The sequence below is a fragment of the Thermotoga sp. Cell2 genome (assembly GCF_000789375.1).
Taxonomy (GTDB): Bacteria; Thermotogota; Thermotogae; order Thermotogales; family Thermotogaceae; genus Thermotoga; species Thermotoga petrophila.
In genome coordinates this window covers 690,193-747,863 of sequence record NZ_CP003409.1, presented here as the reverse complement: position 1 = coordinate 747,863, position 57,671 = coordinate 690,193, and the positions used below count along the sequence as shown (strand labels likewise).

The 57,671-nt window shown below is 48.1% G+C and carries 49 protein-coding genes, 9 tRNA genes, 3 rRNA genes and 2 pseudogenes (2 of these 63 only partly in view); 41 read left to right on the top strand and 22 right to left on the bottom strand.

Annotated features, from left to right (window positions below; translation table 11 throughout):
* The 13 genes from rgy to CELL2_RS03785 form a co-directional block, all read left to right on the top strand.
* On the top strand, window positions 1-534 hold the final stretch of the coding sequence (rgy, locus tag CELL2_RS03840) for a reverse gyrase (RefSeq protein WP_256380512.1). Its footprint begins 2,493 nt before the window's first position; only the last 534 of its 3,027 coding nucleotides appear in the window; the start codon falls outside the window, past its left edge; the stop codon is at window positions 532-534.
* The gene (locus tag CELL2_RS09775) at window positions 531-815 is read left to right on the top strand and encodes a DNA topoisomerase (protein ID WP_256380508.1); all 285 of its coding nucleotides are present in this window, start codon (window positions 531-533) and stop codon (window positions 813-815) included. Before rgy ends, CELL2_RS09775 begins: the two co-directional genes overlap by 4 nt.
* Window positions 816-818: 3 nt before the next feature.
* Window positions 819-2,990 carry a sodium-translocating pyrophosphatase gene (locus CELL2_RS03835; protein ID WP_039446207.1) on the top strand — a complete coding sequence of 724 codons (2,172 nt, stop codon included), beginning with the start codon at window positions 819-821 and terminating at the stop codon, window positions 2,988-2,990.
* Window positions 2,991-3,048: 58 nt separating this feature from the next.
* Window positions 3,049-3,315, top strand: coding sequence for an acyl carrier protein (locus CELL2_RS03830; protein WP_029683257.1), 267 nt, complete (start codon window positions 3,049-3,051; stop codon window positions 3,313-3,315).
* Window positions 3,296-4,177 carry a DUF89 domain-containing protein gene (locus CELL2_RS03825; protein ID WP_012310743.1) on the top strand — a complete coding sequence of 294 codons (882 nt, stop codon included), beginning with the start codon at window positions 3,296-3,298 and terminating at the stop codon, window positions 4,175-4,177. The genes CELL2_RS03830 and CELL2_RS03825 overlap by 20 nt, the downstream gene beginning before the upstream one ends.
* A gap of 24 nt (window positions 4,178-4,201) precedes the next feature.
* On the top strand, window positions 4,202-5,053 hold the full coding sequence (locus CELL2_RS03820) for a YitT family protein (RefSeq protein WP_004082812.1): 852 nt from the start codon (window positions 4,202-4,204) through the stop codon (window positions 5,051-5,053).
* Between the two features lies 1 nt (window position 5,054).
* On the top strand, window positions 5,055-7,265 hold the full coding sequence (priA, locus tag CELL2_RS03815; protein ID WP_038033296.1) for a primosomal protein N': 2,211 nt from the start codon (window positions 5,055-5,057) through the stop codon (window positions 7,263-7,265).
* Between the two features lie 231 nt (window positions 7,266-7,496).
* Window positions 7,497-9,056, top strand: a 16S ribosomal RNA gene (locus tag CELL2_RS03810).
* Window positions 9,057-9,098: 42 nt separating this feature from the next.
* A tRNA-Ile gene (locus CELL2_RS03805) sits at window positions 9,099-9,175 on the top strand.
* A 5-nt stretch (window positions 9,176-9,180) separates the two neighbouring features.
* Window positions 9,181-9,256 (top strand) — tRNA-Ala (locus CELL2_RS03800).
* 40 nt (window positions 9,257-9,296) lie between these two features.
* Window positions 9,297-13,016 (top strand): 23S ribosomal RNA (locus tag CELL2_RS03795).
* A gap of 42 nt (window positions 13,017-13,058) precedes the next feature.
* A 5S ribosomal RNA gene (rrf, locus tag CELL2_RS03790) occupies window positions 13,059-13,175 on the top strand.
* Together the 16S, 23S and 5S rRNA genes with 2 tRNA genes alongside form the textbook arrangement of a ribosomal RNA operon.
* A gap of 55 nt (window positions 13,176-13,230) precedes the next feature.
* Window positions 13,231-13,509 (top strand): hypothetical protein, encoded by a 279-nt coding sequence (locus CELL2_RS03785; protein ID WP_008193941.1) that lies wholly within the window; start codon window positions 13,231-13,233, stop codon window positions 13,507-13,509.
* 27 nt (window positions 13,510-13,536) lie between these two features.
* Here CELL2_RS03785 and CELL2_RS03780 read toward each other — a convergent pair whose 3' ends face one another.
* Complete coding sequence (locus tag CELL2_RS03780; RefSeq protein ID WP_038033297.1) at window positions 13,537-14,106, bottom strand: hypothetical protein; 570 nt, start codon at window positions 14,104-14,106, stop codon at window positions 13,537-13,539.
* Window positions 14,107-14,188: 82 nt separating this feature from the next.
* Here CELL2_RS03780 and holA point away from each other — a divergent pair, with 82 nt between their 5' ends.
* From holA to glmM, 4 genes are read left to right on the top strand one after another with little or no spacing between them, the layout of a single operon-like run.
* Complete coding sequence (holA, locus tag CELL2_RS03775; RefSeq protein ID WP_008193936.1) at window positions 14,189-15,163, top strand: DNA polymerase III subunit delta; 975 nt, start codon at window positions 14,189-14,191, stop codon at window positions 15,161-15,163.
* Window positions 15,132-16,325, top strand: a complete 1,194-nt coding sequence (locus CELL2_RS03770) for a TIGR04013 family B12-binding domain/radical SAM domain-containing protein (RefSeq protein WP_038033299.1) — start codon at window positions 15,132-15,134, stop codon at window positions 16,323-16,325. Before holA ends, CELL2_RS03770 begins: the two co-directional genes overlap by 32 nt.
* Window positions 16,306-17,088, top strand: coding sequence for a carbon-nitrogen hydrolase family protein (locus CELL2_RS03765; RefSeq protein WP_369699334.1), 783 nt, complete (start codon window positions 16,306-16,308; stop codon window positions 17,086-17,088). Before CELL2_RS03770 ends, CELL2_RS03765 begins: the two co-directional genes overlap by 20 nt.
* Window positions 17,085-18,374 carry a phosphoglucosamine mutase gene (gene glmM, locus CELL2_RS03760; protein WP_038033301.1) on the top strand — a complete coding sequence of 430 codons (1,290 nt, stop codon included), beginning with the start codon at window positions 17,085-17,087 and terminating at the stop codon, window positions 18,372-18,374. The genes CELL2_RS03765 and glmM overlap by 4 nt, the downstream gene beginning before the upstream one ends.
* Here the strand turns inward: glmM and CELL2_RS03755 are convergent.
* From CELL2_RS03755 to CELL2_RS09850, 3 genes and pseudogenes are all read right to left on the bottom strand, one after another.
* Complete coding sequence (locus CELL2_RS03755; RefSeq protein WP_029683263.1) at window positions 18,354-18,803, bottom strand: SRPBCC domain-containing protein; 450 nt, start codon at window positions 18,801-18,803, stop codon at window positions 18,354-18,356. The two genes, glmM and CELL2_RS03755, sit on opposite strands and share 21 nt — an antisense overlap.
* Entirely contained in the window at window positions 18,730-19,791 is a 1,062-nt protein-coding gene (locus CELL2_RS09855; protein ID WP_052123922.1) for a cyclic di-GMP phosphodiesterase, read from the bottom strand. The genes CELL2_RS03755 and CELL2_RS09855 overlap by 74 nt, the downstream gene beginning before the upstream one ends.
* Window positions 19,792-19,905: 114 nt before the next feature.
* Window positions 19,906-20,127 (bottom strand): annotated as a pseudogene (locus CELL2_RS09850) (sensor histidine kinase); the annotation flags it as partial.
* Between the two features lie 1,403 nt (window positions 20,128-21,530).
* On the opposite strand from CELL2_RS09850, the gene CELL2_RS03740 reads away from it, so the two are divergent.
* The 5 genes from CELL2_RS03740 (at window position 21,531) to CELL2_RS03720 (ending at window position 24,984) form a co-directional block, all read left to right on the top strand.
* Window positions 21,531-21,606 (top strand) — tRNA-Ala (locus tag CELL2_RS03740).
* 55 nt (window positions 21,607-21,661) lie between these two features.
* Window positions 21,662-22,093 (top strand): tRNA (N6-threonylcarbamoyladenosine(37)-N6)-methyltransferase TrmO, encoded by a 432-nt coding sequence (tsaA, locus tag CELL2_RS03735; RefSeq protein ID WP_004082829.1) that lies wholly within the window; start codon window positions 21,662-21,664, stop codon window positions 22,091-22,093.
* A gap of 4 nt (window positions 22,094-22,097) precedes the next feature.
* Entirely contained in the window at window positions 22,098-23,174 is a 1,077-nt protein-coding gene (locus CELL2_RS03730) for an iron ABC transporter substrate-binding protein (RefSeq protein WP_038037466.1), read from the top strand.
* Complete coding sequence (locus CELL2_RS03725; RefSeq protein ID WP_038033306.1) at window positions 23,168-24,202, top strand: iron ABC transporter permease; 1,035 nt, start codon at window positions 23,168-23,170, stop codon at window positions 24,200-24,202. The genes CELL2_RS03730 and CELL2_RS03725 overlap by 7 nt, the downstream gene beginning before the upstream one ends.
* A 5-nt stretch (window positions 24,203-24,207) precedes the next feature.
* Window positions 24,208-24,984 (top strand): ABC transporter ATP-binding protein, encoded by a 777-nt coding sequence (locus CELL2_RS03720; protein ID WP_038033504.1) that lies wholly within the window; start codon window positions 24,208-24,210, stop codon window positions 24,982-24,984.
* Between the two features lie 56 nt (window positions 24,985-25,040).
* Here the strand turns inward: CELL2_RS03720 and CELL2_RS03715 are convergent, their stop codons facing one another.
* The 7 genes from CELL2_RS03715 to CELL2_RS03685 form a co-directional block, all read right to left on the bottom strand.
* The gene (locus CELL2_RS03715; RefSeq protein ID WP_004082838.1) at window positions 25,041-25,304 is read right to left on the bottom strand and encodes a stage V sporulation protein S; all 264 of its coding nucleotides are present in this window, start codon (window positions 25,302-25,304) and stop codon (window positions 25,041-25,043) included.
* A gap of 70 nt (window positions 25,305-25,374) precedes the next feature.
* A tRNA-Arg gene (locus CELL2_RS03710) sits at window positions 25,375-25,451 on the bottom strand.
* A gap of 5 nt (window positions 25,452-25,456) precedes the next feature.
* Window positions 25,457-25,532: transfer RNA gene (locus CELL2_RS03705), tRNA-His, on the bottom strand.
* An 11-nt stretch (window positions 25,533-25,543) separates the two neighbouring features.
* Window positions 25,544-25,620, bottom strand: a tRNA-Arg gene (locus CELL2_RS03700).
* 11 nt (window positions 25,621-25,631) lie between these two features.
* Window positions 25,632-25,707 (bottom strand) — tRNA-Gly (locus tag CELL2_RS03695).
* A gap of 88 nt (window positions 25,708-25,795) precedes the next feature.
* Window positions 25,796-26,584 carry an iron export ABC transporter permease subunit FetB gene (gene fetB, locus CELL2_RS03690; RefSeq protein WP_004082840.1) on the bottom strand — a complete coding sequence of 263 codons (789 nt, stop codon included), beginning with the start codon at window positions 26,582-26,584 and terminating at the stop codon, window positions 25,796-25,798.
* The gene (locus tag CELL2_RS03685) at window positions 26,584-27,204 is read right to left on the bottom strand and encodes an ATP-binding cassette domain-containing protein (protein WP_038033307.1); all 621 of its coding nucleotides are present in this window, start codon (window positions 27,202-27,204) and stop codon (window positions 26,584-26,586) included. Before CELL2_RS03685 ends, fetB begins: the two co-directional genes overlap by 1 nt.
* A 55-nt stretch (window positions 27,205-27,259) precedes the next feature.
* On the opposite strand from CELL2_RS03685, the gene CELL2_RS03680 reads away from it, so the two are divergent.
* Both CELL2_RS03680 and CELL2_RS03675 read left to right on the top strand, forming a co-directional pair.
* A tRNA-Ser gene (locus CELL2_RS03680) sits at window positions 27,260-27,349 on the top strand.
* A gap of 13 nt (window positions 27,350-27,362) precedes the next feature.
* Window positions 27,363-27,439: transfer RNA gene (locus tag CELL2_RS03675), tRNA-Arg, on the top strand.
* A gap of 15 nt (window positions 27,440-27,454) precedes the next feature.
* On the opposite strand, the pseudogene CELL2_RS09890 reads toward CELL2_RS03675, so the two are convergent.
* Window positions 27,455-28,222: pseudogene (locus tag CELL2_RS09890) on the bottom strand (guanosine polyphosphate pyrophosphohydrolase); the annotation flags it as partial.
* Between the two features lie 61 nt (window positions 28,223-28,283).
* Here CELL2_RS09890 and CELL2_RS03665 point away from each other — a divergent pair.
* Complete coding sequence (locus CELL2_RS03665) at window positions 28,284-28,775, top strand: adenosine-specific kinase (protein WP_011943331.1); 492 nt, start codon at window positions 28,284-28,286, stop codon at window positions 28,773-28,775.
* On the opposite strand, the gene ttuA is transcribed toward CELL2_RS03665, so the two are convergent.
* A complete protein-coding gene (ttuA, locus tag CELL2_RS03660) occupies window positions 28,756-29,697 on the bottom strand; it encodes a tRNA-5-methyluridine(54) 2-sulfurtransferase (protein ID WP_039446206.1) in 942 nt (313 codons plus the stop codon). The genes CELL2_RS03665 and ttuA overlap by 20 nt on opposite strands.
* Before the next feature lie 214 nt (window positions 29,698-29,911).
* Between ttuA and CELL2_RS03655 the strand changes: the two genes are divergently transcribed.
* The 7 genes from CELL2_RS03655 (at window position 29,912) to CELL2_RS03625 (ending at window position 38,930) form a co-directional block, all read left to right on the top strand.
* On the top strand, window positions 29,912-32,374 hold the full coding sequence (locus tag CELL2_RS03655) for an ATP-dependent Clp protease ATP-binding subunit (protein ID WP_038033310.1): 2,463 nt from the start codon (window positions 29,912-29,914) through the stop codon (window positions 32,372-32,374).
* The gene (gene radA / locus CELL2_RS03650) at window positions 32,371-33,696 is read left to right on the top strand and encodes a DNA repair protein RadA (protein ID WP_038033312.1); all 1,326 of its coding nucleotides are present in this window, start codon (window positions 32,371-32,373) and stop codon (window positions 33,694-33,696) included. The genes CELL2_RS03655 and radA overlap by 4 nt, the downstream gene beginning before the upstream one ends.
* A complete protein-coding gene (gene disA / locus CELL2_RS03645; protein ID WP_038033313.1) occupies window positions 33,674-34,732 on the top strand; it encodes a DNA integrity scanning diadenylate cyclase DisA in 1,059 nt (352 codons plus the stop codon). The genes radA and disA overlap by 23 nt, the downstream gene beginning before the upstream one ends.
* A gap of 97 nt (window positions 34,733-34,829) precedes the next feature.
* On the top strand, window positions 34,830-36,578 hold the full coding sequence (locus CELL2_RS03640) for an NADH-dependent [FeFe] hydrogenase, group A6 (RefSeq protein ID WP_038033316.1): 1,749 nt from the start codon (window positions 34,830-34,832) through the stop codon (window positions 36,576-36,578).
* Window positions 36,579-36,622: 44 nt separating this feature from the next.
* Window positions 36,623-37,525 carry an ABC transporter substrate-binding protein gene (locus CELL2_RS03635; protein WP_038033318.1) on the top strand — a complete coding sequence of 301 codons (903 nt, stop codon included), beginning with the start codon at window positions 36,623-36,625 and terminating at the stop codon, window positions 37,523-37,525.
* Window positions 37,522-38,253, top strand: a complete 732-nt coding sequence (locus CELL2_RS03630) for an ABC transporter permease (protein WP_038033319.1) — start codon at window positions 37,522-37,524, stop codon at window positions 38,251-38,253. Before CELL2_RS03635 ends, CELL2_RS03630 begins: the two co-directional genes overlap by 4 nt.
* The gene (locus tag CELL2_RS03625; RefSeq protein WP_012310720.1) at window positions 38,238-38,930 is read left to right on the top strand and encodes an ABC transporter ATP-binding protein; all 693 of its coding nucleotides are present in this window, start codon (window positions 38,238-38,240) and stop codon (window positions 38,928-38,930) included. The genes CELL2_RS03630 and CELL2_RS03625 overlap by 16 nt, the downstream gene beginning before the upstream one ends.
* Here the strand turns inward: CELL2_RS03625 and recG are convergent.
* The 5 genes from recG to pfkA form a co-directional block, all read right to left on the bottom strand.
* On the bottom strand, window positions 38,914-41,205 hold the full coding sequence (gene recG, locus CELL2_RS03620) for an ATP-dependent DNA helicase RecG (RefSeq protein WP_038033322.1): 2,292 nt from the start codon (window positions 41,203-41,205) through the stop codon (window positions 38,914-38,916). The genes CELL2_RS03625 and recG overlap by 17 nt on opposite strands.
* A 98-nt stretch (window positions 41,206-41,303) precedes the next feature.
* Complete coding sequence (gene hpt, locus CELL2_RS03615; RefSeq protein ID WP_038033324.1) at window positions 41,304-41,816, bottom strand: hypoxanthine phosphoribosyltransferase; 513 nt, start codon at window positions 41,814-41,816, stop codon at window positions 41,304-41,306.
* Entirely contained in the window at window positions 41,816-42,442 is a 627-nt protein-coding gene (locus CELL2_RS03610) for an MBL fold metallo-hydrolase (protein WP_012896180.1), read from the bottom strand. Before CELL2_RS03610 ends, hpt begins: the two co-directional genes overlap by 1 nt.
* Before the next feature lie 12 nt (window positions 42,443-42,454).
* The gene (gene pyk, locus CELL2_RS03605; protein WP_011943319.1) at window positions 42,455-43,855 is read right to left on the bottom strand and encodes a pyruvate kinase; all 1,401 of its coding nucleotides are present in this window, start codon (window positions 43,853-43,855) and stop codon (window positions 42,455-42,457) included.
* A gap of 13 nt (window positions 43,856-43,868) precedes the next feature.
* The gene (pfkA, locus tag CELL2_RS03600) at window positions 43,869-44,828 is read right to left on the bottom strand and encodes a 6-phosphofructokinase (protein ID WP_038033328.1); all 960 of its coding nucleotides are present in this window, start codon (window positions 44,826-44,828) and stop codon (window positions 43,869-43,871) included.
* A gap of 155 nt (window positions 44,829-44,983) precedes the next feature.
* Here pfkA and CELL2_RS03595 point away from each other — a divergent pair, with 155 nt between their 5' ends.
* From CELL2_RS03595 to glyS, 8 genes are read left to right on the top strand one after another with little or no spacing between them, the layout of a single operon-like run.
* The gene (locus tag CELL2_RS03595) at window positions 44,984-45,193 is read left to right on the top strand and encodes a putative signal transducing protein (RefSeq protein WP_008193898.1); all 210 of its coding nucleotides are present in this window, start codon (window positions 44,984-44,986) and stop codon (window positions 45,191-45,193) included.
* Entirely contained in the window at window positions 45,190-46,284 is a 1,095-nt protein-coding gene (gene gcvT, locus CELL2_RS03590; RefSeq protein ID WP_011943317.1) for a glycine cleavage system aminomethyltransferase GcvT, read from the top strand. The genes CELL2_RS03595 and gcvT overlap by 4 nt, the downstream gene beginning before the upstream one ends.
* A complete protein-coding gene (gene gcvH / locus CELL2_RS03585; protein WP_128080917.1) occupies window positions 46,281-46,655 on the top strand; it encodes a glycine cleavage system protein GcvH in 375 nt (124 codons plus the stop codon). Before gcvT ends, gcvH begins: the two co-directional genes overlap by 4 nt.
* A gap of 28 nt (window positions 46,656-46,683) precedes the next feature.
* A complete protein-coding gene (gcvPA, locus tag CELL2_RS03580; protein ID WP_038033331.1) occupies window positions 46,684-47,997 on the top strand; it encodes an aminomethyl-transferring glycine dehydrogenase subunit GcvPA in 1,314 nt (437 codons plus the stop codon).
* The gene (gene gcvPB / locus CELL2_RS03575) at window positions 47,994-49,418 is read left to right on the top strand and encodes an aminomethyl-transferring glycine dehydrogenase subunit GcvPB (RefSeq protein ID WP_038033335.1); all 1,425 of its coding nucleotides are present in this window, start codon (window positions 47,994-47,996) and stop codon (window positions 49,416-49,418) included. The genes gcvPA and gcvPB overlap by 4 nt, the downstream gene beginning before the upstream one ends.
* A gap of 1 nt (window position 49,419) precedes the next feature.
* Window positions 49,420-49,806: a RidA family protein gene (locus CELL2_RS03570; protein ID WP_011943313.1), complete on the top strand. Its 387-nt coding sequence runs from the start codon at window positions 49,420-49,422 to the stop codon at window positions 49,804-49,806.
* A gap of 3 nt (window positions 49,807-49,809) precedes the next feature.
* Window positions 49,810-50,670: a glycine--tRNA ligase subunit alpha gene (locus CELL2_RS03565; RefSeq protein WP_011943312.1), complete on the top strand. Its 861-nt coding sequence runs from the start codon at window positions 49,810-49,812 to the stop codon at window positions 50,668-50,670.
* Window positions 50,651-52,669, top strand: a complete 2,019-nt coding sequence (gene glyS / locus CELL2_RS03560; protein ID WP_038033339.1) for a glycine--tRNA ligase subunit beta — start codon at window positions 50,651-50,653, stop codon at window positions 52,667-52,669. The genes CELL2_RS03565 and glyS overlap by 20 nt, the downstream gene beginning before the upstream one ends.
* Here glyS and fliI read toward each other — a convergent pair.
* From fliI to fliF, 4 genes are read right to left on the bottom strand one after another with little or no spacing between them, the layout of a single operon-like run.
* Window positions 52,646-53,962, bottom strand: a complete 1,317-nt coding sequence (gene fliI, locus CELL2_RS03555; RefSeq protein ID WP_038033341.1) for a flagellar protein export ATPase FliI — start codon at window positions 53,960-53,962, stop codon at window positions 52,646-52,648. The two genes, glyS and fliI, sit on opposite strands and share 24 nt — an antisense overlap.
* On the bottom strand, window positions 53,922-54,632 hold the full coding sequence (locus CELL2_RS03550) for a FliH/SctL family protein (RefSeq protein ID WP_038033343.1): 711 nt from the start codon (window positions 54,630-54,632) through the stop codon (window positions 53,922-53,924). Before CELL2_RS03550 ends, fliI begins: the two co-directional genes overlap by 41 nt.
* A gap of 1 nt (window position 54,633) precedes the next feature.
* Window positions 54,634-55,641: a flagellar motor switch protein FliG gene (fliG, locus tag CELL2_RS03545; RefSeq protein ID WP_012310706.1), complete on the bottom strand. Its 1,008-nt coding sequence runs from the start codon at window positions 55,639-55,641 to the stop codon at window positions 54,634-54,636.
* Window positions 55,642-55,645: 4 nt separating this feature from the next.
* On the bottom strand, window positions 55,646-57,244 hold the full coding sequence (gene fliF / locus CELL2_RS03540; protein WP_038033344.1) for a flagellar basal-body MS-ring/collar protein FliF: 1,599 nt from the start codon (window positions 57,242-57,244) through the stop codon (window positions 55,646-55,648).
* Between the two features lie 49 nt (window positions 57,245-57,293).
* Here fliF and ecfA2 point away from each other — a divergent pair, with 49 nt between their 5' ends.
* Window positions 57,294-57,671, top strand: partial view of an energy-coupling factor ABC transporter ATP-binding protein EcfA2 gene (ecfA2, locus tag CELL2_RS03535; protein ID WP_038033346.1) — the start only. The gene runs 423 nt beyond the window's last position; 378 of the gene's 801 nt are visible here — the first part of the coding sequence; its start codon is at window positions 57,294-57,296; the stop codon falls past the right edge of the window.

Below are 57,671 nucleotides of genomic sequence, written 5' to 3'. Positions count from 1 at the left end.
CAAGAAGTGATGGACATCCTTCAAGATCTTTTTGAAAAAGGTTTCATCACCTATCACAGAACGGATTCAACAAGGATTTCTCTTGAGGGTCAGAACGTCGCGCGAACCTACCTCAGGAAGATAGGAAAAGAGGATATATTCATGGGAAGAAGCTGGTCAACAGAAGGTGCTCATGAGGCGATAAGGCCCGTGAAGCCTATAGATGCCAGGGAACTTGAGGAGATGGTCGAGGAAGGTTTGATAGCCGATCTCACCAAGAAACATTTGAGAGTTTATGAACTCATCTTCAACCGCTTTCTTGCCAGTCAATCCGCGGCTGTGAAGGTGAAAAAACAGATCGTGACAGTCGATGTGGATGGTAAGCGGATTGGAATAGAACAGATAGTCGAGATTTTGAGAGACGGCTGGAATCTCTTCGTGCCGTTAACAGTTTCTCCAAGATTTGAACACAGAAACTACAAGATAAAAGAAAAAAGTTTTACAAAAAACACACCGTTCCTCTCTTTACTCAGGCTTCTATTGTGGAAGAAATGAAGAAAAGAGGTATTGGGAGACCTTCTACTTATGCAAAAATAGTAGAGGTGCTTTTCAGAAGAGGCTATGTGTACGAAGACAAATACAAAAGAGTTCGACCAACCAGACTTGGTGTAATGGTTTATTCCTATCTGAAAGAGCGTTATGAGAAATACGTCACAGAAGAGACCACACGAAGATTAGAGGAGATCATGGATAAGGTGGAAAGGGGAGAGGAAGATTATCAGGCAACTCTGAGGCTTTTATATGAAGAAATAAAATCTCTCATGGAGGAGGGGTAATGTATGTGGCTGCTCTTTTTAATTCCGCTTGTTGCACTCGGTTTTGCTGCCGCAAACTTCGCAGCCGTCGTCAGAAAACCAGAGGGGACCGAGCAGATGAAAGAGATTTCCTCTTACATCAGAAGTGGAGCAGATTCCTTCCTTGCACACGAAACAAAAGCCATTTTTAAAGTTGCCATCGTCATAGCGATACTCCTCATGATCTTCACAACCTGGCAGACGGGCGTGGCGTTTCTTCTGGGAGCCGTTATGAGTGCATCTGCTGGTATCGTGGGAATGAAGATGGCCACCAGGGCAAACGTCAGGGTGGCGGAGGCTGCCAGAACCACAAAGAAGATAGGCCCCGCTCTGAAAGTGGCGTATCAAGGTGGAAGCGTTATGGGTCTTTCCGTTGGTGGATTCGCTCTGCTTGGACTCGTCCTGGTGTATCTGATTTTCGGAAAGTGGATGGGACAGGTGGACAATCTGAACATATACACGAACTGGCTTGGAATAAACTTTGTTCCTTTTGCGATGACCGTTTCTGGATACGCCCTTGGATGTTCAATCATTGCCATGTTCGATAGGGTCGGTGGAGGAGTTTACACGAAGGCCGCTGACATGGCAGCTGACCTCGTTGGAAAAACCGAATTGAACCTCCCGGAAGACGATCCCAGGAATCCGGCAACGATCGCAGACAATGTGGGAGACAACGTGGGAGACGTTGCGGGGCTCGGAGCGGACCTTTTGGAGAGCTTTGTTGGAGCGATAGTTTCTTCCATAATCCTCGCTTCTTACATGTTCCCAATCTACGTTCAGAAGATAGGCGAGAATCTGGTACATCAAGTACCGAAAGAAACGATACAAGCTCTCATCAGCTATCCTATCTTCTTTGCTCTTGCTGGTCTTGGCTGTTCGATGCTTGGAATACTGTACGTGATCGTGAAGAAACCATCTGATAATCCTCAAAGAGAACTCAACATCAGTCTCTGGACATCTGCGCTGCTCACAGTTGTCCTCACAGCCTTTCTGACGTATTTCTATCTGAAAGATCTTCAGGGACTCGATGTAGTTGGATTCCGATTTGGAGCCATCTCACCTTGGTTCTCAGCGATTATAGGCATCTTCTCAGGGATTCTCATAGGATTCTGGGCCGAGTACTACACGAGTTACCACTACAAACCGACCCAGTTTCTGAGTAAATCTTCTATCGAAGGGACCGGAATGGTCATTTCGAACGGACTTTCACTGGGAATGAAGAGCGTGTTTCTCCCCACTCTAACACTTGTTCTTGGTATCCTCTTTGCTGATTATTTTGCGGGTCTCTACGGTTTGGCGATTGCCGCGCTTGGAATGCTTTCGTTTGTTGCAACATCCGTCTCTGTTGACAGCTACGGTCCCATTGCGGACAACGCGGGTGGAATAAGCGAAATGTGTGAACTGGATCCCGAGGTCAGAAAGATCACGGATCACCTCGACGCGGTCGGTAACACCACCGCAGCCATAGGAAAGGGATTCGCTATAGGATCCGCTATATTTGCAGCGCTTTCGCTCTTTGCGTCTTACATGTTCTCCCAGATCAGTCCTTCTGATATTGGGAAGCCTCCTTCACTCGTGCTTCTTCTGAACATGCTCGATGCGAGGGTCATAGCAGGCGCCCTCCTTGGTGCAGCCATCACATATTACTTCAGTGGATATCTTATTTCGGCAGTTACCAAGGCAGCTATGAAGATGGTGGATGAGATCAGAAGACAGGCTCGAGAAATCCCAGGACTGCTGGAAGGTAAGGCCAAGCCTGACTACAACAGGTGTATTGAAATCACCAGTGACAACGCTCTGAAGCAGATGGGTTATCCTGCGTTCATAGCGATTCTCACACCGCTTGTGACTGGTTTCCTCCTCGGAGCGGAGTTCGTTGGAGGGGTGTTGATAGGAACGGTCCTCAGCGGTGCGATGCTCGCAATTCTGACGGCCAATTCTGGAGGAGCCTGGGACAACGCGAAGAAGTATCTGGAAGCGGGTAATCTGGAAGGGTACGGAAAAGGTTCCGAGCCGCACAAGGCACTGGTTATAGGAGACACGGTTGGAGATCCTCTCAAGGACACCGTTGGACCTTCCCTTGACATTCTCATAAAGATCATGTCGGTGGTCTCGGTGATAGCTGTCTCCATATTCAAACACGTTCACCTGTTCTGATAAACGGGGGCTTCGGCCCCCTTTAAAATTGTGGTAGGATTTCATGGGGGGACTTCACGTGGAAAGGAAAAAGCTCATGGCGAAATTTGTCGAAATCGCGTCAGAGAAAATGGGGAAAGATCTTGAAACGGTTGATGAAGAAAACACATTTGAAGAGCTTGGATTCGATTCGATAGACGTGATAGATCTTGTGATGTTCTTTGAAGATGAATTTGCCTTGAGAATAGAAGATGAGGAGATATCGAAAATTCGAAAGGTTAAGGATCTGATCGATATCGTAATCAAGAAGCTGGAGGAGATCGACGATGAGGTATCTGAGGGCTGACGAAAGGTGTCTGATCTGCAGTCTCAGACAGGCGGAGAATCTTCTGAAGAAAACCATCACTTCTCCTGAAAAGAGATGGGTGATCTTCAGGGAAGTTTTCAGGATTATGAGTGAAATGAAGTGGGGTATGAAGCCTCTCGAAGTGAACGGAGAGGTTCACAGGTTCATAATGGAGTACATAAAGGAAGAAGATCCTTTCAAAGAGGAGAAAAGAAGATCGAACGATATGGCCATGAAACTCGTTGAAATGTTCAGACCAGAGATTTTGAACTCTCCCGATCCTGTGTATTCCGCCGCAAAACTCGCCGTTTCTGGGAATCTGATAGATCTCGGGATACCGGGATGGAGTGTTGATGAAATCTTTGAAAAACTACACGAGGCTTACGAAAGGCCGTTCGACAGAGAAGACTTCGAGGAATTCAGGAATGTGTTGATGAACGCTTCCACTCTGTTCTATGTGGCTGACAACGCGGGAGAAATCGTGTTTGACAAGTTCTTCATAGAAGTCCTGAAGATGGAGAATCCATCGCTGGAGGTAGTTGTGGCGGTTCGTGGCAAACCCATTATCAACGATGCAACCATTGAGGACGCGAAGTACATCGGTCTGGAAGAGATCGCCACTGTTATTAGCTCTGGAGTGGACGAACCTGGTGTCATGCTTGATAAGGCGAGTGAGGAGTTCAGAAAGGCATTCTTTGAGTTCGATGTTGTGATCTCCAAAGGCCAGGGAAACTTCGAAGGTCTCTACGAAGAGGAGAAAAAGAATCTCTTCTTCCTCCTGACAGCAAAGTGTGATTTCGTTGCCGAAGTACTGAACGTTCCTCTGGGCGGTAAGGTCTTCATCTCTTCTTCCTCCCTCTGATTTCTCTTGTGGAGGTGAAAGAAGTTGATAGAAAAAATCAAAGAGTACGTGCTGAGTACTCTTGGAACGTTGATCACTGCCGTTGGACTCGTTGTTTTCCTCATACCGAACGATATAGCGGCTGGTGGGGTGAGTGGACTTTCGATAATACTTCACAGTTTTGTGCCGATCCCCGTTGGTGTGTGGATGTACATACTCAACGGTTTGCTCTTTTTGATAGCTTTCTTGACGATAGGATTCGATTTCAGCGCGAAGACTATTTATTGCACCTTTGTTTTTAACTTCTTCGTGGATCTTTTCGACCGCATTATTCCCCTTCCAAAGTACACCGGTGATGATCTGTTTCTTGCCGTGTTTTTTGGAACCATCCTCACAGCTTCCGGCCTTGCCATAACTTTCTCTCAGAACGCTTCCACAGGAGGAACGGATATTCTGGCCAGGATTCTGAACAAGTACTTCTGGATATCTATGGGAACGGGGCTGCTCATGGTGGATGTCGCGATAGCGGTACTTGCAGGACTTGTTTTCAGTGCCAGAACAGGTATGTACGCACTTCTTGGAGTTATTTTGAACGGTATAATGGTGGATTTCATGATGAGAGGTATTGAGCAGTCGAGTGAGGTGATCATTATCTCTGAAAAATGCGACGATATAAAAGACTTTGTGCTGAACGTTCTTCAAAGAGGGGCTACTTACATTCCCGCAAAGGGAGCTTACACCGGCAAAGAAAGGAAGATACTTCTGGTGGTGGTGAGGAGAAGGGAATTGAACGAACTGATCAGGTTCATAAAGAAGGCTGATCCAAAAGCCTTCGTCATAATCAAGGAAGTGAGGCAGGCCCTTGGAGAAGGGTTCAAAGAACTGGAGGAGTTGTGAGATGTACTACAAGGTGGCTGTCTCCGGTTCGGGAAAAGTGCTTAATGTTTTCTCTTCAGAAGAGCTTTTGACTGGTGAAAGAGTGTGGTTGAAGTGGCGAAATGAAAAAGTCAAGGGCTACGTACTGGAACGATCATTTTCACACGAAAACGAAGCAACGCTCAGTGAAAGGGACGGTAAAAGTTTTCTAAGCGAAGGACATGTGAAAATAGCAGAATGGGTGTCTGAAAGGTTTTTCTCACCTGTAGGAATGGTTTTCGATCTGTTTTTCCCACAGGGTATCGACGATTACAAGGAGGAAGTGGTTGTTTCGGAGAGTCCGTTTCTGGATTTCGACAGGATGACTCTGCGCGATTTTCTTGAAACTTTCGGGGAAAAAGCTCTGAAAGAAATGGTGAAAAAAGGCCTGGTGAGGGTGGAGAAAAATTTCTATGTGAAAGAGCCAAGACCTCGTGTGAAAAAACGATTGTTTCTGAAAAAGGGAATAAGTGAAATCGTTCGAGAACATCTAACTGTGAAGCAGAGAATGGTGGTGGAATACCTTCAATTCAACGATGGGGTCCCTCTTGAGGAGCTGCTGGAGGATCTGGAGGTTTCAAAGAGTGTGATTGAAACTCTTCAAAGGAAGAATATAGTAGAAATAGTGAGTGGTGACGTTCTTCCAAAAAAGAGAAGGATTCTCCGCAGTGGTTTCAAAGAAAATATTTCGAAGGAAAATCTTTTTTTTGGTCCTACTGGAAGTGGAAAAACCGAGGCTTTGTTCGAGTTGATCGATGTGTATTCGAGGAAAGGAACTGTGCTTTTCCTCGTACCGGAAGTTTCTGTTCTCACCCACACGCTTTCACGTCTGAAGGGAGCCTTCCCGGACTTGAAAATAGGGATTTATCACAGCTACCTTTCCAGAGCGAGGAAAAATCTGGAATGGTACAGGGCGGTTAGCGGAAAAATCGATGTGCTTTTGGGAACACGCAGTGCTGTTTTTGTTCCAGTTAAGAATCTTTCCCTCTTGATAGTCGACGAAGAACACGATGAGAGTTTTTATCAACACACTCGACCTTCTTACGATGCCATCGTGGTTGCAAGGAAAATCTCTGAAGTTTTCGATGTTCCCATAATTCTGTCTTCTGCAACACCGGATTTGTGGACCTACAGAGAGGCAAAAGAGGGTCGCATCAGGACGTTCAATTTTACGAGAAGGTTCGGGAGTTTGTCTGTGGAAGTTGTCGATATGCGAAATGAAGAGAAGATAGGAAGTTTTGCGAAAAAGACCCTTGACAGAATAGAGGAGACCCTCGAGGAAGGCAAGAGAGTTCTCATCTACGTAAGGAGAAAAGGTTTCTGGGGTCGTGTCCAGTGTGAAGTGTGTGGGTACGTGCTCAAATGTGAGAATTGTGATGTGTCTCTGGTGTACCATTCAGATACGCATTCCTTGAAATGTCATCAATGTGGGCGTGAGTACGGATTGGTTGAATCCTGTCCTCGCTGTGGAGGGCGTCTCGTCGGAAGAACAGCGGGAACAGAAAGAGTGGAAAGGGAACTGAAAAGGTACTTTCCGACCCGCAGGATAGCGAGGGTCGACAGAGAGGTTGTCGATAACATCATGGAGCTGGAAAGTTACATAGACAAATTGATCAGAGGCGAGATAGATATCCTCGTTGGAACCAGGTTGATCACAAAGAGTCTCAGTGTACCCGAAATAGGCCTTGTATGTATCACAGATGTGGATTCTTTGATCTTCAACCCTGATTATTCGTCTTCACTTCGTACGTTTCAGTTGATCGTTCAGACTCTGGGAAGGGCATCGAGAGGAGATCAGGGGAAGGCGATTATCCAGACCTATAATTCGGAGGACACGATCATCAAAAAAGCCTTAGAAGAAGATGTGGATGGTTTTTATGCCGAAGAACTCGAAAGAAGAAAAGCCCTTGGTTATCCTCCATATCGTCACCTCATTCAGGTTGCTGTGAAGTCCAAGAATCCGGAAGTTGGAAAGAATTCTCTGACTTCTCTAAAAGAATTTCTGAAAGGCGAGGAGGTTCTTGGACCCGTTGAGCACTGGGTTTTCAAACTGAGAGGATTCTACAGGCACCATCTCATTGTGAAAACAGAAGACTTGGAGAGAGTACTTCCAAAACTGGAAAAAGCGTTGAGAATACTGGGAATCGATGCGATTGTTCGGGTCGATCCACCCACACTCGAGGTATCGGATTAACCTTGATGTTACTTTATCGTATCTTTTTCTTAATTGAAAGAGGTTGAAGGGGGTGCTATTATTAATCTCGGCGACGTTGAGATGAAGGGTCTTCAGAAAGCAGAAAAGAAGAATAGAACCCGGAAAGAGAAGTTACGAACTCAGAGCCGAAGCAAACTTCAAGGTTTTTGTCCCCGGGTCATTGAAATATGGATAGCAGCCCCCCCAGTTTGTTGAGCCTGGATCGAATCTTATATGGAGGGTTTGATCCTGGCTCAGGGTGAACGCTGGCGGCGTGCCTAACACATGCAAGTCGAGCGGGGGAAACTCCCTTCGGGGAGGAGTACCCAGCGGCGGACGGGTGAGTAACACGTGGGTAACCTGCCCTCCGGAGGGGGATAACCAGGGGAAACCCTGGCTAATACCCCATACGCTCCATCAACGCAAGTTGGTGGAGGAAAGGGGCGCTTGCCCCGCCGGAGGAGGGGCCCGCGGCCCATCAGGTAGTTGGTGGGGTAACGGCCCACCAAGCCGACGACGGGTAGCCGGCCTGAGAGGGTGGTCGGCCACAGGGGCACTGAGACACGGGCCCCACTCCTACGGGAGGCAGCAGTGGGGAATCTTGGACAATGGGGGAAACCCTGATCCAGCGACGCCGCGTGCGGGACGAAGCCCTTCGGGGTGTAAACCGCTGTGGCGGGGGAAGAATAAGGTAGGGAGGAAATGCCCTACCGATGACGGTACCCCGCTAGAAAGCCCCGGCTAACTACGTGCCAGCAGCCGCGGTAATACGTAGGGGGCAAGCGTTACCCGGATTTACTGGGCGTAAAGGGGGCGTAGGCGGCCTGGTGTGTCGGATGTGAAATCCCACGGCTCAACCGTGGGGCTGCATCCGAAACTACCAGGCTTGGGGGCGGTAGAGGGAGACGGAACTGCCGGTGTAGGGGTGAAATCCGTAGATATCGGCAGGAACGCCGGTGGGGAAGCCGGTCTCCTGGGCCGACCCCGACGCTGAGGCCCGAAAGCCAGGGGAGCAAACCGGATTAGATACCCGGGTAGTCCTGGCTGTAAACGATGCCCACTAGGTGTGGGGGGGTAATCCCTCCGTGCTGAAGCTAACGCGTTAAGTGGGCCGCCTGGGGAGTACGCCCGCAAGGGTGAAACTCAAAGGAATTGACGGGGGCCCGCACAAGCGGTGGAGCGTGTGGTTTAATTGGATGCTAAGCCAAGAACCTTACCAGGGCTTGACATGCCGGTGGTACCTCCCCGAAAGGGGTAGGGACCCAGTCCTTCGGGACTGGGAGCCGGCACAGGTGGTGCACGGCCGTCGTCAGCTCGTGCCGTGAGGTGTTGGGTTAAGTCCCGCAACGAGCGCAACCCCTGCCCCTAGTTGCCAGCGGTTCGGCCGGGCACTCTAGGGGGACTGCCGGCGACGAGCCGGAGGAAGGAGGGGATGACGTCAGGTACTCGTGCCCCTTATGCCCTGGGCGACACACGCGCTACAATGGGCGGTACAATGGGTTGCGACCCCGCGAGGGGGAGCCAATCCCCAAAGCCGCCCTCAGTTCGGATCGCAGGCTGCAACCCGCCTGCGTGAAGCCGGAATCGCTAGTAATCGCGGATCAGCCACGCCGCGGTGAATACGTTCCCGGGCCTTGTACACACCGCCCGTCACGCCACCCGAGTCGGGGGCTCCCGAAGACACCTACCCCAACCCGAAAGGGAGGGGGGGTGTCGAGGGAGAACCTGGCGAGGGGGGCGAAGTCGTAACAAGGTAGCCGTACCGGAAGGTGCGGCTGGATCACCTCCTTTCTAGGAGATGAATGGGGGCTGCTATCCATATTCCAATGGCTCGGGCTCGTAGCTCAGTCGGTCAGAGCGCACGCCTGATAAGCGTGAGGTCGGTGGTTCGAGTCCACCCGAGCCCACCATTGGTGGGGACGTAGCTCAGCTGGGAGAGCGCCTGCTTTGCAAGCAGGAGGTCAGGGGTTCGAATCCCCTCGTCTCCACCAAGGTGAAGGGTCATTGAAAACTGCATAGGGGAAAGTAGGAGGTCAAGGTACTAAGGGCACGCGGTGGATGCCTTGGCGGCGGGAGGCGATGAAGGGCGTGGCAAGCTGCGATAAGCCCGGGGGAGCCGCAAGCAGGCGTTGATCCCGGGATTCCCGAATGGGGAAACCTGGGTGGCCGTTGAGGCCACTCGCCGCCGAAAGGCGGTGCGATACCGGGGGAAGTGAAACATCTCAGTACCCCGAGGAAAAGAAATCAACCGAGATTCCCCTAGTAGCGGCGAGCGAACGGGGAGGAGCCCAAACCAGCGTGGTGTCAAAGCCCGTGGGCGTTGCCACGCTGGGGTTGCGGGACACGGCCGGGCGAGGCCACGGACTCGCCGGGGAGTTACAAATCCCTCCTCTAGCCGAACCACCTGGGAAGGTGGGCCGGAGAGGGTGACAGCCCCGTAGGCGAAAGGGGAGGGACTCCCTGGGCCGTGCTCCCGAGTACCGCGGGACACGTGGAATCCCGTGGGAAGCTGGGGGGACCACCCTCCAAGGCTAAATACTACCCGCCGTCCGATAGTGCACCAGTACCGTGAGGGAAAGGTGAAAAGCACCCCGGAAGGGGAGTGAAAGAGGACCTGAAACCGCGTGCCTACAAGAAGTCGGAGCCCCCATTTGGGGGTGACGGCGTGCCTTTTGATTAATGAGCCCGCGAGTTGCCGTCGGTGGCGAGGTTAAGCCGATGAAGGCGTAGCCGCAGCGAAAGCGAGTCCGAACAGGGCGTTCAGTCACCGGCGGCAGACCCGAAGCCGGGTGAGCTACCCCTGGGCAGGGTGAAGGTGGGTTAAAACCCACTGGAGGCCCGAACCGGTGGACAGTGAAAAGTCCTCGGATGACCTGGGGGTAGGAGTGAAAAGCTAACCGAACCCGGTGATAGCTGGTTCTCCCCGAAATGCATTGAGGTGCAGCCTCGGGCGGTCTGTGCAGGGGGTAGAGCACTGATGGGGCTAGGGGGGTTTCCTCCGAACCCCGTCAAACTCCGAATTCCTGCACACAAAGCCCGGGAGTGAGCCCGCGGGGGATAAGCTCCGCGGACGAGAGGGGAACAACCCAGACCGCCGGCTAAGGGCCCGAAGAGGTGGCTAAGTGGTAAAGGATGTGGAGCGCCTAAGACAGCTGGGATGTTGGCTTAGAAGCAGCCATCATTTAAAGAGTGCGTAACAGCTCACCAGCCGAGGCGCTCTGCACCGAAAATGTAACGGGGCTCAAGCCACCCCCCGAAGCCGCGGGTCAGTGCCTCCGCTGGAGGTACTGGCGGTAGGGGAGCTTTCCGCTGTAGGGTGAAGGCGGACCCGCGAGGGCCGCTGGACGAGGCGGAAGTGAGAATGCGGGCATGAGTATACGAAAGGAGGGTGAGAATCCCTCCCCCCGTAAGCCCAAGGGTACCTGGGGAAGGGTCGTCCGCCCAGGGTTAGCCGGGACCCTAAGGTGAACCCGAAAGGGGTAGCCGAAGGGAAGCCGGTTAATATTCCGGCGCCATCTGCGGTCGATGGTACGAGGGGTGACGCAGGAGGGTAGGCGCCGGGGGCAAGTGGCATGCCCCTCCAAGCGGTTAGGGCGATGACGGGCGTAGGTAAATCCGCGCCCCGAGCCTGAGCCGTGATGGGGAGGTCCCTTCGGGGACCAACGGCGCTGACCCCACACTGCCGAGAAAAACCTCGCGTACCGCTTGAGGCCGTAGGTGCCCGTTCCGCAAACCGACACAGGTGGGCGGGCTGAGAAGGCTCAGGGGAGCGGGTGAACCCTCGCCAAGGAACTCGGCAAATTGGCCCCGTAACTTCGGGAGAAGGGGTGCCGCGTTAGGGTGAACCCAGGGGAAGGGGCAACCCGGAAACTGGGGGAGCCCGAGGCGGTCGCAGTGACAAGGCCCTGGCGACTGTTTACCAAAAACACAGGTCTCTGCTAACTCGAAAAGAGGAAGTATAGGGACTGACGCCTGCCCAGTGCCGGAAGGTTAAGGGGAGGGGTGAGGCTCCCCTCGTGGGAGCGTAGCTCCGACCCGAAGCCCCGGTAAACGGCGGCCGTAACTATAACGGTCCTAAGGTAGCATTCGCTGCCTGCCCACAGGGAAACCTGTGGGGCAATACCCGGCTGTATGCGGGGAAGCCCTTAGAGCCCTTCTTACCTGGGGGCTGCGGCCAGCCCAGGTAAAAATGGAAGGGATTGGGTAATCCGCAGGAAACCCCGTGAGGGGGATCCTCAGAGACTGTACGCCGGGCATCCAGTCCCCGTGAGAAGGGGTGGAAATCTTGGATCTCAAACCTGATTGGGTTGTTGGATTCGTCGATGGTGAAGGCTGTTTCTATGTGGGTGTTAATAGAAATCGCACCATGAAAACAGGTTACCAGGTTCTCCCTGAATTCAGGATCGTTCAACATGAAAGAGATATACAGGTTTTGTACGCATTGAGAAAGTTTTTCGGATGCGGTGTTGTGCGAAGAAACCACGATGATCGATACGAGCTTCGGATCCGGAAGAGATCTTGCTTGAAAAAAGTAGTGGAGTTTTTCGAAAAACACCCTCTGAAAACGAAGAAGAACGTCGACTTCAAGAAATTCAGAAGGATAATCCTGATGATGGAACGGGGAGAACACCTGACGAAAGAAGGTCTCATCAAGATCCTGGAAATAGCCATGGAAATAAACACAGGTAATCACGAGAGACTACGACGAGTCCTTGAAGAGATCCGGGGACTGGATGAAGATACAGTCCACCCCCATTCCGAAAGGATGGGATAAAGGTGAGCGAAATTCCTTGTCGGGTAAGTTCCGACCTGCATGAATGGCGTAACGACTGGGGCACTGTCTCGGCGGGGGGCCCGGTGAAATTTCAGTCTGGGTGAAGATGCCCAGTACCCGCGGCTAGACGGAAAGACCCCGTGGAGCTTTACTGCAGCCTGGTATTGGGCTCTGGTGCATCGTGTATAGAATAGGTGGGAGGCTGTGAAGCCGCCTCGCCAGGGGCGGTGGAGCCGCCAGTGGAATACCACCCTCGGTGCACTGGAGTTCTAACCTGACCCTGTGAAGAGCAGGGTGGGGACAGTGCCAGGTGGGCAGTTTGACTGGGGCGGTCACCTCCTAAAAGGTAACGGAGGTGTGCAAAGGTCGGCTCAGGTGGGTTGGAAATCCACCGCAGAGTGCAAGGGCATAAGCCGGCCTGACTGCGAGGCCGACAGGCCGAGCAGGGGGGAAACCCGGCCCTAGTGACCCGGCGGTCCCGTGTGGAAGGGCCGTCGATCAACGGATAAAAGTTACCCCGGGGATAACAGGCTGGTCCCGCCCGAGAGTTCACATCGACGGCGGGGTTCGGCACCTCGATGTCGGCTCATCCCATCCTGGGGCTGAAGCAGGTCCCAAGGGTTGGGCTGTTCGCCCATTAAAGGGGTACGTGAGCTGGGTTCAGACCGTCGTGAGACAGGTCGGTCCCTATCTGCCGCGGGCGTAGGAGGCTTGAGGGGGGTCCTCCCTTGTACGAGAGGACCGGGAGGAGGGGGCCTCTGGTGTACCGGCTGTCGCGCCAGCGGCATACGCCGGGTAGCTATGCCCCTAAGCGATAACCGCTGAAAGCATCTAAGCGGGAAGCGCGCCCCAAGATTAGGCCTCCCATCCCGTTAAGGGAGTAAGGCCGGTCCGAGAAGAGGACCTTGATAGGCCAGGGGTGTAAGCGCCGCAAGGCGTTGAGCCCACTGGTACTAATCGGCCGAGGCCTTGACCTCCGAAATCCCCTATGCAGTTTCCAGTGACCCTTCGAAGTATCCCCGGGTGCCGATACTGGGGCGGGAAACACCCGGTTCCATTCCGAACCCGGCCGTTAAGCCGCCCTGGGCCGATGGTAGTATGGGGGTAGCCCCATGCGAGAGTAGGTAGCGCCCGGGGATTTGTTTTTTTATAGATCACCTTTTGTTATAATAGTAACAAGGGGGTGATATCGTGGCGGAAAAACTTCCTATAAAAACTGTGATGGCAATCCTTGTGGAAAACAGAAGAGAAACAGCAGAGAAAGTTCAAAAGATTCTCACGGCTTGGGGCTGTCTGATCAAGACAAGACTCGGCCTCCATGATGGTGTTCTCGACAACTGTTCAGAAGCGGGTCTCATAGTTCTTGAACTTGTGGGAAGTCCTGAGCAGCACAGAGAACTCTGTGACAAACTCAACAAACTTCCAGGTGTGAAAGCAGACTACATGGAACTTTCATTCGATGAAGAATGAAGCCCCTCGAAAAGAGGGGCTTTTGTTTTACCAGGCGGTCCAGGTGACCCAGAGCCTCACGTTGGTGATGGTGACCGTGACGGTGGCATCAGTGGTGGACTCGTATTCGTTTTGACCAAAAATCACCCATAGAGTGACATCTTCGCCGTTGTTTATCTTGTCGAGTGCTGCTTTCAAGGCGCTTGAATCGTTGGCGGAGATAGAAAGAGAGTATTCGGTTTTTTGAGAAGTATCTATATCGATATTCACATCTCCAGTCTCTGGAATGGACGTTGGTTCTTCAAGTGAAAAATCTATGAAACCATTAAATGTGAGGCTTCCTTCAACTGTGATCTTTCCAGACACTTCGATGTTGTGGAAATGTACTGTTCCAGGAACTCCCGCACTTTGCTGCGCGCTTTTCACATCTTCTGCTTTGATCGTGAAGCTTGTCCACGTTGCTTCTAGTGTAGTAGAACTTCCCGCTGGTACTTCGAACACCTGAGGCTCGATACCGGGGTTCCCAAGGTCGATGGGGATAGGCACCGGGATACATCCGGAAACCAGCATGAGAATACCAGCCGTAATCAGAACCGACCAGATGAGCACCCTTTTCATATTTTCACCTCCTTCTCTCTGAATGATAGCACTTTGAAATTGTTTCTCAAAGCGTGTTAAAATCACCATGAGAGGTGATTGTATGCCGGTCACGTTTCTCACAGGCACTGCAGAGACTCAGAAAGAAGAATTGATAAAGAAACTACTGAAGGATGGAAATGTGGAGTACATAAGGATCCATCCGGAGGATCCTGACAAGATCGATTTCATAAGGTCTTTACTCAGGACAAAGACGATCTTTTCCAACAAGACGATCATTGATATCGTCAATTTCGATGAGTGGAAAGCGCAGGAACAGAAGCGTCTCGTTGAACTTTTGAAAAATGTACCGGAAGACGTTCATATCTTCATCCGTTCTCAAAAAACAGGTGGAAAGGGAGTAGCGCTGGAGCTTCCAAAGCCATGGGAAACGGACAAATGGCTTGAATGGATAGAAAAGCGCTTCAGGGAAAATGGTTTGCTCATCGATAAAGATGCCCTTCAGCTGTTTTTCTCCAAGGTTGGAACGAACGACCTGATCATAGAAAGGGAGATTGAAAAGCTGAAAGCTTATTCCGAGGACAAAAAGATAACGGTAGAGGACGTGGAAGAGGTCGTTTTCACCTATCAGACTCCGGGATACGATGATTTTTGCTTTGCCGTTTCCGAAGGAAAAAGGAAGATCGCTCACTCTCTTCTGTCGCAGTTGTGGAAAACCACAGAGCCCGTGGTGATTGCCACTGTCCTTGCGAATCACTTCCTGGATCTCTTCAAAATCCTCGTTCTTGTGACAAAGAAAAGATACTACACCTGGCCTGATGTGTCCAGGGTGTCCAAAGAGCTGGGAATTCCCGTTCCTCGTGTGGCTCGTTTCCTCGGTTTCTCCTTTAAGACCTGGAAATTCAAGGTGATAAACCACCTCCTCTATTACGATGTGAAGAAGGTTAGAAAGATACTGAGGGATCTCTACGATCTGGACAGAGTCGTGAAAAGCGAAGAAGATCCAAAGCCGTTCTTCCACGAGTTCATAGAAGAGGTGGCACTGGATGTATATTCTCTTCAGAGAGATGAAGAATAACTGGTACAGCCTCGCGGCCCTTCTCTCAACCATATACAGCAGGCACCTCGATGTGGAAGCAAGACCTGTGAAGTTTGAGGAAATAAAGAAGTTCCCTCCAGAAAAGACCATCGTTGCCTATTCCTTCATGAGTTTTGACCTTGATACCGTCAGAGAGGAAGTCAAAACATTGAAGGAAAGGGGATACACGCTCATCGCGGGAGGACCGCATGTGACAGCCGATCCAAAAGGCTGCTTGAGAATGGGATTCGATCACGTTTTCACGGGGGATGGAGAGGAGAATATTTTGAGGTTCTTGATGGGGGAGAGAAAAAAGATCTTCGATGGTATCTCAAAGAGAGTCAACTTGAACCACTACTCACCTTTCCTACCTTCGAAAGGAATCTACATGCCCATCGAAATCACGAGGGGATGCCCGTTTTCTTGTGCGTACTGTCAGACACCGATCATCGCTGGAAGACAGGTGAGACACCGTGATGTGGACGTCGTTGTTCACTACGCGAAACTCGGTGTGAAACACGGAAGGAAGCTCGCTCGTTTCATAGCTCCCAACTCCTTCGGCTATGGTTCGAAGAATGGAGTAACACCCAATGTAGAGAAGATAGAAGAACTCCTGTATGGACTCAAAAGGGTTGGTATCGAAGAAATATATTTCGGAACGTTTCCTTCCGAAGTGAGGCCAGAGTCTGTGACCGACGAAGTACTCAAAGTGGTGAAAAAGTACGTCAACAACCGTTCCATAGTGATAGGTGCCCAGAGCGGAAGCGACAGGATCTTGAAGATCATAAAGCGTGGCCACACGGTTGAACAGGTAGAGGAAGCGATAGAAAAGATCACTCTCCACGGTTTTATTCCACACGTTGATTTCATATTCGGCTTCCCGTTCGAAACGGAAGAGGATGTGGAGAAAACTTTCAGCTTTATTGTTAAAATAGTGGAGAGATACGGCGCAAAGATCCATGCGCACACCTTCATGCCGCTTCCCGGGACGGAACTTTTCAATGCTGGGCCCGGAAGACTCACAGAGGTTCATTACAAATTTCTGGGGAGGCTCGCTTCAAAGGGTATTCTCGACGGTTACTGGATGAAGCAGGAAATGCTTGCGAGGAAGGTGTACGAAATTGCGAGTGGCGGCAGTACAGATGTTACCAGCGATCGGTGACTTCGAAGGAAATCTGGAGAGAATAGAACAGTTCATAGAGATGGCTGTTTCGGAAGGAGCCGAAGTCGTTGTCTTTCCGGAGCTCACAATCAGTGGGTACACCTGGGACGAGGCGATTCTGAAAAGGGGAGCCTTGTTTTTTTCAGAAGTCGCAAAGAAAAAGCTCTTGAAGCTTTCAAGGGAAGGACAGATACTGATAGCTGTTGGTACACCAAGGATCGTTCTGGGAAAGCTTAGAAACTCGCTTGTGATTTTCAAGAAGAAAAGGGAATTGCTTTTCTACGATAAAACACATCTCTTTCGTGGAGAGAAAAACGTCTTTGAACCTGGGGAGTATTTCCTTGTGTTTTCTTACAGAGGGGTAGTTTTTGGCACGTTGATCTGTTATGAGATCGGCTTCCCTGAAATATCACGTATTTTAACATTCAAAGGGAGTAAAGTGATTCTCTCAGCCTTTGCTTTTGGGAAGGCTCGGGGGCACACGTACGATGTTGCCACGAGATCCAGGGCAGTTGAGAACGGAGTTTTCCTTGTGGCATCCTCCATGTGCGGCGAAGGTTTTGTGGAATTCGTCGGAAGAACGAGGATAGTGGGTCCAAACGGAAAGGTTATGAACGAGATAGAGAGCGGTGAAGGTTTGATCTGTGAAGATCTCGATCTAGATGCTGTTTATCATTACAGATACGACGAAGAAGGAGATTCTCACGCTTACCTTAGAAACTACATGTCCCACCTTTACACGCTTCAGAAGGGGAGGTTATGAGGGTGAAATACTTCGGAACCGACGGAATAAGGGGAATCTTTGGTGAAACACTCACAGATGAGCTGGCCTTCAAGGTGGGCAAAGCGCTGGGAGAGATTGTCGGAGAAGGAAGAGTCATTGTGGGAAAGGACACGAGGGTTTCGGGGGATTCGCTCGAAGCAGCTATTTCCGCTGGCCTCACGTCCATGGGGGTGGACGTTCTTCTGTGCGGCATTCTTCCAACGCCCGCGGTGGCTCTCCTCACGAGGATCACCAGGTCGTTCGGTGTTGTCATTTCGGCTTCTCACAATCCTCCAGAATACAACGGTATAAAGGTGTTGAAGGGTGGATACAAGATACCGGACGAGATGGAAGCAGAGATAGAGGAGAGACTGGAAAACGGGAGTTTCCCGGTCCGCTCGGTTGTCGGCAGGACAAAATCGTTCAGAGAAGGAAGGGACATGTACATCGGAGCGGTCCTTGAAATGTTCAGGGATCTCGATCTCACAGGTGAGATGGTATCCCTGGACCTTGCGAACGGTGCCACCACGACAACGGCCAAAGAGGTTTTTGAATTCCTTGGAGCGAAAGTAGAGGTGTTCAACGATTCCCGGGACGGACTCCTCATAAATCAAGGATGCGGAGCCACTCATCCCAGGTTTTTGGCCGAAGAGATGAAGAACGGGAAGGTAGGATTCACCTTCGATGGTGATGGAGACCGTGTGATAGCTGTAGACGAAGAAAGAAACGTTGTGAACGGAGATAGGATCATAGGAATCCTCGCAGTTGGGTTGAAAGAAGAGGGGCGTCTAAACAGCGATACCGTGGTGGGTACCGTTATGACGAATGGAGGCCTCGAAGATTTTCTCAAAGAAAAAGGAATAAAGCTTCTTCGAACGAAAGTTGGGGACAAATACGTCCTTGAAAAGATGCTCGAAAGTGGAGCGAATCTGGGAGGAGAGAGATCCGGTCACATAATAATCCTCGACAGAAGCACTACGGGAGATGGTTTGATAACCGCTTTGGAGCTGATGAGAGTTCTCAGGCGATCAGGAAGAAATCTTTCTGATTTTGCGAAGGAGATACCAGATTATCCGCAGATCACAAAGAACGTAAGGAGAACGGAGCGAATGTCTCTCGAAAATGAGAATCTGAGAAAGATCGTTGAAGAGAGCACTTCCAGGGGCTACCGTGTGGTGATAAGACCGTCCGGTACAGAGCCCGTTATAAGAATCACGGTTGAAGGGAAAGACAGAGAGGAGATAGAAAAGATCGTGGAGGAGATTTCAAGGGTTCTCGAGAGTTGATATCCCGTATTCTATCCATATCTTCGCGAGGGTCAACATTTCTCCCCATCCGACTGCACACTCGAGCTTTATTTTCATGTCCTCTTCGTTGAGGACAATCGTGTGGTCTTCCACCTGAACCCAGGTGCCGTTGTAGCTTGAGGAAAAGAACTCCATCTTGACGCGGGATCTGAATCCATCTTCGTATGTGTTCCAGGAGAACTCTATGAGATTGGGGGGTTCTAACCTATGGATGATGCCTTCGTCCGTCACTTCCTCCCCAAACGTTTTTCTGAACCACCTGAAGAAGATCTTTCCTCCTTCCTTGAGTTCCATCTTCATACCATCGGTGAACCAGCCGTCCCAGCCGTTTTCGTTAACGAATACCCTCCACACCTTCTCCAGAGGAGCTCTGATGTGAACGCCTGCCGTTGTGGGAGGTATCTTCATCCTTCTCCCTCCTGTAGACATCGGTTATTTCTTTTTCCAGTTTCAGGAAGGCTTCGACTACTTCTGGTGAATAGAGCTTTCCGGAGAGGGATTCTATCTCTCTGAACGCTTCTTCAAGTGGTTTTGGGTTTTTGTAGGGTCTTTTGGAAACCATGGCGTCGAAACTGTCCACCACCGCTACGATGAGACCAGAAATGGGTATTTCTCTCCCCTTCAGTCCCCTGGGATACCCGGCCCCATTCCATCTTTCGTGGTGCGTGAGAGCGATCTCCGCTCCGAGTTGAAGGATAGGGGAGTTGCTCCGGCTGAGGATTCTGAATCCGATGGTGGTGTGCTGTTTCATGATTTCGAACTCTTCCGGTGTGAGAATACCGGGCTTCAACAGAATTCTATCGGGTATTCCGATCTTTCCAATATCGTGGAGGGGAGCAGCGAACTGAATCTCTGTGACGAAAACCTCGCTCATTCCCATCTCTTCAGCGATCCTTCCTGAGAGCCATCCAACCCTCTCTGTGTGTTTGTGTGTCTCCATGTCCCTGTATTCGGAAAGCATGTTCAGTATTTCTAGAACTTCGAAGAGAAAGTCTTCGTATTCTGTGAAGAACTCCTCCGCAGTTTTTTCCAAAAGGAAAAGTTTTTTCTTCAACGATTTCAGATAGCTGTTTCTGTACATATGGAAGACTCTGTTTCTGAGGGCGTGGGTTATTTTCAATCTCAACAGTTCGAGATTGACAGGTTTTTTGATGAAATCATCGGCTTCTGCCTCCACACATTTCTTTACTATTTCAGTGTCGTCGTACGCGGTTACGACGAAGACCACACAGGATGGATTCTTCGCTTTTATCTTGTTCACCACTTCTATTCCACTCATCCCTGGAAGCATCACATCCACCAACGCGACGTCGACGTTTTCCGAAAGCTTGATGGCTTTCTCTCCGTTCTCTGCTTCGATCACATCGAAGCCAGAGAGCTTCAGGTACTGTCCCATGGCTTCCCGTGTGATGTCATCATCTTCCACGATCAGTATGTCATTTTTATCCCTCCTGAGAGGAAGGGTTATTACGAATGTGGTCCCGTCCTTTTTTATGACTTCCATCGAACCGTTTAGATAGTTCACCAGTTTCTTCACTGTGAAGAGTCCAAATCCGTTTTGTTCCTTCAAACCCGGTCCTGTGTCAGAAACACGCAAGTTGATTTTATCATTTTTCTTTTCTATTTTGAGAACCACTCTTCCAGAAGGTGTGTACTTCACCGCGTTTGAAAACAGGTTCAAAACTAGTGCGAGGAAAGCATCTTTGTCGATTTCGAGTTCGTTGAATTCCATTTCGATGTCTGTTTCAAGGTTTTTGAGCCGAGCCATTTCCAGAATCGGTTCCAGGGCTTTTTCCACGTCATTCTTCCTCAGAACTTCGCTCCTTCCTATCGACGTTTTGAGAATTCTTTCTATCTCTTCTGTCATTTCGTGACAGAGTTTTTCTATGTTTCTAACCACAGGCGAGGTCTCCGGGAATTGTCGTTTCAAAAGTTGAGCACTCACGTAGATGGCGTTCACCGGATTTTTCAAATTGTGGGCGAGATTCTTGGTGAGTACAACGTACATATCCTGGAATTTTTGTTTTTCTTCCAGAAAGGATATGTACTCCTCGACAAACTTTGAAAAAGCATCTCTTAACTTTGGAAAGTAAGAAGACATTTCTTGCGAAAAATATTTGCTGAGTATCTCTCTCACTCTGTTTTGGTCATCTTCACGCAGAATTTCCGGTATGATTCGCAGGATTTCAATGAGAAGGTTGTAAAGGTTCGTGATGGCAGAAGAAATTCGTTCGGGAGGAATCTCAAGTTCCTTTGAGAGCTTTTCTGCTTCTTCTTTGGGGGTCTCCACGTACTTTTTAACGAAGTGCCACATCAAAAAGATACTGCCCGATGCCACATGGTAGAGATATACACTTCTGAAAAAATAGAAAAAAATCGAAGAAATGGAATAAAGAAACAAACTCACTGAAAGGAGTGTTGTCTGCGGTTTTCTGATGAGTAGAAGAAGTGAAAAAAGAGCGAGCGAAATGCTTTCGAAGTAGATGAGAAGGTCAAATCTCAAAACTGATACAGCGAAAAGAATAACAAATGTGAGAACAACGAGCCATTTGAAAGAATTCTTTTTCTTCCCGATCAGAAAGAAAAAGAAACCTTCAGCGAGGATCAGCTTGGAGCTACTCAGAAACATCCACGCGTTTTTCGGATCCATGAGGAAAACCCGAAGAAAAAAGAGAGAAAGTAGAGAAGAGAACAAACAGGAAAAAGCGAGGATGGTTAAATCCTCGTCCTTTCTTGAGCTGGTGTAGTGTGTGAAAAATGAGAGAAAGAGCGCCACAAAGTTCAAAGCGGAGACAATCACCACGTTTGTCGTTTCAGGAAATAGGAAATACATAACGACCATGCCAAAAAGTGAAATTACGATAAAGGGTCCATGCTATCTACCCCCTGATTTAATCTAACACATGAGTTTGTAATGTGTCAATAATTCACTGTTGTTTCGTCAATTGATTCAGTTGAAAACTATCATTTGTTAAAGCAGTTTCGTTTGATGCTGAATTTAATAAAATGAATCAAAACGAAAGACTGGGCAGGCGGTATGCTGAGAGTCATAAAGATCAACAGAGTCTTCAGGAATGGCTCTCAGGATAGGACTTGAATAAATAGAAGAGATCGAGTATAATAAATCACGGATGTGGGGCCGTAGCTCAGCTGGGAGAGCGCTACCTTCGCACGGTAGAGGTCGTGGGTTCAAGTCCCATCGGCTCCACCAAAAAGCCCCTGCGCGTGCAGGGGGTTATTTTTTTAATTTAAAGGGGGAGTTGGATGTGTTTCTGTTGAAACAGATCGGTGTAATTAGATCTCCTTTCAAAAGTCCATCCGAGTGCCCTTTCCAGGGGAGATTTTCTCAGGAGAGATTCACGATCGAACTCTTTCCTGAATACGAAGAAGGGCTGAAGGACATCGAAACGTGTACACATCTGATCGTTCTTTACTGGCTTGACAGAGCGAACAGAGACAGATTGATCGCTATTCCTCCGTTTGACAAGCGTGAGCACGGTGTTTTCGCGACACGCTCTCCCCACAGACCGAATCCCATCGGTTTTTCTGTTGTGAAACTTTTAGAAGTGAGGGGAAGGGAACTGGTTGTAGAGGGACTGGACGCTGTTGATGGAACCCCCGTTGTCGATATCAAACCCTACTCTTCGAAAATAGACTGCGTAGAGAACGCCAGAATTGGATGGTTCGAGGAGGTGTAGAGAAATGAAATTCAAGGTTTTTATCTCTGTTTTTCTGATTCTTTCGGTCGCGTTGTTTTCGGAAGGAATCGTGATAAAAGATCTTCTTGGAAGAGAAGTGGAGATTCCTTCGAACGTGAATCGAATCGTGGCAGTGGGTCCCGGGGCGCTCAGGTTGATTGCGTATTTGAAAGCCACCGATATGGTTGTTGGTGTGGAAGACTTTGAGAAACTCAGACCTTACGGGAGGCCATACATACTTGCGTATCCGGAGCTCAAGAAACTTCCGAGTGTTGGTCCTGGAGGACCGGGAAAGCTTCCAGATCTGGAGTCTTTGATAGCCCTGCAACCCGACGTTGTTTTCATCACGTACGTTGACAGGAAGACGGCGCAGAACATACAGGAGAAAACGGGGATTCCCGTTGTCGTTCTCAGTTACGGAGATCTCGGGACATTTGAAGACGAGGATCTCTTCAGATCGATCGAGCTGGCAGGAAAGATTCTTGGAAGAGAAGAAAGGGCCCATGAAGTGGTTGATTTCATAAGGAAAGCGCAGGAGGATCTCGTAACTCGATCTGAGGGTGTCGAAAGCCCTACCGTCTATGTTGGTGGAATCGGATACAAAGGAGCTCATGGAATCGATAGCACGGAGGCGAAGTATCCTCCTTTCGTGGTCCTACACGCGAGGAACGTTGTGGACGAACTGGGAGAAGGACACAAATTCATAGATCCTGAGAAGCTACTCGTTTGGGATCCAGAGTACATTTTCATCGATGAAAACGGTTTGAGCCTCGTACTGGACGATTATTCGAAACACAGAGAATTCTACGAGAGTTTGAGTGCTGTCAAAAGAGGAAAAGTTTACGGCATTCTCCCTTACAATTATTACACCACCAACATCGGAACAGCTCTGGCCGATACGTACTTCATCGGAAAGGTTCTCTATCCCGAACGTTTTACCGATATCGATCCAGAGGAAAAGGCGGATGAAATTTATGAATTCTTCCTCGGGGAAAGGGTTTACAGGGAGATGGCTGAGCAATTTGGAGGATTTGGAAGGATAGATCTTTCTTCAGGAAGGATCCTCCGTGGAACGTGGTGATTTACAAGAATTACGTTGCGAGAAGAATTCTCACGATTCTGTTTTTATCATTTTTGCTGGTGCTTGTAGGGATCTATTCTCTATCACATGGTGGATACTCTCTGTCGCTCAAAGATATTATCGGCGCATTTCTGGGGAAGGGTGACAGGAAGGCGCAACTTGTGATCTGGAGTGTCAGATTTCCAAGAGTAGTCACCGGTATCCTCGTTGGTGCTTCTTTGGCGGTCTCTGGAGCTGTTATGCAGGGAGTTTTGAAAAATCCTCTTGCCAGTCCCTTTACAACGGGTACATCTCATGGCGCCATGTTCGGTGCTTCCTTAGCCATCGCACTGGGAGCAGGGTATTCTGAGAGCACTGGTAGTGTCACACTGAACAATCCCTACACCATCGCTCTCTTCGCTTTTCTTGGGGCGATGAGTTCTTCTCTTGTCATTCTTTTGATTGGAAAACTAAAGGAAATCACTCCAGAAGCGATAGTGCTGATGGGTGTCGCCATGGGTTCTCTCTTCACGGCTGCCACCACGTTGATCCAGTACTTTGCTGATGATCTGGAACTCGCCACGATGGTTTACTGGAGCTTTGGAGATCTTGGAAGGACAACCTGGAGAGAAAACCTCATACTTCTGGTGGTCTTTTTGACGGTTTTCGCTTATTTCCTCTGGAAGGCGTGGGATATCAATGCGATGGTTGTGGGAGACGAAATCGCAAAGTCGACGGGGATTGAAGTGGAAAAAGTGAGATTGATTCTGGTAGTGCTCTCTACTTTGCTGACAGCCATCAGTGTGGCGTTCGTCGGTATAATCGGTTTCATAGGACTGCTGGCACCCCACATGATGAGAATCCTCTTTGGAGAAGATTACAGATTTTTGATTCCTCTTTCCGCGCTGTGTGGTAGTGTTTTGCTGTTATCGGCCGATACTGTGGCACGCGTTCTTCTATCTCCCACAGTTCTTCCTGTGGGGATTGTGACTTCTTTTCTCGGTGCACCTCTTTTCATCTATCTGCTCCTTCACAGGGAAGAAAGGTGACAGAGATGCTCCGAATAAGAAACCTTTCGTTCAGTTACAGAAACAAAAAAGTTCTGGATAATGTCACTTTCAGCGCGCAGAAGGGAGAACTCATCGCTATCCTGGGGCCAAACGGTGCAGGAAAGAGCACGTTGTTGAAGTGCATAGCAGGTATCCTGAAGTGCCAGGGCGTAGAGATTTTTAGTAAACCTCTCGAACAATACACCAGAAGAGATCTGGCCAGGATAGTTGGGTACGTTCCACAGAGATTCGATCCCGGAATGTTGAACGTTTACAATCTGATCCTTCTCGGGAGGAAACCATACGTAAGCGTAAGCCCCTCAAAAGAGGATATCGAGATTGTAAACAGGGTGGTAGAACGATTGAATCTCCAACATCTGGTGTTTCAGAGAGCGAAGAATTTGAGCGGTGGCGAACTTCAAAAGGTGAGTATTGCCAGGGCACTCGTTCAAGAGCCGGAGATACTTTTGCTGGACGAGCCGACGAATAATCTCGACCCAAAGAATCAGATCGAGATCATGGAGATAGTTCAAGATTTTGTGAAATCAGGAAAGATGGCACTAGTCGTGATGCATGAGATAAACCTGGCTCTGCGATTTGCTGATAGGTTCATTTTCATGAAGGATGGAAAGAATGTAAGCGACGGTGAAAGATCGATTTTGACACCAGATCTGTTCTGGGAAGTGTACGGGGTGAACGGAGTTGTGAAAGAGATTCTTGATACACCTGTTTTTGTTTTGAGAGGCAAGGAATCTCCGGGATCCCGTGAAAATGCTGGCTAGCAAAAACAAAAATCCCCGCAAATGCGGGGATTTCGTTTGCTTTTTCTTGTGAAAACTCAGTCTTTCGGGAAGACAATGAACTTGATTGCCGTTCTGGTTTCTCCGTTGATCTGAACTTCCGCGAAAGCGGGAACGCAAACGAGGTTGATTCCACTTGGAGCAAGATAACCCCTTGCGATGGCTATGGCCTTCACGGCCTGGTTAACAGCACCCGCTCCAATTGCCTGAAGCTCGGCCTTTCCTTTTTCTCTGATAACTCCTGCGAGAGCTCCTGCGACTTTGTTGGGGTTGGAATTAGAAGCAACCTTGAGTACTTCCATGTGTTTCTACCTCCTCTACGGTGAGTGTTCTTCTATGCCCTTCAACGACATTGGTTTATTGGTTTTCGAGTGGCGCGCCCGGCAGGACTCGAACCCGCAACCATCGGATCCGAAGTCCGACGCTCTATCCAGTTGAGCTACGGGCGCGTCGCTGGGGTGACCAGCGGGACTCGAACCCGCGACCACCTGATCCACAGTNAGGCGCTCTACCAACTGAGCTATGGTCACCACGAAAAAAATGGCGCGCCCGGCAGGACTCGAACCTGCAACCCTCGGATTAGAAATCCGATGCTCTATCCTGTTGAGCTACGGGCGCACCAGAAACGTTGGAGCGGGCGACGGGACTCGAACCCGCAACCCTCGGCTTGGAAGGCCGATGCTCTACCAGTTGAGCTACACCCGCCCTTCAAAGACCCTCCAAGCACTAAAAATATTATCATAACTCTTTGGGAACGTCAAGTGGGATATACAACGTGTGAGTTTTGAAGTTCTCAAACGATCAGCTGATTTTCTCTGTTGAAGAAAGCTTTGTATCCCAGATAGAGAAACACGCTCACACTGATCGTGACTCCACCAAGTATTCCAAGCATTATTGCGATCTGATACTTTATCGCAGTGATCGGAGAGGCTCCAGAGAGGATCTGTCCCGTCATCATCCCGGGGAGGAACACGATACCCATACCAATCATGGAGTTGAGAGTTGGCAGTATCGCCGAATCGAACGCCCTGTCACTGAACATTCTCACAGCATCTTTTGGCCTTGCACCCAGCATCAAAGCGGCTTCCACAATATCTTTTTGAATCGTTATTGACTCAGAGAGTGTCTTCACTCCGAGTGAAACACCGGTCATGGAGTTTCCGATGATCATACCCGCAAGAGGGATCACGTACCTCGGATCGAACCAGGGAGAGATCCTGACTACCACGTACAGAAAGTACACGAGACTGAGAAGCGTTCCTGTGCTCACAGAGATCGCTATGAAGAGCTCCAGACGTTTTTTCACCCTTGCAGGAAGAGAGAGCCTTGCCCTTTTGTAAACGTTGTAGATGGCGAAGATCTCCATAACGAGAACTGCCAGAATTGTGTAGAGAGGTGAAGGGTGATCGAGTATGTAACTCAGTACAAATCCTGCCATCACCAGCTGGAAAGTCATCCTGATAGATGCCACCAGAACTTCCTTTTCTCGCGGTATTCTTCTTATTCTCAGTATGAGCATCAGAACAACAACGAAAATGTAGGCGCTCAAAAGCTGTATCAGACCGATATCAACTGGTCCCATCACAAAACCCTCCCGTTTTTGAGTTCGATCAACACGTCTGCGAATTTTCTCAATTCCGGGTTATGAGTCACCATGACAAGCGTTTTTCCCCGACTTTTTGCAAAGTTGGACACTTTTTTGATGATTTCAATGCCGGTTTTTTCGTCCAGAGAAGAAGTGGGTTCATCGAGGAGCAACACCTCAGGATCCATGAGAAGAACCCTTGCCAGAGCGAGACGCTGTTTTTCACCGCCGGAGAACTTTTCTGGATCATCGTTCAGGTCTTTTTCGAGCATGACGAACTTTAGGATTTTTCTCAACTCTTCATCATGTGGAATCTTTTTTCCAGAAAATTTCAGGCCCATGAGGAGATTCTCCTTCACGTTGCCGGGAAACACAACGGGAAACTGAGGAAGCATCACCACTTTCCTTCTGAGTTCAACCGAGTCGATCTCCGTCAACGGTGTGCCCTTGAAGAAAATTTCTCCACTATCCGGTGAAATCAGTTTGTTCAGCATCTTTAGAAGAGTTGTTTTTCCCGTACCGCTCTTTCCTGTAATAACGGTAATTTTTCTGGCCGGTATGCGGAGTTCCTCGATGTTCAATATATCCTTGTATTTCACATTCTTTAGAACAAACACGATTTTTTCCTCCCCTTGAATATTTCTGGATGTGTTGCTATAATAGATGACAGGTGGAGAGGTGGCCGAGCGGCCGAAGGCGCTTGCCTGCTAAGCAAGTGTGGGGGTTTCCCCACCGTGGGTTCGAATCCCACCCTCTCCGCCAGTTTTTTATATATGTGCCCGTAGCTCAGTTGGATAGAGCGCCAGACTGCGGATCTGGAGGTTGGGGGTTCGAATCCCCCCGGGCACGCCACCTTTTCTCAAGGATCTCCCACACTATTCCGTATCTGTAACCCCTAGTGCTCACTGTCATCTTCGGCGAATATTTTCTCAAAAGAGCAACGGTTACGATTCCTCCTGCGAGTATTGTTTTCTCTCGTCCTACGGGAAGCACATTCAAATTCTTCACGTCTTCAAAGCTCAGCCTTTTGATCTTGTCCACGAGTCTTTCAACCTCTTCTAATTTTAAAACGCTTCCGTGAAGAATTTCTAGATCCCATTTTCCTTTCATCAATGCAGCGAGCGCGACAAAACTTCCTCCAACTCCAAAAAGTTCGTCCTTTTTTACCTCGGGAAGTTGCTTCATCACGTACTCAACTATTCTATCCACCGGTTCGATGTAGGGAAGTGTTAGGGAAAAAGTGCGATTCAGAACGTGTGTTCCGAGTTCTAAACTCACGTATCCATCTTTCCAAGCAAGTTCGAGGCTACCCCCACCGAGGTCAGCTACCAGGATATCCTTTTTCCCGAAATCTTTCGCTACAGAAACATAAGAATAGTACGCTTCTTTTTCTTCCGGTAAAATCTCTCCCCGGTCCCCTGTTATCTGTTGGAAGATGTCGGGATGTTTCCTAAAAAATGCCGTTCCAAATACGTGAAGTTCCGCCCCCATTTTTTCAGCTTTTTCCACACATTCTTTGAACACTTCTTTCGCCTTCTCGAGGTTTCCGGAGGCTATTCCGACTTCGTGGACCTCTTCAAGAACGGTCTTCCCTTTCTCCGAAACGACAAGGAGAATGAAGGAGTTGCTCCCCATATCCAGCACTGCGATCATTTCCCCACCTCCTGGTGTTAGAATATTCCTGGGAGGTGAAAGCGTGAGTATACAGCTCGAGGTCGTGGACGTTGCCATTCCGGAAAATGCCAATATTATTCTGGGACATTCTCATTTTATCAAGACGGTTGAGGATCTGTACGAGGTGATGGTGACAACGAATCCAAACCTCAAGTTCGGTATAGCCTTCAACGAAGCGAGTGGGCCGTGTCTCATCAGGCACGAAGGAAACGACGAAGAGTTAGTGAATCAGGCGATCGAAACGGCGAAGAAAATAGGTGCCGGCCACACCTTTGTGATCTACATAAGAGGTGGTTACCCCATCAACATCCTGAACCAGATCAAGAACGTTCAGGAGGTATGCAGGATATACACGGCAACAGCGAATCCTTTACAGGTGATCGTGGGTATCACTTCTCAGGGAAGAGCGGTACTCGGAGTGGTTGACGGGTACTCACCCAAAGGTGTGGAAGGCGATGAAGACAAAAGGAAAAGACACGCGTTTCTCAGGGAGATCACAAAGTACAAAAAATGATCCCCCGCTCATGCGGGGGCCTTGTTTTTCTTTTCTCTACCTGTTTTCTGAGTCTGCAGAAGGAACACACCTCTGCCGTCGTTGGATATCCACACTCTTTACATTCCCTGAGTCCTTCCACTTCGAGTTTCGGCTCTTTCTTTCTTTTCAAAAATCCAAGATAAAAATTCAGAGTGATTCCGGGTTGTTCTTCTTCGAGTTCCCGCAGGATCTTCTTGTACACAAGCGAAGTCGCGCCCACAGAGAATGGGCAAGCCATCTCTAGGTGTGGTATCTCGTTCAGAGTTGCGTACAGTTTTATGTCTTCTTCGTAGTTCAAAACGAGTGGTTTGGCCTTTGGAACGAGTTTTTCATGGGTTTTTGGAAGGAGCGGCCACTGCCTTTCCAGATATCCTTCCTGCCAGTGAAGGATGTTTCCCAGCAAAACAGACGCTTCATCGTTCAGGTTGTGCCCCGTGACCACCACGTCGTAACCGTTTTCGTAAGCGAATTTGTTCATCAGATACCTTCTCACGACCCCACAAATAGAACAAACAGGCCTCCTCAACATGATGGAGATTTCCTGAGTGGAAAGGCCTTCGAAGTATTCCGTTGCATCGACTATGTGAAGTTTAGTGTTGAGAAGCTCTGCGTTTTTTTCAACGATTTCCTGAGCTTTCTGGACCATTCCGCTTTTTCCGGCTCTGATGAACAGTGCGTCCACCTCGTAGCCAAGTTTTTTCAACATGTGCCACAGGGAAACACTGTCCTTTCCACCGGAAACAGCTATCAATATTTTCGAATTTCTGCCGAACATTTTGAACTTTTTTATCGCTTTCTCCACCCTTTGTTCTATGAATTCGTTGAAGTGTTCTTTGCAGAGCTTTATGTTGTAGTGTCTCAACTTAACCGAGGCGGGTTTTCCACACTTGGTACACTTCATTTTTTCCCTCCTTTCGAGAAAAGTGTCGTTTAAATTCGGTTCGATTAAATTGTATCATGGATATTTCACCGGTTGTAGATCCGTACGAAAAATCGAATTTGGTGAATCTAATTGTTACCTTTTGCTTTACTTCTGAGAGAACTTTGAACATTTCTGAAAGATGTTATGTCCATAAGGGTGATATAATGAAATTGGAAGACCCGGAGGTGATACTATGTTTGATAAGTTCTCGGAGAAGACAGCTCAGATATTTGTAACAGCCCAGGAGGAGGCAAAAGAACTCGGGCATTCGTACGTCGGAACGGAGCACCTTCTGCTTGCAATTCTAAAAGTAGATAGAAGCCCGGCCGTCGAACTCCTGGAAGAAATGGGAGCCTCGTACTCCAAGGTGAGATCCGAGATCATCTCCATGGTTGGCATGGGGATGAGAGGCTTTGTCCCTTCTCCTCAGATGACTCCAAGAGCCAAAAGAGTGACCGAACTCGCATACGAAGAGGCGAAGATTCTTGGAAGTGACAAGATAAACCCGGAGCATCTTCTCCTTGGTATTCTGAGAGAGGGAGAAGGGATTGCAATACACATTCTGAGGAAACTCGGAGTAGATATCGCTACTCTGAGAAGAGAGATCATAGATATCTACTCCTACTCCTCGAACAAAAATCTGGAGTATGAGGAAGAGGAGGATTACACTTACAGAAGCGTGAAGCAACTTGAAGGCTTCGGTGTGAACCTCACGGAACTTGCAGCCAAAAAAGAGCTCGACCCAGTTATTGGAAGAGAAGAAGAAATAGAGAGAGTGATGCAGGTCCTCGTCAGAAGGAAGAAAAACAATCCTGTTCTCATTGGAGATCCTGGAGTTGGAAAGACAGCGATAGTCGAAGGTCTGGCTCAGAGGATAGTCGCTGGAGATGTGCCCGAGATCTTGAAAAACAAGGTGATCTTCTCTCTTGACGTGGCAGCGCTGGTTGCGGGAACCAAATACAGAGGTGAATTCGAAAAGAGGATGAAGAAGCTCCTTCAGATCGTGACCAAGGATAAGAACATTATCCTCTTCATAGACGAGATACACACCATAGTTGGTGCTGGATCGGCTGAGGGAGCAATCGATGCTGCGAACATTTTGAAGCCTGCTCTCGCACGTGGAGAGATAAGCTGTATAGGTGCCACCACACCGGACGAATACAGAAGGTACATTGAAAAGGATGCGGCTCTGGAGAGAAGGTTTCAGAAGATATATGTGAAAGAACCAACTGAGGAAGAAACGCTCGAAATATTGAAAGGTTTGAAGAGAAAATACGAAGCGCATCATAAAGTGATTTATACCGACAAGGCTCTGGAGGCGGCCGTTTACCTTTCCAAGAGATACATAACCGATCACTATCTACCTGACAAGGCGATCGATGTGATAGACGAGGCAGGTGCCAGAGCGAGATTGAAGGTGTTCGTGCTTCCTCCAGAACTGAAGAGTATGAAATTAGAACTGGAAAGGATAAGAAGTGATAAGGAGCTCGCTGTTCTGAACCAGGATTACGAAAAGGCTGCACAACTGAAAGAAGAAGAGATGGAGCTGGAGGCGGAATACAGAAAAAGGTACGCAGAGTGGAGAAGACGCGCAGAAACAGCTGTGGTAAAGGTGGATGTAGACGACGTGGCCGAGGTGGTGTCTTCCTGGACGGGCGTTCCTCTCAAAAAGATCGAAGAAACGGAAGTCGAAAAGCTTCTCAATCTCGAAGAGGCTCTCCACCAGAGAATCGTTGCTCAGGACGAAGCTATAAAAGCTGTAGCCAGGGCCATAAGAAGAGCAAGAAGCGGTTTGAAAGATCCGAGAAGGCCGATAGGTGTGTTCCTGTTCCTTGGTCCAACGGGTGTTGGAAAGACAGAACTCGCAAAGGCGCTCGCAGAGTATCTGTTCGGGGATGAAAGAGCCCTTATCAGGTTCGACATGAGCGAATACATGGAGAGGTTCTCCGTTTCAAGGCTCATAGGAGCACCTCCAGGGTACGTGGGTTACGAAGAAGGCGGTACTCTCACGGAGAAAGTGAGAAGAAGACCGTTCTCGGTGATCCTGTTCGACGAAATAGAGAAGGCACATCCGGACGTGTTCAACATACTGCTTCAGATAATGGACGATGGAAGACTCACGGATTCTCAGGGACGTGAAGTTGATTTCAGGAACACGATCATCATCATGACCAGTAACATTGGAAGCTCTTACATCAACAAGTCCAAGAGAACACTCGGGTTTGTAGGTGACAACAACGAAGAGAAGGAATTCGAGAAAATAAAGGATCTCGTTCTGGAAGAGGTGAAAAGAACGTTCAGACCGGAGTTCCTGAACAGGATCGATGAAACGATCATCTTCCATCCGTTGAATAAAGAACACATCGAACAGATCATCGACATACTCTTGAGAGATCTCAGAAAGAGACTCTCGGAGAAGAACATGAAGCTCATACTGACAAAGAGTGCAAAAGAGTTCCTGGTCGAAAAAGGATTCGATCCGGTGTACGGGGCAAGACCTCTGAAGAGAGCGATACAGAGATACGTGGAAGATCCTCTCTCTGAAGAGATCCTGAGAGGTAAGTTCAACGAAGGAGATACGATCGTCTGTAGGGCTCGCAAAGATGCTCTTCGATTCACCAGAAAGGGTGAAAAGAAGGAGAAGGTGGTCCAGTGAAAAAGTTCGTCTGTTCCAACTGTGGCTACGTTTCTCCAAAATGGTTCGGAAGGTGCCCTCAGTGCGGTGAATACGATACAGCAGAAGAAGTGGTTCAAAGAAGGAAAAACAGGGAGGGAAGCCCCTCCCTGTTTTTAAATTTAGAAGACGCTGGAGAAATTTCCCTTGAAAGGCTATCCACGGGTTTTTCAGAACTGGACAGGGCTTTCAGGGGAGGAATTGTTCCCGGACAGGTGATCCTGCTCTCCGGTGAACCCGGGATAGGAAAGAGTACGATAGCGCTTCAGATCGCTGAAAGGTTCGCTGAAAGAGGGCTGGTTGTTTACGTTTCTGGTGAAGAGTCCCCCCAGCAGTTGAAATTGAGGGCGGACAGGCTTCTGTTGAAGAGGAAAAAGGACATTCTTTTGACCTTAGAGAACGACATCGATGAAATAATATCTTCTCTACAAAACAAAAGAGTGAGTTTTATGGTGGTTGACTCCATTCAAACGGTTTTTTCTTCGGATCTTGGAAGCAGTCCTGGAAGCATTTCCCAGGTAAAAAACGTGACGATGAAAACGATCGACTTCGCGAAGAAAAGAGGTGTGCCGGTTCTCTTAGTGGGACATGTGACGAAAGAGGGGGAAATAGCAGGGCCGAAACTGGTGGAACACATGGTGGACACCGTGGCGTATTTCGAGGGAGACAGGCGTACGGGATTGAGACTCTTGAAGATCACGAAGAACAGGTTTGGACCTTCTGACGAAGTGGCGGTCTTTGAGCTCAAAGAAAACGGTTTCGTCCAGGTGGAGAATCCTTCCTTTACTGAAGGAGATGCGGATCTTCCAGGAAACGTCCTCACGTGTGTTTTTGAAGGCACGAAGCCCTTTGTTGTGCAGATACAGGCACTCGTTTCCAAGAACAGAACGTTTTCTCCCAAGAGGGTGTGTAAAGGTGTAGATGTGAACAGGGTAATGCTTCTTATTGCCGTGATCAGTAAATATCTGAAGTTTCCCATAGAAACGCACGACGTTTATGTCAACGTTGTGGGAGGGCTCAGAATAACCGATCCAGCCGCGGATCTCGCGATAGCTCTTTCCATTGTGTCTTCCTATCTGGAAGTTCCCCTGCATAACACAGCAGCCGTTGGCGAAATTGGTTTGGATGGAAGGGTGAGGAAGGTTTACAATATTAATAGAAGATTGAACTCTTTGAAGAGTTCTGAAAGAATAGTGGTCCCTCCCGTCGAAGAAGAGCAAAAAGGAATTTTTGGAGTGCGTGACCTCAAAGAGGCCGTCTCTGTAATTGGGGGTGAAATCCTTGGTACCCCAGGAATTGATTGAAAAGATAAAACTCATATCACCAGGAACGGAGTTGAGAAAAGCACTGGATGACATAATCAACGCCAACTTTGGCGCACTTATTTTTCTTGTTGATGATCCAAAAAAATACGAGGATGTTATTCAAGGGGGATTCCGTCTGGACACCGATTTCTCGGCGGAAAAACTGTACGAGCTTTCAAAAATGGATGGTGCGATAGTTCTATCTGAGGATATCACAAAGATATACTACGCGAATGTTCACCTTGTACCAGATCCTACGATACCAACAGGGGAAACCGGTACAAGACACAGAACGGCAGAAAGATTGGCGAAACAAACGGGAAAAGTCGTGATAGCAGTTTCAAGAAGGAGAAATATCATCTCACTATACTATAAAAACTACAAGTACGTTGTGAACCAGGTGGATTTTCTCATATCGAAAGTGACACAGGCGATCAGCACCTTGGAAAAATACAAAGATAACTTCAACAAATTTCTTTCGGAACTTGAAGTTCTAGAGCTGGAAAACAGAGTCACTCTCGCTGACGTGGTGAGAACGTTGGGAAAGGGTTTCGAGCTTTTGAGGATAGTAGAGGAGATGAGACCCTACATAGTAGAGCTCGGAGAGGAAGGAAGACTCGCAAGAATGCAACTCAGGGAGTTGACGGAAGACGTGGACGACCTTCTGGTTCTTCTCATAATGGATTACTCTTCTGAAGAGGTGGATGAAGAAAGGGCTCAAGAAATCATGCAGGACTTTGTTAAGAAAAGAGAACCTTCTCCCATTTCAATTTCGAGGGCCCTGGGATACGATGTACAGCAGGTTGCACAGCTGGATGATGTGCTTGTTTCTGCGAGAGGTTACAGGCTTCTCAAAACCGTGGCAAGGATTCCACTCAGCATTGGGTACAACGTGGTCAGAATGTTCAAAACACTCGATCAGATCAGTAAAGCCTCTGTTGAGGACTTGAAGAAAGTCGAGGGAATAGGAGAAAAAAGGGCGCGGGCCATTTCAGAAAGTATCAGTTCCTTGAAGCATAGAAAAACTTCCGAGTAGTTGTGGTAGTATATCCCAATGAGGAGGTTCTTTTAAAAATAATTTGAGAAATTTATCACAAAATGGTGAAAACGATCCTGCGAGGAGGTGCTTTGCCTTGGCGGATGTAAGGATTGTTATAAATGGTAGAACGCTTACGGTACCTGACAACTTGACGGTCATTGAAGCCTGTGAAAAGGCGGGAATAGAGATTCCTGCTTTGTGTCACCACCCAAGGCTTGGGGAATCAATAGGTGCGTGTAGAGTCTGCGTTGTTGAGGTGGAAGGAGCGAGAAACCTTCAGCCTGCGTGTGTGACAAAAGTGAGAGATGGCATGGTGATAAAGACCTCCTCTGATAGGGTGAAGACGGCCAGGAAGTTCAACCTTGCACTTCTTCTCTCTGAACATCCCAACGATTGTATGACGTGTGAAGCGAACGGAAGGTGTGAGTTCCAGGATCTGATTTACAAGTACAATGTGGAACCCATTTTCGGATACGGTACCAAAGAAGGACTATTCGACAAAAGCAGTCCCGCTATAGTCAGAGATCTTTCCAAGTGTGTCAAGTGCCAGCGCTGTGTTAGAACATGTTCCGAACTTCAGGGAATGCACATCTACTCTATGGTAGAGAGAGGTCATAGAACTTATCCTGGAACTCCTTTCGACATGCCCGTCTATGAAACAGATTGTATAGGTTGTGGTCAGTGTGCTGCGTTCTGTCCAACGGGCGCTATAGTTGAAAATTCGGCAGTGAAAGTTGTCCTGGAAGAACTGGAAAAGAAAGAAAAGATCCTCGTTGTTCAAACCGCACCATCGGTGAGAGTGGCGATTGGCGAAGAATTTGGATACGCTCCTGGTACCATTTCTACTGGCCAGATGGTTGCTGCTCTTAGAAGACTCGGCTTCGATTACGTCTTCGACACGAACTTTGGGGCAGACCTTACCATAATGGAAGAAGGAAGTGAATTTCTCGAAAGACTTGAAAAAGGCGACCTTGAGGACCTTCCCATGTTCACTTCTTGTTGTCCTGGATGGGTGAACCTTGTGGAAAAGGTCTATCCCGAACTCAGGACGAGACTTTCTTCTGCCAAGTCACCACAGGGAATGCTCTCCGCTCTGGTGAAAACCTACTTCGCGGAAAAACTCGGAGTGAAACCGGAAGACATTTTCCACGTATCCATCATGCCCTGTACCGCGAAGAAGGACGAGGCTTTGAGAAAACAGCTCATGGTGAACGGTGTTCCAGCGGTGGATGTTGTTCTCACCACGAGAGAACTTGGAAAACTCATAAGGATGAAGAAGATACCGTTTGCGAACCTTCCAGAGGAAGAATACGACGCACCGCTTGGAATCTCCACGGGAGCGGCGGTACTCTTTGGTGTTACGGGTGGTGTGATGGAGGCCGCTTTGAGAACTGCGTACGAACTCAAAACGGGAAAGACACTACCGAAGATCGTTTTTGAAGATGTGAGAGGACTCAAAGGTGTCAAGGAAGCCGAAATAGATCTTGATGGCAAAAAGATAAGGATCGCTGTGGTTCACGGTACAGCCAACGTGAGAAATCTGGTGGAAAAGATTCTGAGAAGAGAAGTGAAGTATCATTTCGTTGAAGTGATGGCGTGTCCCGGCGGATGCATCGGTGGAGGAGGCCAGCCCTACAGCAGGGATCCAGAGATCCTCAGAAAGAGGGCGGAAGCCATCTACACCATCGACGAGAGAATGACTTTGAGGAAGTCCCACGAGAACCCTGCCATAAAGAAGCTGTACGAAGAGTACCTCGAACATCCGCTCAGTCACAAAGCTCACGAGCTTCTTCACACCTACTACGAAGACAGGTCAAGGAAGAAAAGACTTGCGGTAAAATAAATAGGGAGGGGAAACCCTCCCTTTCTTTTTCAGGAGGTGATTAGGTGAAGAAAGCAGCGAGCGTGGTTTTGCTCCTGACGATATCCATTCTTTTCGGAGAAACACTTTTGAATCCATTCGGGCCTGCATTGATACCCGTTGTTCCTATCATGGACGGGAAGATACCGACGGATGTGAAGATCGAAATCTGGAAAAATCCAGAGGAAGCGGTTGCGAAGATAGTTTCAAAAGAGGTTGATTTCGCTGTTCTTCCCGTGACCGTTGGTGCGAATCTATACGGAAAGGGAGTAAGGATAAAACTCGTGGGTGTACACGAGTGGAAGGTGTTCTATCTTGTTGCATCTGACGATGTTACTTTCGATGGATGGGAGAGTCTTCGAGGGCAGGAAGTTTACACACCTCACGGAAGAGGGCAGACGGTGGATGTTCTGATGAGGTACTTTTTATCAAAAGCAGGACTCACTCCCGACAGAGATGTGAAGATACTCTACGCACCTCCCCAGGAAATAGTCGCACTCTTCAAATCTGGAAAGGTGAAGTACGCAGCTCTCCCCGAGCCATTCGTTTCCATGTGTCTTGATCGGGGAAAAGTGGTTCTTGATTTTCAGAAAGAGTGGGGAAAGGAACTGGGAGTACCTGAGAGGATTCCGATTGCCGGTCTGTTCGTGAGAGAAGGCGTGGCCGAAGAAACCGTTGAAAAAGTTGAGAAAGCCCTCGTAGATTCTATCAGGTGGATGAAAGAAAATCTCGATGAAACCGTTCAACTTTCTTCTGAAAAATTAGGTATCCCCGCAAAGATTCTGAAATCGTCACTGGAGAGAATAGAATTCGAATACTTACCCGTTGAAGAGTGTAAGGAAGAAGTCGAGGCCTTTTTGGACAAACTGAACGAACTCTATCCCGAAGGTCTTGAAAAGGTACCAGACGAAGGATTCTACTGGAAATGAAAGCGGTTTTTGGAATACTTCTTGTTCTGATAGTGTGGCACCTCCTGCACTTTCTTTTTCCATCTTCTCTCATACTGCCGGGCCCTGTGGAAACCTTCGAAGTCTTCGTTAAAATTTTGAATCGTGAAACCTTCGAGGCCCTTTTAAGCACACTCTTGAAGGGCCTCGTTACCACTTTTATCGTCATCGCTGTGGGACTTCCCGTTGGTTTCGTCATGGGTATCAGCGACAGGATGTACGAATTTCTACGTCCTTTGGTCACGGTGGTGCAGGCGGTACCCGTTGTTTCCTGGCTTGTCGTCGTGATCTTTCTGTGGGGAATAGGCTGGCAGGGTCCTGTCGTCATCTCTTCCCTTTCCCTCATTCCAGTTGCCATTTTCACAACGGTTTCCGGGGTAAGAAGCGTGGACAGAAAGCTGTTGGAAGTGATGAAGGTCTACAGGGTGCCGCGGAGGATGATTTTGAAGGAGGTGTATCTTGGTTCGATCTGGCCCTTCGTTCTCTCGATTCTGGAGGTATCTTCTGGAAACGTATGGAAAGCGGTTGTCATGGGGGAGTACCTTTGTGGTGATAGAGGGCTGGGAGTTCTGATATCCTGGGCACGGCAGTACGTGGACGTTCCTCGGGTGTACGCACTCACCATTTTCACAGTGGTTCTGGGGATATCTTTTGAAAGATCTGTGAAGGTTCTCGCAAGGAGAGTGTGGAAGAAGTGGAGGTTATCCTGAAGGTAGAAGGATTGAGGAAAGACTTCAACGGTGTTAAGGTGATAGAAAACTGGGGTTTTTCAGTTGGTAAGGGTGAGAGGGTGGCTCTTCTTGGGCCGTCTGGCTGTGGAAAAACAACCTTTTTGAGGATTGTATCAGGTCTTGAAGACTATCAGGGAAAGGTGAAGGTTTTCACGGATAAAATCGGATACGTGTTTCAGGAACCCAGGCTGATTCCGTGGAAAACGATAACGGAGAATTTGATGTTGATCAGAAGAGATCCAGACAGAATAGCATCCCTTCTTGAGAAAGTGGAGCTGAAAGGTTTTGAAAATCACTATCCATGGCAACTCAGCGAGGGAATGAAACAGAGGGTAAACTTTGTGAGGGCACTCCTTGTGGATCCTGATCTTCTCCTTCTCGACGAACCTTTCGACGCACTGGACTTGAAGACAAAGATGAAGGTGATGGATTTGCTGATTGATTTGTGGCAGAAGAGGAGGTTCTCCATCGTTTTTGTGACACACAACGTGAAGGAAGCTGTTTTTCTGTCGGAAAGGATCTTTCTCCTCTCGGGAAGGCCTTCAAAGATACTCGACGAAGTGAAGCTGAAAGAGAAAGCCATAGATTTCACTGATGAGAAATTGTTCAGGCTGGAAAAGATGGTGATCGAAAGGCTCCTCAGCCTACTTCGATGAGTTTTATCTCTTCCGGGAGTTCTATTCCTTCCACGTCGATTTCCTGAACGTCTTCTCTTGCCCACTCCAAGAGTTTCAGATCTCTGTATAGATCGGCCACTTTGAAGCCGCTCAAACCGTGCTGTTTCACACCGAAGAACTCTCCAGGGCCCCTCGTTTTCAGGTCGTACTCGGCTATTTTGAACCCATCTGTGTTGAGTGTGAAGAATCTCAGCCTCTCCATTGCCTCCTCTCCCACGTCTCCAACAACGAGGAAGCAGTAAGCCTCCTGACCTCCCCTTCCCACTCTTCCACGAAGCTGGTGGAGCTGGGCGAGGCCAAACCTCTCTGGGTTTTCTATCACCATCACGTTCGCTCTCGGAACGTCTATCCCGACTTCTATAACCGTTGTGGAAACGAGGATGTCGTATCTTCCTTCTGCGAATTCCAACATGACTCTGTCCTTTTCCTCCTGAGAAAGCCGTCCGTGCATGAGACCCAGTTTGAACTCCGGGAAGACTTCTTTCGAGAGGTATTCGTACATCTCCACAGCGGACTTCACGTTCAGTTTGTCCGACTCTTCGATGAGCGGATAAACGATGAAAGCCTGTCCTCCCTTCATCACTTCTTGCCTCACGAACTCGTAGATTTCGTTCACTCTATCCATCGGAACGAGCATGGTCTGCACTTCTTTTCTTCCAGGAGGCATCTCGTCTATCACTGTGACATCGAGATCCCCGTAGAAGGCAAGGGCCATACTTCTGGGAATGGGAGTGGCACTCATCACCAGTGTGTCCACCATCTTTCCCTTGTTCATGAGGGCTTCTCTTTGTTTCACACCGAAGCGGTGCTGTTCGTCGATTATGACCAGTCCCAGGTTCTTGAAATGAACGTCTTCCTGTATCAGTGCGTGTGTTCCTATCACCACGTCTATTTGACCGTTCCTGAGGCCGGATTTTATTTTCTCCTTCTCTGAGGGCGTGGTTGCTCCTATGAGGAGTGCCACGTGGATGTTGAATTTCGAAAAACTCTCGATGGTTCTTCTGTAGTGCTGGATCGCGAGGATCGAGGTTGGCACCATGAAGGCCGTCTGGAAACCCGCTTCGTAGTTGTCGAGTATGGCGAGCTGTGCCACGACGGTCTTTCCAGAGCCCACATCCCCTTGAAGGAGCCTGTTCATCGGTTTTTCAGAGATCATATCGTTTCTTATCTCCTGATGAGCTCTCTTTTGAGAATTCGTCAGCTTGAAGGGAAGGGACTTTATAAACTCCTCTGCGAGTTTTCCTTCTATTTTCTTTGGAATCCCTCCGTGCTTTTCCCGCTCTTTTCTGATCTTCTGGAAAGCCAACTGAAGTACGAAAAGTTCTTCGTAGGCAAGCCTCTCCCGGGCCTTTTCGAGGTGATAGAAGGTTTTGGGAAAGTGCATTCCGTAGTACGCGTCTTTCACACCAAGCAGTTTTCTCTTCTCAAGAATCCTTTCTGGAAGGGTTTCTTTCAACGAACAGCAGAGAGATGGGATGTTTTCCTCGAAGATCTTTCTCATTTGTTTTTGTGAAATTCCCGAGGTCAAACGGTATATGGGAAGTATCCTTCTTGCGTATTCCCCCTCTTTCGGTGTTACCTCGGCGTTGTGAATTTCGTACTGGCCCGTGTACGCGTTCGATTTCACGGTGCCGGTCACGAAAACTTCTTTTCCGGTGAGCTGTTTCAGATAGGTCTGGAGGTATTCCTGGTTGAACCATTTCAAAAGAACGTGCACCAAACCGTCAGACAGAACGGCAGTCAAGATGTTCATGTTCTGGAATCTTTTTGTCTCAACGCTCACGATCTTTCCCTGGGTTGTCACCTTTTCACCTGGAAGAAGATCGTTCAGTTTGAAGATCTTCCTTCTGTCTTCGTAATCCCTTGGGAAAAACTCGAGGAGGTCTCTCAGCGTTTCTATTCCGAGTTTTTTTAGTTTCTTTTTTCTGTTGGGTCCCACTCCTTTTGCGTACTGGATATCCGTTGAGAGATCGACCTCTTCTCCAGAACATTCTAAGTAGTCTATGAGAAACCAGCTTCTCAGCTTTTCTATCATTTCCAGAGATTTCTGGATTCTGTACCTTTTCCTTACTTCCGGAAGGTTGGGAATTTCTTTCGCGTAGTCGAGAAAAGCTTGAAGTTTCTCTTCGAGGTCTTTGTTGTCCAGTAAAGGATCATCCAGCTCCTGAAGGAGCTGGTAAATTCTCCGTGTGTTCACCTGATTTTTGAGCATTTTCTCGACTTCGTTGAGGAATTCTTCTAACAGTATCGGCAACGCTTCACCCCACAAGGAAAGAGAGGATGTAAAGTATCTGGAACACAATGAAAGACACCATCATCAAAACGATGAGGGCGAAGACGAACACAAACCCTTTATTCCACATAGCCTATGTAGGGAAGATTTCGGTATTTTTCATCGATGTCGAGTCCGTAACCGACCAGGAACTTATCGTCCACTCTGAATCCCACGAAATCCAAGGGAACTCCGTGATCGTGAACTGCTTTTTCTATGAGACTCACTATCCTGAAATCTCTTGGGTTGTATTTTTTCAGGTATCGAACTATGTACTGCAAGGTGAGGCCGGTGTCAACGATGTCTTCCACAAGGAGCACGTATTCATCGTGTATCGACTCATCGATCCAGGATTTCACTCTGATCCTTCCCGTTGAAGAGGTACCTTGATAGCTCGAGACATGAATGAAGGAGTATTTGACATTCAGTTTTCTTATGTTCAACATGAGGTCGCTGAAGAAGTGTACGGAGCCCTTCAGGATACATACGGCGTGTATGGTGTCTGTTTTGCCCAGGTAGTAATCTTCTATTTCCCCTGCCAGTTCTTTGATTCTCTTCTTTAGAGTCTCTTCGTCTATCAACACTTTTATCATCACTGCACCTCCATGACAACAACTTTTCTTTCTTTCGGCTTTTCAAAGAGTTCAAGGATGTTTCCCACACGTTCGTATGAATCGAAGAGTTTCAAAAAATCATCGACGGAGAGAAGATTGAATTTCAGGTACTTCGTTTTGTAGTGCATCGGAATGATGACTTTCGCGTTCAGCAAATCCGCTACTTCCTTTGCCTCCTTCGGTCCAATGGTGTAAGTCCCTCCGACGGGTACCAGTAAGACATCAACCTCACCTATTTCTTTTACCTGAGCAGGAGTAAGTACGTGTCCAAGGTCTCCCAGGTGGCATACTTTTATACCTTCCCCTTCGAATACGAAGACGATGTTTTTACCCCTTTCTCTTCCATGTAATGGATCGTGAAAGGTCTCCATACCCTTTATCCTTACACCGTTCACGGTGTAAGTACCAGGTCTGTCTATTACACGGAAGTTTCCCTTCACAAGATGATGTGCGTTGTGATCGAAATGCTGATGACTTTCCGTTACGACATCAGCGGTTACGTTTGGTATGGGATATCCCACACTCTCATCGAAAGGATCTGTAACGATCGTTTTCCCTTCCATCTCCAGAGCAAAACATGCGTGTCCAAACCAGGTGATCTTCATAGCGATCCCCCCTCAATCCACCCTCAACACCCGTATGGTGTTCGTCGTTCCCACCTTCCCTGGAACGCCGGAAGTGAGAACCACCAGATCCCCTTTTTCTGCTAAACCCATTTCTTCCACTTTCTTCAATCCTTTTTCGATGAACTCCAGCTCCTGAGAGCACTTTTCGGCGAGAACGGGTATCACTTTCCTCACGAGAGAAAGTCTGTAGTAGGTTTTCTCTTCTGGTGTCAGAGCCACAATGGGTTGAGAAACGTTGTACTTCGAGACACGAATGGCGGTACTCCCGGATATGGTGGGTGTGATGATCAGCTTCGCGTTTAGAGATTCAGAGAGCTGCCAGCAGGCGTGTGATATGGCCTCAGATATGTCGCTGGTATCGTATTCTATCGTTCTGAAAAATTCCAGCTTTTTTTCGGCCTCTTCTGCTACTTTGCTCAACACTTTTATGGCTTCCAGGGGATGTTTTCCAACCGCTGTTTCCGCTGTGAGAAGCAGGGCGTCCGCTCCATCAAAGATGGCGTTGGCTATGTCGGTGACCTCTGCCCTCGTGGGGAACGGATTTTCTATCATCGATTCGAGTATTTGAGTTGCGACTATAACTGGTTTGGAGTAGTACTTGGAGAGTTTGATGATTTCTTTTTGAACGATAGGAACTTCTTCTATGGGTATCTCCACTCCCAGGTCACCGCGTGCGACCATGATTCCATCGCTTACCTTTATTATCTCTTCGAGACGTTCCAGGGCCTTTTTCGTTTCTATTTTAGAGATTACAGGTATTTCGCTTCCGTGTTTTCTGATCTCTTCTTTTGCCTTGAGCACGTCCTCTGGTTTTCTCACAAAAGAAAGAGCGAAAAATTCAACATTGTGCAATGTTCCGAGCTTTATGAATTCTCTGTCTCTGTCCGTTATGGATTCCACCGAGAGGTCGGCTGTTGGTACGTTCACACCTCTCCTGTGTGTGATCTTTCCACCGACTTTCACCACTGTTTTCACTTCTGTATCGGTCGTTTCAATTACTTCAAGCACTATTTCTCCATCGCTCAACAGAATGGTGTCTCCTTTTTTCACGTCCTGTGGAAGAGAACTGAGGTTCACCGAAACCATATGTTCGTTTCCAAGTATTTCCTTTGTGGTGAGAGTGAAGATCTGGCCCTCTTTCAATTCTACAAACTCTTTTTCGAGATATCCAGTTCTGATCTTCGGACCCGCAAGATCGATCAGAACGGCTACGGGTTTTTTCTTTTTCTCTCTCAACTCTTTGATTTTGAGTATTTTCTGTTCCTGTTCGTTCCAGTCGCCGTGTGAGGTGTTTATTCTGAAGACGTTCACTCCAAGATCTATCATCTTTTCTATCATTTCGTAGCTGTCTGTTCTTGGTCCAACCGTACACACGATCTTTGTATTTCGCACGATTTCACCCCGTTCATGAAAGCATATAGGCTATTTCGTAGAGTTTCTTGTCGATCGTTTTTTTCGTAGAGAGCGCTTCCATTATGGGGACTCTCACGAGCTTGTTACCCTGAAGAGCTATCATCACATCTACCTCTCCGTCCAGAAGGGCATCGACCGCTTCAATTCCCATACTTAGTGCCAATCTTCTGTCGAAAGCCGTTGGAGAGCCACCTCTCTGTACGTGTCCGAGGATGGTAATCCTCGTTTCGTAGCCTATCCTGTATTCAAGGTGTCTTGCAACGGTGTAGGCACTCGCTGCACCTTCAGCGACTATGATTATGCTGTTGATCTTTCCTCTTCTTCTTTCTTCGAGGATCCTATCGGCGAGCTGTGAATAATCCACAGGAATCTCTGGTACTATGATGGCTTCTGCACCAGTCACCAGTCCCGCCATGAGAGCGATGTAGCCGGAGTGTCTCCCCATGACTTCCACAATGAAAGCTCTCTCATGCGAACTGGCAGTGTCTTTGAGCTTTTGAACAGCGTCCATCACCGTGTTCAAACACGTGTCCACACCTATGCACATGTCGGTCAATCCGATGTCGTTGTCTATGGTCGCTGGGATACCGACGACGGGTATTTTGTGCTCTTCGTAAAGGAGATGAGCGCCGGTGAGACTCCCCTCACCACCTATGACAACAAGTCCTTCTATACCATGTTTTTTTATCTGTTTCGCAGCGAGTTCTCTGCCCTCTTCTGTCTTGAACTCCTCACATCTGGAAGTTCTCAGAATTGTTCCACCCTTTTCTGTGATTCCTGCCACATCTTTGTATTCGAGTTTTACGAAGTCACCGTCGATGAGGCCTGAGTAACCTCTTCTCACACCTATCACTTCCAGCCCATGCCTGACGCCGTACCTGACGACCGCCCTCACAGCTGCGTTCATTCCAGGTGCGTCTCCACCGCTTGTAAGAACTGCTATCTTCTTCAAGGCAATCAGCCTCCCCGTAAACTGTTTGTTCTCTTCAATGAGAGTTTAGCATATGCGTCAAAAGTGATAAAATGTACATGGGTTCCCTATGTCAATTTACCACTTCTCTGTGATATTAACAAACTCTGAATCTTGGTGTAAGGAGGATTAAAATTTTGAGGTGGGAAACTTTAATTGAGGGAAGTGAACTGGAGGTAAAGATGATCGAAGATATATTGAAAGAAAACGAAATACCTTACGTAGTTGAAACGTGTGATGATGTTACACCGAGAGCGATTTTTGGTTCTTCAGCCCTCATGGTGATAAAAGTACCAGAGGAATTTTTAGAAGAAGCAAAGAGAATTCTGGAGGAGATGCGGGAATGAAGAGAACACCACTGTTTGAAAAGCACGTTGGACTCGGTGCGAAAATGGTGGATTTCGCGGGGTGGGAGATGCCTCTTTATTACACATCCATATTCGAAGAAGTGATGGCGGTCAGAAAATCGGTGGGGATGTTCGATGTCTCTCACATGGGGGAATTTCTCGTTAAGGGACCCGAGGCGGTTTCTTTTATTGACTTTCTTATAACGAACGACTTTTCTTCACTTCCGGATGGTAAAGCGATTTACTCTGTCATGTGCAATGAAAACGGTGGAATCATCGATGATCTTGTTGTGTACAAGGTGAGTCCTGATGAAGCTCTCATGGTGGTGAACGCGGCAAACATTGAAAAGGACTTCAACTGGATAAAATCCCATTCGAAGAATTTCGATGTCGAAATATTGAACATTTCAGATACAACCGCCCTCATAGCGTTTCAGGGCCCCGAGGCACAGGAGACCCTCCAGGAGCTAGTTGAAGACAGTCTCGAGGAAATTGCCTATTATTCTTTCAGAAAGAGTATTGTAGCCGGTGTAGAGGCTCTTGTCTCAAGAACGGGATACACAGGTGAAGACGGTTTCGAACTGATGCTTGAAGCGAAGGATGCACCGAAAGTCTGGGATGCTCTGATGAATCTGCTCAGAAAAATCGACGGCAGACCCGCAGGTCTTGGGGCGAGGGACGTTTGTCGACTCGAAGCAACCTACTTGTTGTACGGTCAGGACATGGATGAGAGTACGAATCCTTTAGAAGTGGGGCTTTCCTGGGTTGTAAAACTGGACAAAGACTTCGTGGGGAAGGAAGCGCTATTGAAAGCGAAGGAAAAAGTGGAAAGAAAACTCGTGGCACTTGAGCTCTCAGGAAAAAGAATAGCAAGAAAAGGCTATGAAGTTTTAAAGAATGGAGAGAGAGTGGGAGAGATCACAAGTGGTAACTTCTCTCCAACTCTTGGGAAGTCGATAGCGCTGGCTCTCGTTTCAAAATCGGTGAAAGTTGGAGACCAATTGGAAGTGGCGTTTCCTGGTGGAAAGCTTGTAGAAGCTCTGGTAGTAAAAAAACCATTTTACAGAGGCAGTGTGAGGAGGGAGGTTTGAAGATGAAAAAGTACACGAAAACTCACGAATGGGTGGTAGTTGAGGACAAGGTAGCAACGGTTGGAATCACGAATCACGCTCAGGAACAGCTCGGTGATGTGGTCTACGTGGATCTTCCTGAAGTCGGCAGAGAGGTGAAGAAAGGGGAAGTTGTGGCGAGTATAGAATCCGTGAAAGCCGCGGCGGACGTGTACGCTCCTCTCAGTGGGAAGATCGTGGAAGTGAACGAGAAACTCGATACTGAACCAGAACTCTTGAACAGGGATCCAGAGGGAGAGGGCTGGCTTTTCAAAATGGAAATATCCGATGAAAGTGAACTCGAAGATCTTCTGGATGAACAGGCTTATCAGGAATTCTGTGCTCAGGAGTAGTTTCTCATAGAAATCCGGAGGTGTCTCAATGAACTATCCTTACATTCCACACACGGATGAAGATATCCGTGCTATGTTGGAGTTCATAGGAGTTTCTTCCATAGAGGATTTGTTTTCTTCAATTCCCGTTTCTGCCAGGTCGTCTCTGAATATTCCGGAATCCAGAGATGAGTTCAGTGTTTTCAAGCGGTTGAAAGAGATTTCTGAGGTGAACGCTTCTCTTGAAGACTACGCTGTCTTTCTCGGAGCTGGGGTTTATAAAAGGTACGTTCCTACGGTCGTTTACGATCTTGCGATGAAGCCCGATTTTCTCACCGCTTATACACCGTATCAGGCGGAGGTATCCCAGGGAACCCTCCAGGCTCTGTTTGAATACCAGACCATGGTATGCGAACTAACGGGAATGGAAGTGGCGAACGCGTCCATGTACGATGGAGCCACCGCTCTGGCAGAAGCGGCTTTGATGAGTTTTCGACTCACCGGAAAGGAAAAAGTGGTTGTGGCAAGGTCCGTTCATCCCGAGTACAGAGCAGTTTTGAGAACTTATCTCGAAAAAAGAGGTTTCACCGTGGTGGAAGCCGGATACGACGAAACGGGAAGGGTCTTGTTAGAAGAGGTCGATGAGGAAACGGCAGCGATAGCCGTTCAGTATCCCAATTTCTTTGGAGTCATAGAAGATCTCGATTATGTCAGGAGCCGATCGGGTAACGCTCTGCTGATAGTGGTTGTAGAACCAGTTTCACTCGCTCTTCTGGAACCTCCAGGAAGCTACGGGGCAGACATCGTGGTTGGTGAGGGCCAGTCGCTGGGACTTCCCATGTGGTTCGGAGGATATTCCCTTGGAATCTTTGCCACAAGAGAGAAGTACGTGAGGCAGATGCCAGGGAGATTGATTGGACAGACCGTGGATCAAGCCGGTAACACAGCCTACACCATGATCCTTCAGACCAGAGAACAGCACATAAGGCGCGCCAGAGCCACTTCGAACATATGTTCCAACCATGCCCACGCCGCTCTGATCGCGGCTGTTTACATGAGTGTGATGGGGCCTGACGGTCTGAGGGAGGTAGCCAGGCGTTCTTACAGCGCCGCTCATTACCTCCAGGAAAGACTGGAAGAAATGGGATTCAAACTGCGCTTTTCGGGAGAATTTTTCAACGAGTTCGTTTTCAACGTGCCGGAGGATTATCCTGAGCGGTGGAAGTGGATGATGGCGAAAAAGATCCTTGGGCCTTTGCCTCTGAAGGGTTTTTACCCGGAACTTGGAGACACAGCACTCGCATGTGCCACAGAGGTGATTTCCAAAGAGGATATAGAAAAGCTCCTGGAGGCGATGAAATGACGATATTCGAGAGGTCCAAAAAGGGAAGAAAAGCATTCCGGCTTCCCGAGAGCGACATTCCAGAATATTCGCTTCCGGATCGATTTCTCAGAAGGACACCTCCGGAGATTCCCGAGGTGAGCGAACCTGATGTGGTGAGGCATTACACAGATCTTGCCAGAAAGAACTACTCTGTGGATCTCGGAATCTACCCCCTCGGTTCCTGCACCATGAAGTACAATCCCAAACTGAACGAAAAAGCTGCGAATCTCGAAGGATTCAGAGAGATACACCCGTATCAGCCTGTCGAAACTGTTCAGGGCAGTCTTCGGCTCATGTACGAGCTGAAAGAAATGCTGTGTGAGATAACGGGAATGGATGACATGACACTTCAACCCGCTGCTGGAGCTCACGGGGAGCTCACAGGAATGCTGATAGTGAGAGAGTACTTTAAAAGCAGAGGGGACACCGGAAGAAAGAAAGTTCTCGTACCGGATTCTGCACATGGTACCAACCCAGCATCCGCTTCGATGGTCGGTTTTGAGGTGGTGGAGATAAAGAGCAAAAACGGTATGGTGGACGTGGAAGATTTGAAAAAACTACTGGATGAAGAAGTGGCTGCGGTAATGCTCACAAATCCAAACACGCTTGGGCTCTTCGAAAAGGACATACTGAAAATAGCAGAAATGACGCATGAGTGTGGTGCCCTTCTCTATTACGATGGTGCGAACCTCAACGCGGTCATGGGTAAAGTGAGACCAGGAGACATGGGGTTCGACATCGTCCATTTGAACCTGCACAAGACGTTTTCCACTCCCCACGGAATGGGAGGGCCCGGATCTGGGCCAGTTGGTGTGAAAAAGCATCTGGTGGATTTTCTGCCCTTCCCCCAGGTAAGGAAGAACGGAGAACTTTACGAACTCTTCGTTCCTGAAAAGACCATAGGACGTGTGAGGAGTTTCTTTGGAAATTTCCCAGTTCTCGTAAAAGCGTACACGTACATTCTCACGATGGGAAGAGACGGCCTTGAAAGAGTGAGTGAAATGGCCGTTTTGAACGCGAACTACTTGAAGAAAAAAATTGAGAAGTTCTTGGAGATTCCATACAACGGGTTCTGCATGCATGAGTTTGTAGCGAGCGCGGAGAAAGTGTTCAGGGAAACCGGTGTGAGGACACTGGATATTGCGAAGCGAATACTGGACTTTGGTGTGCATCCTCCCACAGTTTACTTTCCACTCATCGTTCTGGAAGCACTCATGATAGAACCAACTGAGACTGAAAACAAAGAAACGCTGGATAAGTATGCCGAAATCCTCGAAAGAGTAGTAAAAGAAGCCTATGAGAATCCCGATGTTTTGAAAAACGCTCCTCACAACACACCGGTTCGAAGAGTCGACGAAGTGCTCGCTTCGAAGAAACCCGTGTTCAGGTGGAGGGGGTAGTATGAAGCGCTTTATCGAAACCGATAAGGCTCCAAAGGCCATAGGTCCGTACTCTCAGGCGGTCGTTGTCGGAAACATGATGTTCGTTTCTGGTCAAATTCCCATAGATCCAGAAAATGGTGATCTCGTTCAGGGCACCATAGAAGAAAAGACTGAGAGAGTTCTGGAAAATCTGAAAGCAATACTGGAGGCGGGCGGTTTCTCCCTGAAGGACGTTGTGAAGGTAACGGTGTTTACGACCAGTATGGACTACTTCCAGAGAGTCAACGAGGTGTATTCCAGATACTTTGGAGACCACAGGCCCGCCAGGTCGTTTGTGGCGGTTGCTCAACTTCCGAGAAACGTAGAAATAGAAATAGAAGCGATCGCTGTGAAGGAAGGGGAGTGAAGGATGTATCTTCAGGATGTGATAATGAAACTGAACGATTTCTGGGCGTCTAAAGGTTGTCTTTTGGAACAACCTTACGATATGGAAGTCGGTGCCGGAACGTTTCACCCCGCCACGTTCTTTGGAAGTCTGAGAAAAGGTCTATGGAAAGTGGCCTACGTTCAGCCGAGCAGGAGGCCGACCGATGGTAGATATGGAGAGAATCCCAACAGATTGCAGAGGTACTTCCAGTACCAGGTGATCATAAAACCCTCCCCTGAAAACTCTCAGGAACTGTATCTTGAGTCCCTGGAGTACCTCGGTATAAACCTGAAGGAACACGACATCAGATTCGTGGAGGACAATTGGGAGTCTCCCACCCTCGGAGCGTGGGGTGTTGGTTGGGAAGTGTGGTTAGACGGCATGGAGATAACCCAGTTCACATATTTCCAGCAGATTGGTGGAATTTCTCTGAAGGACATTCCTCTCGAGATAACCTACGGGCTGGAAAGGATCGCCATGTATCTTCAGGGAGTCGATAACGTTTACGAGGTACAGTGGAATGAAAACGTGAAATACGGTGATGTGTTCCTTGAAAACGAAAGAGAATTTTCGGTTTTCAACTTCGAAGAAGCCAACGTAGGACTCCTTTTCAGGCATTTCGATGAATACGAGAAGGAGTTTTACAGACTTGTGGAAAAAAATCTCTACCTCCCTGCTTACGATTATGTGTTGAAATGTTCTCACACGTTCAACCTTCTCGATGCACGCGGAGCGATAAGTGTTTCTCAGCGACAAACCTACGTGAAACGTATTCAGGCGATGGCAAGAAAGGTTGCGAGAGTTTTTCTGGAGGTGCAGGTTAATGAGAACAGCCCTGCTTGAAGTGGGACTCGAAGAACTTCCCGCGAGCGAATTCCACAGTATTCTGAAACAGCTCGAGGAAAGGTCGACTGAACTTCTCAAAGCGTACAGAATTTCTTCCGGATCTGCTGAAGTCTTCGTTGGAAGCAGACGTTTTGGTGTGATTCTCAAGAATCTCCCGGAGAGACAGGAGGATTTTACAGAAGAGAAGAAAGGTCCACCACTGAACGTTGCCTACGATGAAAACGGTAAACCGACCAAAGCGCTCGAAGGGTTTTTGAGGAACAACAACGCTTCCCTGGAGAACGTGGTTCACAGGGAGGGGTACATCTATTTATCGCGAGTTGTTGAAGGAAAGCCTGTCGAAGAAGTTCTCCCAGATCTGTTCAGAGATCTCGTTCTTGGTTTGAATTTCAGGAAACCCATGAGATGGGGTTCCGGTGAACACGAATACATCAGACCTGTTCACTGGATTGTGGCGATGGTTGATGGAAGAGTTCTTGACCTAGAAATCTTCGGTCTTAGATCGTCCAGAATCTCTTACGGCAAAAGGTATCACGCTGGATCGATCGAAATTCCAGATCCGGAAAGGTACTACGAATCTCTCAAAAAGGGATTCGTGATTTCTTCCCATCTGGAGAGAAAAAAATTCGTCCTCGAACAGATCGATGAATTTGAAAAAAGAAGTGGTATGAAGATTGAACGCGATGAAGAACTCATCGAAGAGATAGTGGCGATAACGGAGTATCCCAGAATCGTTGTTGGGCAGTTCGACCGAAAATATCTCGAACTTCCAGAAGAGATTATAGTGACCGCCGTGAAACATCACCAGCGCTCTTTTATAGCACATAAAGAGACCCTGACGAACACCTTTGTGGCTTTTCAAGACGGTCCACAGCCACCGGAGAACGTGGTTAAGGGATACGAGAGAGTCATAAACGCTCGATTGGAAGACGCGCGATACTACTTCCAGAAGGATCTCGAGACTCCGCTGGAAAAGATGAATGAAAAGCTCAAAGAAATCGTTTTTCAGGAGAAACTCGGAACACTCTACGACAAGGTGGAAAGGATAAAGAAAATATCGCAGAGGCTCTGTGAAGATCTGAAACTTCCAGAGATGTTCACACAGAAGGTCCTGGAAGCCGCTTCTATATGCAAAGCAGACATCGCTTCGAAGGTGGTGTACGAGTTCCCGGAGCTACAAGGTGTTATGGGCAGGATCTATGCCCTGAGGGAGGGAATAAACGAAGAAATAGCAACGGCCATAGAAGATCATTACTCCGAAGAGCCACAGACAGTGATAGGTTCCATTCTTGGAATAGCGGATAGAATCGACACCATCGTGGGAAATTTCGCCATAGGCAACGTTCCCACGAGTTCTAAAGATCCGTATGGCCTGAAAAGTAAAGCTGACACAATCTTCAGGATCATAAGGAAGAACGAGTGGGATATTTCTCTGGAAGAGCTTCTCACTTTCGCTTCTTCACTGGTGAAGTACCATCTTTCTGAAGAACTGGAAACGTTCTTTGCAGGCAGGTTCTATCAGTTTCTGATCAACGAACTTGGAATATCCTTCGACGTGGCAAGAGCGGTGAATCACCTGTGGAAGAAGCCCCTTCGCGGGATCCTCTCTGCGGAAGCCCTCCAGGAGATATCTGAAAAACCCGAGTTTCAAGACCTGTTCGTTGGATTTGAGCGAGTCCACAACATAACGAAGAATCACGACTCCACCAAATTCGATGGAGCCCTCTTTGAGAAAGAAGAAGAGAAAAAGCTGATGAACAAGTTCTACGAAGTCAAAGAAAAAGTTTTGAAAGCTCTGGAGAGGTTGAACTACCGTGAGGCGCTTCAGTATCTGATCGAATTGAAACCCTACATAGACGAGTACTTCGACAATGTCTTTGTGATGGTGAAGAGGGACGACTTGAGAGTGAACAGGTTGAGCTTTCTGAAAAACATCGACGAACTCTTCATGATGGTAGGAGACATGACTTACTTAGTCAAGAGATCTCAGGTATAGATCCAGAAGTTTCTGAAGGGTTTCCTCGAATGAAGCTTTTTCAAAGACACCCTGTTTCAGAAAGGAATCGATCTCGTCTTTCATTTCCACAGCTTTGTCAACGAGTGGATTGGTCCCACTCTTGTAAGCACCGATTTCAATCAGATCTTTTGCGGATTCATAAGCCGACATCAGCGATCGGAGGCGGTTCGCCGCCTCTCTGTGTTCTTCGGTGACGATATCGTTCATCAATCGGCTCACACTTGCAAGAACGTCGACTGCTGGGTAGTGATTCGATTCGGCAAGTCTCCTCGAAAGAATTATGTGTCCATCTACGATGGATCTGACAGTGTCGGAAATGGGTTCGTTGAAATCGTCCGCTTCAACGAGCACGGTGTAAATCGCTGTTATGCTGCCTTTATCTGAGTTTCCTGCCCTTTCGAGTATCTTTGGAAGGCCGGCAAAAACACTTGGTGGATACCCCCTGGTGGTGGGAGGCTCTCCCACTGCGAGTCCCACTTCTCTCTGGGCCATGGCCCATCTGGTGAGAGAGTCCACCATCAGAAGAACATCGTATCCCAAATCTCTGAAGAATTCCGCTATACTGGTGGCGGTGAGAAGAGATTTCACTCTGGCAAGGGCAGGCTGATCGGAGGTTGAGACCACCAGTATGGACCGCTTCAGCCCCTCTTCTCCAAGGTCCCTCTCTATGAATTCTCTGACCTCTCTTCCGCGCTCACCGATGAGAGCCAGCACGTTAACATCCGCCGTTGTGTTTCGTGCAATCATTCCAAGAAGTGTGCTTTTCCCAACACCGCTACCCGCGAAAATCCCTATTCTCTGGCCCTTGCCCACTGTTATGAGGCCATCTATCGATCGTATGCCCACTGGTAGAGGATCTTTTATTCTTCGTCTTTTCAGAGGGTTTGGAGGGTTGTTGGTCAGAGGGTATCTGTCTTCCGGAACGAAGGGCTTTCCATCTATTGGACGTCCCAGGCCATCGAACACCCTTCCGATCATCTTTCTGCTGACACCGACTTCGAGTACTTTGTTAGTTCTGATGACTTCACAGCCCATCTTCAATCCGGAGACATCCTCGTAAGGCATGAGAATAACGCTTTCTTCCCTGAAACCAACCACCTCTGCGAGTGCGTTCTTGCCGTTTTGAAGTGAAATTTTACACATTTCTCCAAGAAAAGCGTCTGGTCCTTTTGATTCCACGGTGAGCCCTACCACTCTTGTGACCCTTCCGTTGAATTTATTGAAATCTTCTTCACTCAACTTCTTTTTCAGTTCTTTCAGTATATCCTTCAAATCCTACCACCTCTTCGAAGATATCCTCCACGAGTTCCCATTGATGAGAGAACGTTTTGTCCAGGATTCCAAAATCTGTCTCGACGATGACGCCGCCTCTTTCTACATTGGGATCCGGTATCAAAGTTTCTTTGCTGACTTCACTGAGGTCCAGTTTTTTTGCATCTTCTGGATTTATCCTGATCTTCACATTTTTGATGCCCACTAATTTTGATAAAGCGCTCCTCAACTTTCTTTCCACTGCTGACTCGTCCATTTCCTTTTCAAGGATCTTTTTGAAGAGGATCTTGAGTATATCGAGAAGCTCTGGAAGTATCTCTTCTATTCTCTGGTTTACTTGTTTCTGGATCTTTTCCTTCAAAGCAAGAATGTATTTCTGGAAATCGTCCTTCATTGTTTTTGCTTCTTCTAAGACTTTCTTTGCTTCAAGCTTTAAAGCTTCAGCCTCGTTGTAGGCGTTGCTTAAGATTTCCTCTGCGTCTTTTCTGGCACCTTCAATGATTTTTCTGGCCTCTTCCTGAGCTTCGGAGAGGATCTTTTCTCTAATTTCTTTGATCTTTTGGATTTCCTCTGCTGTGTTCTCTTTTGTTTTTTCTTCTTCCGCTTTTTCTTCTTTTTCTATTTTTCTCGGAAGGTCTATGTAGAACACATCATCCTTTCTGAGAAGCATACTACATGATCAGCTCCTCTCCTCCACCTCTTGCGATAACGATCTCGCCGGCCTCTTCCAGCCTTCTTATGATGTTTATTATCTTCTGCTGGGCTTCCTCCACATCTTTGAGTCTCACAGGACCCATGTATTCGAGTTCGTCTTTCAGCAACGCGGCAGCTCTCTTTGACATGTTCTTGAATATCTTCTCTTTCAGCTCGTCGGAGGCTCCTTTCAAAGCGAGGGCCAGATCCCTCGTGTCCACTTCCCTCAGCACAAGCTGTATCGATCTGTCGTCGAGCTTCAGAATGTCTTCGAAGACGAACATCCTTCTTCTTATCTCATCGGCCAGTTCGGGGGTCTCCTGAACCAGCTTGTCCATGATCTTCTTCTCAGTGGTTCTGTCCAGGCTGTTCATTATCTCTGCAGCTGTATCGATTCCACCTACCTTGCTGAACGTTCGGCTCACGAATCCAGAGATCTTTTTCTCCAGGTTCCTTTCTATCTCTTTAACAACTTCTGGAGAAGTGCGTTCGAGCAGGGCTATTCTCTTCAGAACTTCTGTCTGAAGCTCTTCGGGAAGCGCTCCAAGAATCTGAGCCGCGACAGGGGGATCAAGGTAACTCAGAACAACCGCTATAGTCTGCGGATGTTCGCTTTGGAGAAAGTTCACGAGCTGGACGGGATCTGTGTCTCTTACGAAGCTGAAAGGTTTGACCTGCAAGGAAGAGGTTAACCTTTCTATGATTTTTCTTGCTCTTTCAGGCCCGAATGCTTTTTCCAGAACTTTTTTTGCGTACTCTATACCACCTTCTGATATCATTTCTTTTGCTTTGGCGAGGCTCAGGAATTCTTCCAAAACCTGCTTTTTTTCCTCTGGAGAAACCCTTCCAATATTTGCGATTTCCACCACCAACTGTTCCACCGTTTCCTCATCAAGGTGTTTCATCACCTGGGCTGCTTTTTCGGGTCCAAGGGCCACCAGAAGGACTGCGGCCTTTCTTTTACCATCAGTCTTTTTCTCGGGCATATCCTCATCCCCTTTCAAAGAACCACAGTCGGACTATCTCGGCGATGTCGGAAGGTGAACGGGAAAAGATGTTCTCCAGCTCTTCTACAAGTTCGAGCAGTTCCTTTTCTTCTGGCGATACCTCTTCCTCCTTCAATTCTTCCTGGAGGATTTCTTTCACCTCTTCTTCCAGTTTTCTTCTCCGTTCTTCTGCGAGTCTTCTTGCCCTTATTCTTCTTATTTGAACGATCACAAGATAGATGAGTATGAACGTGAGAAATCCAAGCAGGGCTATTCCCACCGAGTACAGGATGAACCTTCTTCTCGTTTTAATCTGTTTCAACTCTTCCTGAAGAGCTCTTTCGATGGAGCGATCGAATGGCAAAAAGGCAACCGCGACGCTGAGAGAGGCGGAAGACGTTATGGAGCCCACCCCTTTTTCCACGAGATCGTTTATCACACCGCTCCAGTCACTGCTGTTTTGCAGGACAGAAGAAGAGGCATCGATTATGACGGCGACGGAAAGCGAGGAGATCTCCCCTTCGCGATTCTGTATTATCTTCTGATACACTTCGTTCAATTCGTAGTTGGTGATGGTATGGGTTCGTTCGTAGGTACTCGTTCCTTCGGATGTGGCTGATGGATAGGTGAGAGGCGGTATGTTCGAATCCGTTCCCGCTGGTCCTCCGGTTGGAGAAAGGTTTTGGCTCTTCTCCACCTGCGTCTCCTGACTCCTCACCAGACCTTCTCTTCTGGCAGGTGCTTCGTACTTTTTCATCTCCGTTTCTATCTTGGACCAGTTGATGGATATGTCTGGTATTACCTCCACCCTTCCAGGGCCGAAGACACTTTCCAGTGCTTTCTTTATTTTGCTTTCGTAGTATTTTTCAAGCTGTTGTTTCAATTCCAGTTTGCTGGAGGCAAGGAAAGTTCCTTCGTCTGTTTCTAACATATCGCTCAGCGATCTGGAGTAGTTATCCACTACCCTCACGTTCTCCGGTTTCAACCCTTCAACGGCTCCTGAGACGAGCTCAACGATTCCTCTCACCTGTTCGCGGGTGAGTTCTGCACCGGGTTCCAAGACTACGAGAACTGATGCTCGAGGTTCTGCCATCTCACCACGAACGTAATAGGTGTACTTCGGAAGGACCAGGTGAACTCTTGCATCTTTCACACCTTTTATCGTCATGATGCTTCTTTCGAGTTCCTCCTGTAAAGCGATCTGATATTTGACCTGCTTGTCGAAGCTCGTGGCCCCGAAGGAGTTTTCGTTGAGTATCGAAAAACCTTTCCTTGAACTTCCAAGAACCCCTTCAGACGCCAGTTTCATTCTGAGTTCATAGACGTTGTAACTGTCGGGAACGTATATATCTCCCCCAGGGGATACTTTGTAAGGAATGTTCATCTCCTCGAGCTTCTGGATGATCACACCTGCCTCGTCTTCGTTGAGGCCAGCCACAAGGAGTCTGTAGTGAGGAACGGACGCTACAACGGCGAACAGAACGATCGTTATTACAAGGGCAATCCCTATTCCTCCCACGAGGAATTTCCTTTCTCGAGACATAGAATTCCATAATTCTACAATCTTTTTCCAGAGATCTCTCAATCGTTCAACAATGTTCATAGAGTCATTCACCTCTCGTTAAATTTTACCACGTGATATAATTTTCAACATGAGAATAGAAGTAGTCAACGTCTCTCACATCTTTCACAGGGGAACACCCTTGGAGAAAAAAGCACTCGAGAATGTAAGCCTTGTGATAAACGAAGGAGAATGTCTCCTTGTTGCTGGGAACACGGGATCTGGGAAGTCGACCCTTCTTCAAATTGTAGCAGGTTTGATAGAACCCACTTCAGGTGCCGTGCTTTACGACGGAGAAAGAAAGAAAGGTTACGAGATAAGAAGGAACATAGGAATCGCTTTCCAGTATCCCGAGGATCAGTTCTTCGCGGAGAAGGTTTTTGACGAAGTGGCTTTCGCCGTGAAAAACTTCTATCCAGATAGGGATCCTGTTCCCCTGGTGAAGAAAGCGATGGAGTTCGTGGGACTG

What these genes read in the sequence shown, in the direction of transcription:
- CELL2_RS03730 (WP_038037466.1), top strand. Translation starts at nt 22,098, where the DNA reads ATGAAATTCAAGGTTTTTATCTCTGTTTTTCTGATTCTTTCGGTCGCG.
- CELL2_RS03610 (WP_012896180.1), bottom strand. Translation starts at nt 42,442, where the DNA reads ATGAAGATCACCTGGTTTGGACACGCATGTTTTGCTCTGGAGATGGAA.
- CELL2_RS09855 (WP_052123922.1), bottom strand. Translation starts at nt 19,791, where the DNA reads ATGGGACAGTACCTGAAGCTCTCTGGCTTCGATGTGATCGAAGCAGAG.
- CELL2_RS03765 (WP_369699334.1), top strand. Translation starts at nt 16,306, where the DNA reads ATGTTACCAGCGATCGGTGACTTCGAAGGAAATCTGGAGAGAATAGAA.
- fetB (WP_004082840.1), bottom strand. Translation starts at nt 26,584, where the DNA reads ATGGGACCAGTTGATATCGGTCTGATACAGCTTTTGAGCGCCTACATT.
- priA (WP_038033296.1), top strand. Translation starts at nt 5,055, where the DNA reads ATGTACTACAAGGTGGCTGTCTCCGGTTCGGGAAAAGTGCTTAATGTT.
- fliF (WP_038033344.1), bottom strand. Translation starts at nt 57,244, where the DNA reads ATGAACATTGTTGAACGATTGAGAGATCTCTGGAAAAAGATTGTAGAA.
- CELL2_RS03715 (WP_004082838.1), bottom strand. Translation starts at nt 25,304, where the DNA reads ATGGAAGTACTCAAGGTTGCTTCTAATTCCAACCCCAACAAAGTCGCA.
- CELL2_RS03770 (WP_038033299.1), top strand. Translation starts at nt 15,132, where the DNA reads ATGTATATTCTCTTCAGAGAGATGAAGAATAACTGGTACAGCCTCGCG.
- CELL2_RS03630 (WP_038033319.1), top strand. Translation starts at nt 37,522, where the DNA reads ATGAAAGCGGTTTTTGGAATACTTCTTGTTCTGATAGTGTGGCACCTC.
- CELL2_RS09775 (WP_256380508.1), top strand. Translation starts at nt 531, where the DNA reads ATGAAGAAAAGAGGTATTGGGAGACCTTCTACTTATGCAAAAATAGTA.
- hpt (WP_038033324.1), bottom strand. Translation starts at nt 41,816, where the DNA reads ATGATAAAAGTGTTGATAGACGAAGAGACTCTAAAGAAGAGAATCAAA.
- gcvPA (WP_038033331.1), top strand. Translation starts at nt 46,684, where the DNA reads ATGAACTATCCTTACATTCCACACACGGATGAAGATATCCGTGCTATG.
- CELL2_RS03565 (WP_011943312.1), top strand. Translation starts at nt 49,810, where the DNA reads ATGTATCTTCAGGATGTGATAATGAAACTGAACGATTTCTGGGCGTCT.
- CELL2_RS03755 (WP_029683263.1), bottom strand. Translation starts at nt 18,803, where the DNA reads ATGAAGATACCTCCCACAACGGCAGGCGTTCACATCAGAGCTCCTCTG.
- holA (WP_008193936.1), top strand. Translation starts at nt 14,189, where the DNA reads ATGCCGGTCACGTTTCTCACAGGCACTGCAGAGACTCAGAAAGAAGAA.
- gcvT (WP_011943317.1), top strand. Translation starts at nt 45,190, where the DNA reads ATGAAGAGAACACCACTGTTTGAAAAGCACGTTGGACTCGGTGCGAAA.
- CELL2_RS03835 (WP_039446207.1), top strand. Translation starts at nt 819, where the DNA reads ATGTGGCTGCTCTTTTTAATTCCGCTTGTTGCACTCGGTTTTGCTGCC.
- glmM (WP_038033301.1), top strand. Translation starts at nt 17,085, where the DNA reads ATGAGGGTGAAATACTTCGGAACCGACGGAATAAGGGGAATCTTTGGT.
- CELL2_RS03655 (WP_038033310.1), top strand. Translation starts at nt 29,912, where the DNA reads ATGTTTGATAAGTTCTCGGAGAAGACAGCTCAGATATTTGTAACAGCC.
- gcvPB (WP_038033335.1), top strand. Translation starts at nt 47,994, where the DNA reads ATGACGATATTCGAGAGGTCCAAAAAGGGAAGAAAAGCATTCCGGCTT.
- CELL2_RS03550 (WP_038033343.1), bottom strand. Translation starts at nt 54,632, where the DNA reads ATGCTTCTCAGAAAGGATGATGTGTTCTACATAGACCTTCCGAGAAAA.
- ttuA (WP_039446206.1), bottom strand. Translation starts at nt 29,697, where the DNA reads ATGAAGTGTACCAAGTGTGGAAAACCCGCCTCGGTTAAGTTGAGACAC.
- CELL2_RS03780 (WP_038033297.1), bottom strand. Translation starts at nt 14,106, where the DNA reads ATGAAAAGGGTGCTCATCTGGTCGGTTCTGATTACGGCTGGTATTCTC.
- CELL2_RS03720 (WP_038033504.1), top strand. Translation starts at nt 24,208, where the DNA reads ATGCTCCGAATAAGAAACCTTTCGTTCAGTTACAGAAACAAAAAAGTT.
- CELL2_RS03570 (WP_011943313.1), top strand. Translation starts at nt 49,420, where the DNA reads ATGAAGCGCTTTATCGAAACCGATAAGGCTCCAAAGGCCATAGGTCCG.
- glyS (WP_038033339.1), top strand. Translation starts at nt 50,651, where the DNA reads ATGAGAACAGCCCTGCTTGAAGTGGGACTCGAAGAACTTCCCGCGAGC.
- CELL2_RS03825 (WP_012310743.1), top strand. Translation starts at nt 3,296, where the DNA reads ATGAGGTATCTGAGGGCTGACGAAAGGTGTCTGATCTGCAGTCTCAGA.
- fliG (WP_012310706.1), bottom strand. Translation starts at nt 55,641, where the DNA reads ATGCCCGAGAAAAAGACTGATGGTAAAAGAAAGGCCGCAGTCCTTCTG.